The 54928-nt window shown below is 70.5% G+C and carries 56 protein-coding genes (2 of these 56 cut by a window edge); 25 read left to right on the top strand and 31 right to left on the bottom strand.

What is annotated here, in order from left to right:
• Positions 1–577, top strand: the 3' portion of a protein-coding gene (locus BLQ49_RS20865) for a methyl-accepting chemotaxis protein (RefSeq protein WP_091719216.1). It extends 1100 nt beyond the left edge of the window; 577 of the gene's 1677 nt are visible here — the last part of the coding sequence; the start codon falls outside the window, past its left edge; the stop codon is at positions 575–577.
• A gap of 176 nt (positions 578–753) precedes the next feature.
• Here BLQ49_RS20865 and BLQ49_RS20860 read toward each other — a convergent pair whose 3' ends face one another.
• The 7 genes from BLQ49_RS20860 to BLQ49_RS20830 all read right to left on the bottom strand — a co-directional run bounded on the left by BLQ49_RS20860 (position 754) and on the right by BLQ49_RS20830 (position 6582).
• The gene (locus tag BLQ49_RS20860; RefSeq protein ID WP_091719214.1) at positions 754–1380 is read right to left on the bottom strand and encodes a DUF4194 domain-containing protein; all 627 of its coding nucleotides are present in this window, start codon (positions 1378–1380) and stop codon (positions 754–756) included.
• Complete coding sequence (locus BLQ49_RS20855) at positions 1373–2743, bottom strand: Wadjet anti-phage system protein JetA family protein (RefSeq protein WP_091719212.1); 1371 nt, start codon at positions 2741–2743, stop codon at positions 1373–1375. The genes BLQ49_RS20860 and BLQ49_RS20855 overlap by 8 nt, the downstream gene beginning before the upstream one ends.
• Before the next feature lie 35 nt (positions 2744–2778).
• Entirely contained in the window at positions 2779–3195 is a 417-nt protein-coding gene (locus BLQ49_RS20850; protein ID WP_091719210.1) for an FKBP-type peptidyl-prolyl cis-trans isomerase, read from the bottom strand.
• A gap of 325 nt (positions 3196–3520) precedes the next feature.
• Complete coding sequence (coaBC, locus tag BLQ49_RS20845) at positions 3521–4741, bottom strand: bifunctional phosphopantothenoylcysteine decarboxylase/phosphopantothenate--cysteine ligase CoaBC (RefSeq protein ID WP_091719208.1); 1221 nt, start codon at positions 4739–4741, stop codon at positions 3521–3523.
• Between the two features lie 44 nt (positions 4742–4785).
• Entirely contained in the window at positions 4786–5511 is a 726-nt protein-coding gene (locus BLQ49_RS20840) for a di-trans,poly-cis-decaprenylcistransferase (protein ID WP_091719206.1), read from the bottom strand.
• Between the two features lie 77 nt (positions 5512–5588).
• Positions 5589–5978, bottom strand: a complete 390-nt coding sequence (locus tag BLQ49_RS20835; RefSeq protein ID WP_091719204.1) for a transcriptional regulator — start codon at positions 5976–5978, stop codon at positions 5589–5591.
• A complete protein-coding gene (locus BLQ49_RS20830) occupies positions 5965–6582 on the bottom strand; it encodes a hypothetical protein (RefSeq protein WP_091719202.1) in 618 nt (205 codons plus the stop codon). The genes BLQ49_RS20835 and BLQ49_RS20830 overlap by 14 nt, the downstream gene beginning before the upstream one ends.
• A gap of 297 nt (positions 6583–6879) precedes the next feature.
• Between BLQ49_RS20830 and uvrB the strand changes: the two genes are divergently transcribed.
• Positions 6880–9618 (top strand): excinuclease ABC subunit UvrB, encoded by a 2739-nt coding sequence (gene uvrB / locus BLQ49_RS20825; protein WP_091719200.1) that lies wholly within the window; start codon positions 6880–6882, stop codon positions 9616–9618.
• A gap of 14 nt (positions 9619–9632) precedes the next feature.
• On the opposite strand, the gene BLQ49_RS20820 is transcribed toward uvrB, so the two are convergent.
• A complete protein-coding gene (locus BLQ49_RS20820) occupies positions 9633–9845 on the bottom strand; it encodes a hypothetical protein (RefSeq protein ID WP_091719198.1) in 213 nt (70 codons plus the stop codon).
• Between the two features lie 138 nt (positions 9846–9983).
• On the opposite strand from BLQ49_RS20820, the gene BLQ49_RS20815 reads away from it, so the two are divergent.
• From BLQ49_RS20815 to BLQ49_RS20800, 4 genes are all read left to right on the top strand, one after another.
• A complete protein-coding gene (locus BLQ49_RS20815; protein ID WP_091719196.1) occupies positions 9984–10511 on the top strand; it encodes an ankyrin repeat domain-containing protein in 528 nt (175 codons plus the stop codon).
• Positions 10512–10645: 134 nt separating this feature from the next.
• The gene (locus BLQ49_RS20810) at positions 10646–12343 is read left to right on the top strand and encodes a pyrroloquinoline quinone-dependent dehydrogenase (RefSeq protein ID WP_091719194.1); all 1698 of its coding nucleotides are present in this window, start codon (positions 10646–10648) and stop codon (positions 12341–12343) included.
• A gap of 56 nt (positions 12344–12399) precedes the next feature.
• Entirely contained in the window at positions 12400–12837 is a 438-nt protein-coding gene (locus BLQ49_RS20805; protein WP_091719192.1) for an acyl-CoA thioesterase, read from the top strand.
• A gap of 165 nt (positions 12838–13002) precedes the next feature.
• Entirely contained in the window at positions 13003–14136 is a 1134-nt protein-coding gene (locus BLQ49_RS20800; RefSeq protein ID WP_091719190.1) for a carboxylate-amine ligase, read from the top strand.
• 54 nt (positions 14137–14190) lie between these two features.
• Here the strand turns inward: BLQ49_RS20800 and BLQ49_RS20795 are convergent, their stop codons facing one another.
• Positions 14191–15228 (bottom strand): aldo/keto reductase, encoded by a 1038-nt coding sequence (locus tag BLQ49_RS20795; protein ID WP_091719188.1) that lies wholly within the window; start codon positions 15226–15228, stop codon positions 14191–14193.
• Between the two features lie 141 nt (positions 15229–15369).
• Here BLQ49_RS20795 and BLQ49_RS20790 point away from each other — a divergent pair, with 141 nt between their 5' ends.
• Positions 15370–16275, top strand: a complete 906-nt coding sequence (locus tag BLQ49_RS20790) for a LysR substrate-binding domain-containing protein (RefSeq protein WP_091719186.1) — start codon at positions 15370–15372, stop codon at positions 16273–16275.
• 16 nt (positions 16276–16291) lie between these two features.
• Here the strand turns inward: BLQ49_RS20790 and BLQ49_RS20785 are convergent, their stop codons facing one another.
• The 4 genes from BLQ49_RS20785 to BLQ49_RS20770 all read right to left on the bottom strand — a co-directional run bounded on the left by BLQ49_RS20785 (position 16292) and on the right by BLQ49_RS20770 (position 21245).
• Positions 16292–17614, bottom strand: a complete 1323-nt coding sequence (locus BLQ49_RS20785; RefSeq protein WP_091719184.1) for an O-antigen ligase family protein — start codon at positions 17612–17614, stop codon at positions 16292–16294.
• 126 nt (positions 17615–17740) lie between these two features.
• Positions 17741–18643 carry an alpha/beta hydrolase gene (locus tag BLQ49_RS20780; protein WP_091719182.1) on the bottom strand — a complete coding sequence of 301 codons (903 nt, stop codon included), beginning with the start codon at positions 18641–18643 and terminating at the stop codon, positions 17741–17743.
• Positions 18644–18726: 83 nt separating this feature from the next.
• The gene (locus BLQ49_RS20775; RefSeq protein WP_244507701.1) at positions 18727–19644 is read right to left on the bottom strand and encodes a lytic transglycosylase domain-containing protein; all 918 of its coding nucleotides are present in this window, start codon (positions 19642–19644) and stop codon (positions 18727–18729) included.
• A gap of 206 nt (positions 19645–19850) precedes the next feature.
• Positions 19851–21245, bottom strand: coding sequence for a CoA transferase (locus BLQ49_RS20770; RefSeq protein WP_091719180.1), 1395 nt, complete (start codon positions 21243–21245; stop codon positions 19851–19853).
• A 92-nt stretch (positions 21246–21337) separates the two neighbouring features.
• Between BLQ49_RS20770 and BLQ49_RS20765 the strand changes: the two genes are divergently transcribed.
• From BLQ49_RS20765 to BLQ49_RS20750, 4 genes are read left to right on the top strand one after another with little or no spacing between them, the layout of a single operon-like run.
• Positions 21338–22975 carry an ABC transporter ATP-binding protein gene (locus tag BLQ49_RS20765; protein ID WP_091719178.1) on the top strand — a complete coding sequence of 546 codons (1638 nt, stop codon included), beginning with the start codon at positions 21338–21340 and terminating at the stop codon, positions 22973–22975.
• Between the two features lie 2 nt (positions 22976–22977).
• The gene (locus tag BLQ49_RS20760) at positions 22978–24198 is read left to right on the top strand and encodes a phosphopentomutase (protein ID WP_091719176.1); all 1221 of its coding nucleotides are present in this window, start codon (positions 22978–22980) and stop codon (positions 24196–24198) included.
• Positions 24199–24207: 9 nt separating this feature from the next.
• Positions 24208–24399: a DUF1192 domain-containing protein gene (locus tag BLQ49_RS20755; protein ID WP_091719174.1), complete on the top strand. Its 192-nt coding sequence runs from the start codon at positions 24208–24210 to the stop codon at positions 24397–24399.
• A gap of 3 nt (positions 24400–24402) precedes the next feature.
• Positions 24403–25689, top strand: a complete 1287-nt coding sequence (locus BLQ49_RS20750) for a leucine-rich repeat-containing protein kinase family protein (RefSeq protein ID WP_091719172.1) — start codon at positions 24403–24405, stop codon at positions 25687–25689.
• Positions 25690–25807: 118 nt separating this feature from the next.
• Here the strand turns inward: BLQ49_RS20750 and BLQ49_RS20745 are convergent, their stop codons facing one another.
• The 5 genes from BLQ49_RS20745 to fliL all read right to left on the bottom strand — a co-directional run bounded on the left by BLQ49_RS20745 (position 25808) and on the right by fliL (position 29722).
• On the bottom strand, positions 25808–26407 hold the full coding sequence (locus BLQ49_RS20745; RefSeq protein WP_091719170.1) for a cysteine hydrolase family protein: 600 nt from the start codon (positions 26405–26407) through the stop codon (positions 25808–25810).
• A gap of 131 nt (positions 26408–26538) precedes the next feature.
• Positions 26539–27405, bottom strand: a complete 867-nt coding sequence (locus BLQ49_RS20740; protein WP_208859088.1) for a MotE family protein — start codon at positions 27403–27405, stop codon at positions 26539–26541.
• A complete protein-coding gene (locus BLQ49_RS20735) occupies positions 27402–27890 on the bottom strand; it encodes a DUF6468 domain-containing protein (protein WP_091719168.1) in 489 nt (162 codons plus the stop codon). The genes BLQ49_RS20740 and BLQ49_RS20735 overlap by 4 nt, the downstream gene beginning before the upstream one ends.
• 19 nt (positions 27891–27909) lie before the next feature.
• Positions 27910–29127 (bottom strand): flagellar motor switch protein FliM, encoded by a 1218-nt coding sequence (fliM, locus tag BLQ49_RS20730; protein ID WP_091719166.1) that lies wholly within the window; start codon positions 29125–29127, stop codon positions 27910–27912.
• Positions 29128–29161: 34 nt separating this feature from the next.
• Positions 29162–29722, bottom strand: coding sequence for a flagellar basal body-associated protein FliL (gene fliL, locus BLQ49_RS20725; RefSeq protein ID WP_091719163.1), 561 nt, complete (start codon positions 29720–29722; stop codon positions 29162–29164).
• A 254-nt stretch (positions 29723–29976) separates the two neighbouring features.
• Here fliL and flgF point away from each other — a divergent pair, with 254 nt between their 5' ends.
• From flgF to flgH, 4 genes are read left to right on the top strand one after another with little or no spacing between them, the layout of a single operon-like run.
• On the top strand, positions 29977–30717 hold the full coding sequence (gene flgF / locus BLQ49_RS20720) for a flagellar basal-body rod protein FlgF (RefSeq protein ID WP_091719160.1): 741 nt from the start codon (positions 29977–29979) through the stop codon (positions 30715–30717).
• Positions 30718–30731: 14 nt separating this feature from the next.
• Entirely contained in the window at positions 30732–31523 is a 792-nt protein-coding gene (flgG, locus tag BLQ49_RS20715; protein ID WP_091719158.1) for a flagellar basal-body rod protein FlgG, read from the top strand.
• A 23-nt stretch (positions 31524–31546) separates the two neighbouring features.
• Positions 31547–32683: a flagellar basal body P-ring formation chaperone FlgA gene (gene flgA, locus BLQ49_RS20710; protein WP_091719156.1), complete on the top strand. Its 1137-nt coding sequence runs from the start codon at positions 31547–31549 to the stop codon at positions 32681–32683.
• 32 nt (positions 32684–32715) lie between these two features.
• Positions 32716–33465 (top strand): flagellar basal body L-ring protein FlgH, encoded by a 750-nt coding sequence (flgH, locus tag BLQ49_RS20705; RefSeq protein WP_091719154.1) that lies wholly within the window; start codon positions 32716–32718, stop codon positions 33463–33465.
• Positions 33466–33526: 61 nt separating this feature from the next.
• Here flgH and BLQ49_RS20700 read toward each other — a convergent pair whose 3' ends face one another.
• The 5 genes from BLQ49_RS20700 to BLQ49_RS20680 all read right to left on the bottom strand — a co-directional run bounded on the left by BLQ49_RS20700 (position 33527) and on the right by BLQ49_RS20680 (position 38424).
• The gene (locus BLQ49_RS20700; RefSeq protein ID WP_167627751.1) at positions 33527–34207 is read right to left on the bottom strand and encodes a nucleoside/nucleotide kinase family protein; all 681 of its coding nucleotides are present in this window, start codon (positions 34205–34207) and stop codon (positions 33527–33529) included.
• 103 nt (positions 34208–34310) lie between these two features.
• Positions 34311–35615 (bottom strand): Gfo/Idh/MocA family protein, encoded by a 1305-nt coding sequence (locus BLQ49_RS20695; protein WP_091719152.1) that lies wholly within the window; start codon positions 35613–35615, stop codon positions 34311–34313.
• A gap of 107 nt (positions 35616–35722) precedes the next feature.
• Positions 35723–36481: a phosphatase PAP2 family protein gene (locus tag BLQ49_RS20690; RefSeq protein WP_091719150.1), complete on the bottom strand. Its 759-nt coding sequence runs from the start codon at positions 36479–36481 to the stop codon at positions 35723–35725.
• 289 nt (positions 36482–36770) lie between these two features.
• Complete coding sequence (locus BLQ49_RS20685) at positions 36771–37289, bottom strand: 2'-5' RNA ligase family protein (protein ID WP_091719148.1); 519 nt, start codon at positions 37287–37289, stop codon at positions 36771–36773.
• A gap of 25 nt (positions 37290–37314) precedes the next feature.
• Positions 37315–38424: an SPL family radical SAM protein gene (locus tag BLQ49_RS20680; protein ID WP_091719146.1), complete on the bottom strand. Its 1110-nt coding sequence runs from the start codon at positions 38422–38424 to the stop codon at positions 37315–37317.
• A gap of 73 nt (positions 38425–38497) precedes the next feature.
• Here BLQ49_RS20680 and BLQ49_RS20675 point away from each other — a divergent pair, with 73 nt between their 5' ends.
• Positions 38498–39460, top strand: a complete 963-nt coding sequence (locus BLQ49_RS20675) for an alginate O-acetyltransferase AlgX-related protein (RefSeq protein ID WP_091719144.1) — start codon at positions 38498–38500, stop codon at positions 39458–39460.
• Here BLQ49_RS20675 and BLQ49_RS20670 read toward each other — a convergent pair.
• The gene (locus BLQ49_RS20670; RefSeq protein WP_091719142.1) at positions 39454–39678 is read right to left on the bottom strand and encodes a hypothetical protein; all 225 of its coding nucleotides are present in this window, start codon (positions 39676–39678) and stop codon (positions 39454–39456) included. The two genes, BLQ49_RS20675 and BLQ49_RS20670, sit on opposite strands and share 7 nt — an antisense overlap.
• A 229-nt stretch (positions 39679–39907) precedes the next feature.
• Between BLQ49_RS20670 and BLQ49_RS20665 the strand changes: the two genes are divergently transcribed.
• The 6 genes from BLQ49_RS20665 to BLQ49_RS20640 all read left to right on the top strand — a co-directional run bounded on the left by BLQ49_RS20665 (position 39908) and on the right by BLQ49_RS20640 (position 44241).
• A complete protein-coding gene (locus BLQ49_RS20665) occupies positions 39908–40885 on the top strand; it encodes a glutathione S-transferase family protein (protein WP_091719141.1) in 978 nt (325 codons plus the stop codon).
• 113 nt (positions 40886–40998) lie between these two features.
• Positions 40999–41466, top strand: a complete 468-nt coding sequence (locus tag BLQ49_RS20660) for a hypothetical protein (protein WP_091719139.1) — start codon at positions 40999–41001, stop codon at positions 41464–41466.
• An 84-nt stretch (positions 41467–41550) separates the two neighbouring features.
• Positions 41551–42465 carry a thioredoxin gene (gene trxA, locus BLQ49_RS20655; RefSeq protein WP_091719137.1) on the top strand — a complete coding sequence of 305 codons (915 nt, stop codon included), beginning with the start codon at positions 41551–41553 and terminating at the stop codon, positions 42463–42465.
• A 49-nt stretch (positions 42466–42514) separates the two neighbouring features.
• The gene (locus tag BLQ49_RS20650; protein ID WP_091719135.1) at positions 42515–43180 is read left to right on the top strand and encodes an LON peptidase substrate-binding domain-containing protein; all 666 of its coding nucleotides are present in this window, start codon (positions 42515–42517) and stop codon (positions 43178–43180) included.
• A 12-nt stretch (positions 43181–43192) separates the two neighbouring features.
• On the top strand, positions 43193–43399 hold the full coding sequence (locus BLQ49_RS20645) for a Trm112 family protein (protein WP_091719133.1): 207 nt from the start codon (positions 43193–43195) through the stop codon (positions 43397–43399).
• Between the two features lie 452 nt (positions 43400–43851).
• Positions 43852–44241 (top strand): hypothetical protein, encoded by a 390-nt coding sequence (locus BLQ49_RS20640; protein ID WP_091719131.1) that lies wholly within the window; start codon positions 43852–43854, stop codon positions 44239–44241.
• 6 nt (positions 44242–44247) lie between these two features.
• Here the strand turns inward: BLQ49_RS20640 and BLQ49_RS20635 are convergent, their stop codons facing one another.
• From BLQ49_RS20635 to BLQ49_RS20610, 6 genes are all read right to left on the bottom strand, one after another.
• Complete coding sequence (locus BLQ49_RS20635; RefSeq protein ID WP_091719129.1) at positions 44248–44610, bottom strand: SpoIIAA family protein; 363 nt, start codon at positions 44608–44610, stop codon at positions 44248–44250.
• 77 nt (positions 44611–44687) lie between these two features.
• Complete coding sequence (locus BLQ49_RS20630; protein ID WP_091719127.1) at positions 44688–46883, bottom strand: primosomal protein N'; 2196 nt, start codon at positions 46881–46883, stop codon at positions 44688–44690.
• Positions 46884–46925: 42 nt separating this feature from the next.
• Complete coding sequence (locus tag BLQ49_RS20625) at positions 46926–48092, bottom strand: MFS transporter (protein ID WP_091719125.1); 1167 nt, start codon at positions 48090–48092, stop codon at positions 46926–46928.
• A gap of 56 nt (positions 48093–48148) precedes the next feature.
• Positions 48149–48406 carry a hypothetical protein gene (locus BLQ49_RS20620; RefSeq protein WP_091719124.1) on the bottom strand — a complete coding sequence of 86 codons (258 nt, stop codon included), beginning with the start codon at positions 48404–48406 and terminating at the stop codon, positions 48149–48151.
• 213 nt (positions 48407–48619) lie between these two features.
• Positions 48620–49915, bottom strand: coding sequence for an App1 family protein phosphatidate phosphatase (locus BLQ49_RS20615; protein ID WP_091719314.1), 1296 nt, complete (start codon positions 49913–49915; stop codon positions 48620–48622).
• A gap of 8 nt (positions 49916–49923) precedes the next feature.
• On the bottom strand, positions 49924–50322 hold the full coding sequence (locus tag BLQ49_RS20610; RefSeq protein WP_091719122.1) for a DUF3775 domain-containing protein: 399 nt from the start codon (positions 50320–50322) through the stop codon (positions 49924–49926).
• A 285-nt stretch (positions 50323–50607) separates the two neighbouring features.
• Between BLQ49_RS20610 and BLQ49_RS20605 the strand changes: the two genes are divergently transcribed.
• Positions 50608–52101: a hypothetical protein gene (locus BLQ49_RS20605; RefSeq protein WP_244507700.1), complete on the top strand. Its 1494-nt coding sequence runs from the start codon at positions 50608–50610 to the stop codon at positions 52099–52101.
• 60 nt (positions 52102–52161) lie between these two features.
• The gene (locus BLQ49_RS20600; RefSeq protein WP_091719120.1) at positions 52162–53481 is read left to right on the top strand and encodes an HlyC/CorC family transporter; all 1320 of its coding nucleotides are present in this window, start codon (positions 52162–52164) and stop codon (positions 53479–53481) included.
• 13 nt (positions 53482–53494) lie between these two features.
• On the opposite strand, the gene BLQ49_RS20595 is transcribed toward BLQ49_RS20600, so the two are convergent.
• Entirely contained in the window at positions 53495–54661 is a 1167-nt protein-coding gene (locus BLQ49_RS20595; RefSeq protein ID WP_091719118.1) for an MFS transporter, read from the bottom strand.
• 179 nt (positions 54662–54840) lie between these two features.
• On the opposite strand from BLQ49_RS20595, the gene BLQ49_RS20590 reads away from it, so the two are divergent.
• A protein-coding gene (locus tag BLQ49_RS20590) for a LysR family transcriptional regulator (protein WP_091719116.1) crosses the window boundary here: on the top strand, positions 54841–54928 show its start. Its footprint extends 833 nt past the window's final position; 88 of the gene's 921 nt are visible here — the first part of the coding sequence; it begins with the start codon at positions 54841–54843; its stop codon lies beyond the right edge, outside the window.

The following is a 54928-nucleotide window of genomic DNA, read 5'->3' as shown; positions in this document are numbered from 1 at the left end:
GGTCGCGGTCCGTGAGGCGGGGGCGACCACCGGCCTGGTGCAGGAGCTGAGCACCGGAGCCCGGTCGATCCGGGAGGTCGTGACGCTGATCTCGGAGATCGCCGGGCAGACCAATCTGCTGGCCTTGAACGCGACCATCGAGGCGGCCCGGGCCGGGGATGCCGGCAAGGGGTTCGCGGTGGTCGCCGCCGAGGTGAAGCAGCTCGCCGAGCAGACCGCGAAGGCCACCGGGGAGATCAGTCGGCAGATCGGCCAGATTCAGGGTTCGACCGACCACGCCGTCCGCGCCATCGACGGCATCGCCGGGCGGATCCGCGAGATCAACGCCACAGCGACCACGATCGCCAGCGCGGTGGCGCAACAGGGGGCGGCCACGCAGGAGATCGTCCGCAACGTCGCCCAGGCGGCGGCCGGGACTGGCGCCGTCACGGACAACATCACGGAGGTCGCGGGCGCCGCCGACGAGACCGGCGCGGCGGCCGGGCAGGTGCTGCGCGCGGCCTCCGCGATGGCCGAGCAGGCGGCCCGGCTCGGGAGCGAGGTCGAGCATTTTCTCGCGACGGTGCGGGCGGCCTGATCGGGCCGCCCGCGCGGTTTCCGGCTGAACGCTTCGGTCGAAGAATCCCACGCCGTCATCACGAGCGAAGCGTAGTGACCCAGGGCAGCGCGACGCCGGCAATCGCGGAGCCAACGGGATTGCTTCGCTCCGCTCGCAAAGACGGCGGCGCCGAACTGATCAGCCGGAAGACGGTCTCAAGTCTCCCCGGCCTCGGTCCAGGCCCGCAGGCGCTCCAGCCACGCATCCGAGGCCAGCACCGCCACACCCGGCAGGAGCGCGAGCGGCGTCACCCGCTCGACCCGGTCGCGCTCGCCGAGCCGCAGGCCGCCGCGCCGCGCGTAGAGCCGCAGGATGTCGGCGAGCCGGCCCTCCTCGGGGGGCTCGTTGCGGGCGACCGTCCGGATTTTTTCCACGATCTCGTCGGTGGTGCACTCGACGATCCCGTCCGTGCCGACGCGGTGGTCGCGCAGACCCTCCTCGTAGAGGAGCCGGAGCGCCAGCAGCACCAGGGTCTCGTCCTTGCGCAGGCGCTCCGACATGATGTCATGACGCGGCGCATCGGCGGCCGGGCTCAGCGAGACCATCTGGTCGCGGTGCGAGACGGTCAGCGCGTAGCCGAGGCAGGCGAAGTAATCGGTGAAGAACGGCGCGTAGTGCCGGGCGAGCTCGTAGGAGCGGCCGATATTTGGGGTGTCGGCGTAGATCACCTGTCCCTTCAGCAGCACTTGGAGGGCGCGGCTGAGTTCCTCGGCGTCAGGTGCCCGGGCGCCGGGGGGCGCGGGCTCGTCGCCGTCGATGATGGCGCGGAAACCGTCAAGCACCGGGGCGCCGCTCCAGCAGGAAATCCGGACAATCGAGCCAGCCGTTGGCGACGCGCTCGGGCAGCCGGGTGAGGGCGTAGCGCGCGCCGAGTTGCGCGTCGAACAGCACGTCGATCTCGCGCAGGCGCTGGAACACGATGAAGTCGTCGACGTCGGCGATCGCGATCTGCGATCCGCGCAGCCGCACCGCCTTGCCGAGCCGGGCCTCCACGAAGGCCGTCATGCTCTCCGGGGTCACGGTGGTGCGGCGGCGGAACTCCGCCTTGGCGGCCGCGAAGGCATCGACCACGGGATCGTCCTCGATGTCGGGGAGGGGCTCCATGTCGATTGCGGCTTTGCGCGCCCGCGGCACCTGGAGATGGGCGTGGCCGATCGGCGGGCGCAGCAGCGAGACATCGGTCGGGACGTCGGGGGCGATCTCGGAACCGCCGACCGCGCGCAGCATCGCGGCAGCGCGCTCGACGCCGCCGGGATCCGGCCGGTCCATGATATGCAGGGCGGCGGCAATCCGGCGCTCCAGCCGCGCCACCACGGCATCGACCGCGTCGAGGTGGTTGTCGAGCCCCTCGAACACCGTGAGGATCTGGGCGAGATCGGCGCGCACCGCCCGCTGGGCGGCGTCGAGATCGGGGCTGCGGCCCTCGCGGATCAGGCCCTCGGCCAGCGCCCGGACCGTCAGAGCGTCGCGCAAAGCCCGGCCGGCCTCGCGCACTACGCTGGCGCGAAAGCGGAACGGGTTGAAGCGCGTGTGCAGCGTCCGGTAGTCGCTGATCAGGTGGCGCTCGACGAAATCCTCGAAGAACAGCCGGAAGGTCTTGGCCCGGTCGGGCTCGCGCAGGATGCGCTCCTCGACCTTGCGCATGCCGGCGGCCAGCCCGCGCACATGGGCCAGGAACGCCGCCGCCGCCCGGGCGGCATTCGCCAGCGCCTCGGAGCGGCTGCCAGGATCCGACAGGGCGCTCTCCAGCCCGCCCAGCACCTCCAGCACGGCGCCGCCATACGAGCGGGTCTCGCCCCGTTCGAGCCGGGACAGCTCTTCGAGCAGAAGCCGCGCCTCGGGGTCGAACTCGACCACCGGCACGTAGCGCTCGCGGCGCTCGATCAGCCAGCCGGTGTCGAGCAGGCGGCGATAGAGGGCGGTGCGGCGCTCGGTGGGATCGGCCGAGATCGGCTCGTCGCCGCTGACCTCGGGATCGCTCCAGCCCGCGGCGAAGTCGCCGATCTCGGCCAAAAGTTCGGCCTTGCGCACCGGCTCGGCCCCGAGGACCCGCCGGTGCAGGTGCAGCAACAGGGCTGCGTTGAAGCCGCGGCTCGGAGAAGCCAGCGGCTTGAACAGCTCGTCGGGCAGCTGCGCGAACAGCATTCCTTTGGAACTTCCGCCGTCGCGCAGCCGTGACCTTACTTCGCGCCGAGGAGTTCGACGTCGAAGATCAGGGTGGCGTTCGGCGGGATGACGCCGCCGGCGCCCCGGGCGCCGTAGCCGAGCTGCGGCGGGATGATCAGGGTACGCTTGCCGCCCACCTTCATGGTGGCGACGCCCTCGTCCCAGCCCTTGATCACTTGGCCGGCGCCGAGGGGGAACGAGAAGGGCTGGTTGCGGTCGCGGGAGGAATCGAACTTCTTGCCCTTCTTGCCACCCTCGTCGAGCCAGCCGGTATACTGGACGGTGACCTGCTGGCCGGGCTTCGGCTCGGGCCCGGTCCCGACGACCTCGTCCTGATACTTCAGCCCGGAGGGCAGCGTGACGGTCTCGGCAGTGGCGGCAGTGCTCATGGCGATCAACGCGGCTCCGGCGATAAGGGACAGGCGAGGCATGGTTTCTCCCTGGAACCGGCGCCATGCGCGCCGGCCGTCGCCGCGCCTTCTAGCGACTCGCACCGGTTGAGGCCAGGGCAGCGCTTTTTTGGGCGCAACGCAAATCGGCGCATACCGCCGCCTTTTCCCGGACAGGTGCAGCGCAGCGGACCCTAATCCGGGGCCCCAATGCGAAGAGCGCCGCGCACGCGGCACAGCCTGATTGTAAGGAGACGCTTCGCGAAGTCTTCTGCTGGCTCCCGTGCCGCCTTCCGCTGCCGCTGCACGCGCCCGGGAAAGGGATCAGCGCATTCCGATCTGGCAAGCGCCTCTGAAAAAGGTGGCCTCACCCCGCCACCATACCCGCGAGATACACCACCAGCCGCCGGGCAACCTCGTCCTTGCTGAGACGCGGCCAGGTCTCCACCGCGCCGTCGCGGTGGATCAGGTGGACCGTATTCTCAAGCCCGCCCATCACGCCCCCCGCCGCCGAGACGTCGTTGGCCACGATCAGGTCGCAACCCTTGCGGGCGATCTTGGCCCGGGCATGGTCCAGCACCGTGTCGGTCTCGGCCGCGAACCCGACCACCAGGGGCGGGCGCCCGACCGTCTTGCGCGCGATCGTGGCCAGGATGTCGGGGTTCTCGGCGAGCGCCAGCGGCGCGGGGCCGGTGCCGTCCTTCTTGATCTTCTTGGCGCCGGCCTCCTGCTCGGGCCGCCAATCCGCCACCGCGGCGGCGAAGATCGCGATGTCGGCGGGCATCGCAGCCTCGACGGCCTCCAGCATCTCCCGGGCTGTCTCCACCCGGATGACAGCGACGCCCGGCGGGTCCGGGATCGCCACCGGCCCGGAGATCAGCGTCACGGAAGCACCCGCCCGCGCGGCGGCCTGCGCGATGGCGTGGCCCTGGCGGCCGGAGGAGCGGTTGGCGATGTAGCGCACCGGGTCGATCGGCTCGTGGGTCGGGCCGGAAGTCACCAGCACGCGCCGGCCGGCGAGGGGGCGGTCAGCGCCCACGCCCAGCATCCGCTCCAACGCGTCGGCGATCTCGTGGGGCTCGGCCATGCGGCCGGGGCCGGTCTCGGGCTCGGCCATCCGGCCGGCATTGGGGCCGACGATGTGAACACCGTCGCCCTCCAGGGTCGCGCGGTTGCGGCGGGTCGCTGGGTGCGCCCACATCTGCACGTTCATGGCCGGCGCGATCAGGATCGGCAGGGTCGTGGCCAGCAGGATCGTCGTGGCGAGGTCCGCCGCGTGGCCGCCCGCCACCCGGGCCATCAGGTTGGCGGTGGCGGGCGCCACCACCACGGCGTCAGCCTGCCGGGCGAGCTTGATATGGCCGATCTCGGCTTCGCTGGCGCGGTCGAACAGGTCGGTATGGGCGCGCTCGCCCGCGAGCGCCGCGGCGGCCAGCGGCGTGACGAATTCCTGCGCCCCCTGGGTCAGGACCGGACAGACGCTGGCGCCGCGCTCGCGCAGGCGCCGGATCAGGTCGAGGGCCTTGTAGGCCGCGATGCCCCCGCCGATGACGAGGAGGATGCGACGGTCGGCAAGGGTCTCGTTCATGGCAGAAACCCTCTGCGCGGCTTCAGGCGCTCGTCAAGCGCCGCTCAGGCCGCCGCCGGGACCGCCGCGGTCTTCAGGCCGCCGAACCGGCGTTCCCGGCGCTGGAACTCCGCCATGGCGGCGGCGAGATCTTCGGGTCCGAAATCGGGCCACATCCGCTCGGTGAAGTGCAGCTCGGCATAGGCCGCCTCCCACAGCAGGAAGTCGGACAGGCGCTGCTCGCCCCCGGTACGGATCAGCAGATCGACCTCGACAGGCGAGCCGTGCATCTCCCCCGCCACCAGCGCCCCAAAATCCTCGCGCGTCACGGCCTCCTCACCCTGGAGGCGTCGCGCCGCCGCGATGATCGCGTCGCGGGCGGAATAGTCGACGCAGATCCGCAGGTGCAGGCGGGTCCCCGCCGCGGTGGCGGCCTCCGCGGCCGCGATCGCTTCTGGGATGCCCGTCGGGAGCCGGTCGCGACGGCCCACGACGCTGAGCCGCGTGCCGGTGCGGGCGAGCCGCTGGGTCTCGTTGCGCAGGTAAGAGCGCAGGAGGCGCATCAACCCGCCGACCTCCTCGGCTGGGCGCTGCCAGTTGTCGGCCGAGAAGGCGTAGAGGGTCAGCGTGCCGATGCCGAGATCCGGGCAGGCCTCGGCGGTCCGCCGGATCGCCTCGACGCCCCGATGATGTCCGGCGAGCCGGGGCAGGCCGCGCTGCGTCGCCCAGCGCCCGTTGCCGTCCATGATGATCGCGGCGTGCAGGGCCTTCGGCGCCGCCTCACTGTGCATCGTATCGTCTCCCGGCCAGAGCGTATCGGTGAAGTTTATCGGGGCGGCATGAACAATCTTGGAATGATTAAACGGTCTCATGCCGGTTTCGTGGCCGGATCGAGGCCATGTCGCCCCGTTTCCGGCCCGGACTCGGCGGCCTCCGCGGCGTCGCGGACCACCTGTTCCAGGACGCCGAGATAGCCGATGAAGCGCTGCCGACCGCTCGCGGTCAGCTGGCACACCGTCTGCGGGCGGTTCTGCGCGAACCCCTTCTGGAGGGTCACGAAGTCCGCCTCACTCAGAACCGCGAGGTGTCGGCTCAGGTTGCCATCGGTCAGGCCGCACAGGCGCTTCAGATCCGGGAAGGGCAGCCCCTTGGGGTGAGCCACCAGGGAGGTCAGTACGGAGAGCCGCGCCCGCTCGTGGATGATCCGGTCCAGCCCCTCGTAGGAGAAGCGGCCATCGTCGCGATCAGAGGCCATCATCGTAGGCCCGGGCGCCGTGGTGAACGATGGCAGCCAGCCAGGTCTGACCGACCAGGAAGGGCAGCCCCATGGTCCAGGGGGAGAGCAGCCGCGTCTCCGCCGAGAAGGCCAGCACGCCGAGGCCGGCGAGCAGGTACCAGGCGCCAACCCCCTGAACGCCCCGCGGCAAGATGCGCGCCGAGGCGAACAGGCCGAGCCCAACCAGGACCTGCCAGAGGCCCGGCAGCATCCAAACCTCCTGAGGGGCGAACCGGGCGATCACCAGCGCAAGGCAGGCCCCGGCGCCGGCCGCCGGTAGGAAGACCTCGATGGCGTTCCACACCATGGCGTCGGCCAGGCCGGAATGCAGGCGGCGGGTCCGCCGCACCGCCTCGATCCCAATCATGGCGAAGGCCGCCAGGGCAGCCGCGACCCAGAGGCCGAAGAACAGGCCGGTCCGGACCGACGGGTCGCCGAGCCACAGGGCTTGACCCGTCGCGCAGGCCAGGGCGAGTCCACCGGTGGCGGCGATCGTCGCCGCGCCGACTCCGCGGAAGGTCGTATCCCTGGCGATCTGCGAGCGGATCGCCACGATGTCGGCCAAGGCCTTGTCCAGGTCCTGCATGCGTTTCACGCCCCGGCTGCATCGTGCTTTGCGGCGCAAAGTAACGGCCCTCGCAGCTCGTCGCAAGCCAATTCGCCACCCTCAACGCCCGGTTTCCCAGACATGAGATTGGCTTTTCCAGCTCGAGTTAGCGCGAAGACTACCTAACGGTTGTATTCCAATGATCATCCCCGGGAACGGTGACGGCGCGACAGAACCCGACCCACCGCCCCGGGCCACGCCCCGAAGGACGCGGCGCAGAAAAACTCCCGGCCCGGCAGGGTTTCTCGCGGCGCCTGACGGGCCCATATTGGGTTCATGCCCGCTCCGAAGAAATCGCGCTCCGTCTCGGCCACATCCGCCAAGGCGTCGAAGCCCGAGCTGAAGCCGCTCGACACCTATCTCGCCGCGTTGCTGAACCCGGCGCTCAACCGTAACCGGCCGGCGCCGATCGAAGCGCCGCCGGAGCCGCCCGCGCGCCCGGGCAAACCCAAGGGGCGCGGCGGCAAAGGCGGGACCACGCAGGCCGCCGAGCGCCGGGCGGAGATCGCCCGCGACGGCTTCGCGGAAGCGCCGCAGGCCGGTTTCGCGCTCGGCGACGCGGCGGATGTCGACCCGCGCCTCGCCCAGGCGCTCGGCCTGACCCCGCCGGAGGACGGCCCGGTGCCGGAGGGCGCCGAATTGCCCGATCCCGGCGGCGACGGCGGCGCTTCGGCCACGATTACGGCCCTCGAGCGGCTGCTCACCGAGGGCAACCCGCTGTTCAAGGACGGCCAGACCTGGGTGCCTCACCGCCCGGAGCGGCCGCAGAAATCCGAGGGCGGCGTCCGGTTCACGCTGAAATCCGAATTCACGCCGGCCGGCGATCAGCCGAAGGCCATCGCCGAACTGGTCAACGGCGTGCAGGCCCATGAGCGCGATCAGGTGCTGCTCGGCGTCACCGGCTCCGGCAAGACCTTCACGATGGCCAAGATCATCGAGGAGACCCAGCGCCCCGCCCTGATCCTGGCGCCCAACAAGACGCTGGCCGCGCAGCTCTACGGGGAGTTCAAGGCGTTCTTCCCCGACAACGCGGTCGAGTACTTCGTCTCCTACTACGACTATTACCAGCCCGAGGCCTACGTCCCCCGCTCCGACACGTTCATCGAGAAGGAATCGTCGATCAACGAGCAGATCGACCGGATGCGCCATGCCGCGACGCGCGCCCTGCTGGAGCGGGACGACGTGATCATCGTCGCCTCGGTGTCGTGCATCTACGGTATCGGCTCGGTCGAGACCTACACGGCGATGTCGTTCACGGTCTCGCTCGGCGAGCGGATCGAGCAGCGCCAGCTCATCGCCGACCTCGTGGCGCTCCAGTACAAGCGGATCCAGTCCGACTTCGCCCGCGGCACCTTCCGGGTTCGCGGTGATTCGATCGAGCTATGGCCCGCCCACTTGGAGGATCGCGGCTGGCGGATCGGCCTCTTCGGCGACGAGGTCGAGAGCATCGTCGAGTTCGATCCGCTGACCGGCAAGACCATTTCCGAACTGAAGTTCGTGAAGGTCTACGCCAACTCGCACTACGTCACGCCACGCCCGACGCTGCAGCAGGCGATCAAGGGCATCAAGCACGAGCTGAAGGGCCGGATCGAGGAACTGACCAAGATGGGCCGCCTCATCGAGGCGCAGCGCATCGACCAGCGCTGTACGTTCGACATCGAGATGATCGAGGCGACCGGCGCCTGCAACGGCATCGAGAACTACTCGCGATACCTCACCGGCCGGAAGCCCGGCGAGCCGCCGCCGACGCTGTTCGAGTACCTGCCCGACAACGCCCTGGTCTTCACCGACGAGAGCCACGTCACGGTGCCGCAGATCGGCGGCATGTACCGGGGCGACTTCCGCCGGAAGGCGACGCTGGCCGAATACGGCTTCCGCCTGCCCTCCTGCCTCGACAACCGGCCGCTGCGCTTCGAGGAATGGGACGCGATGCGGCCGATGACGGTCCACGTCTCGGCGACGCCCGGCAAGTGGGAGATGGAGCAGACCGGCGGCGTCTTCGCCGAGCAGGTGATCCGCCCGACCGGACTGGTCGATCCCGTGATCGAGATCCGCCCGGCCCGCAGCCAGGTCGACGATCTGCTGGGCGAGGTCCGCGAAGTGGCGCAGGCCGGCTACCGGACGCTGGTGACCACGCTCACCAAGCGGATGGCCGAGGACCTCACCGAGTACCTGCACGAGAACAACGTGCGGGTGCGCTACATGCACTCCGACATCGACACGCTGGAGCGGATCGAGATCATCCGCGACCTGCGGCTCGGCGCCTTCGACGTGCTGATCGGCATCAACCTGCTGCGCGAAGGCCTCGACATCCCGGAATGCGCCCTGGTGGCGATCCTCGACGCCGACAAGGAAGGTTTTCTGCGCTCGGAGACCTCGCTGATTCAGACGATCGGCCGCGCTGCCCGTAATGCCGACGCGCGCTGCATCCTGTACGCGGACAACATCACCGGCTCGATGGAGCGGGCGATGGCCGAGACCGAGCGCCGCCGCGCCAAGCAGCTCGCCTACAACGAAGAGCACGGGATCACGCCCCAGAGCGTGAAGCGCGGCATCGCCGACATCCTCAGCAGCGTGTTCGAGCGCGACCACGTCCAAGTCGATACAGGCTTGGCCAAGGACGCGATCACGGTCGGCCACAATCTCAAGGCCGTACTGGCGGATCTGGAGAAGCGGATGCGTTCGGCCGCCGCCGATCTCGACTTCGAGGAGGCGGCACGCCTGCGCGACGAGCTCAAGCGGCTCCAGGCGACCGAGTTGCTGGTCTCCGACGATCCGATGGCCCGGCAGGGCGACGTGGAGCGCGAGGCCGGCAAGTTCGGCCGGAAGCCGCCGCGCGGGTCCGGGGGCAGCCGCATCGCCAAGCCCGACCTCGACAATATGGGCCCGGGGACGGACCGGGAGTTGCCGGCCAACGCGGTGGCTTGGCAGGAGCGTCCGAAGCCGCGCTCGACGCAGGGGCTCGGCGGTCAGAAGCCGAAATACAAGGGCGGCGGGGGACGGCGGCGGGGGTGACCGCCGCCGATGCGTCACGCGGCCTCGTGGTCCCGGCGATACAAGGCGGCGGCCTCACCGGCATCGACGATCGCCTGCGCGATCCGAACGACGAGACCATTGCAGGCCTCGTCGTAGGCCTGCGCATTCGCCTGAACGGCCGATTCCACGATGGCCCCCGCCTGTTCGCGCACGATCTCGCGGGCGGTGCGCAACGCGTCGGCATAGGGCTCGAACGGTCGGGGCATCGTTACACTCCCGAGATGCCGGATGTTTAGGCATCGATAGGGGGCTGGAACGAGCATCGCACCAAAACTGTTCCCGGGAACGCTGGACCGCAGTACCGCATCGGCACGGATCAGATCCGGCTGTGAGACGAGCACCCGATGGCTTCAGACGCGAACCCACGCCCCACCCTCGACGACGACACCCTGGCCTTCGCGGCCCGGGTCTTCCAATATGCCCGCATGGGCCACGCGGAGGAGTTGGCCGACCTGTTCGGGCAGGGGCTGCCGGCGAACCTGCGCAACGACAAGGGCGACAGCCTATTGATGCTCGCCGCCTATAACGGTCAGGCCGAGGCGGCCCGAGTGATCCTGGAAGCCGGTGGCGACCCGGAACTCGCCAACGATCGCGGTCAGACGCCTTTGGCCGGGGCAGCCTTCAAGAACGATCTCGCGATGGCGCGGCTGCTGCTCCAGCACGGGGCCGCGGTGGACGGGACCGGCGACGGCAGCCGCACCGCCCTGATGACGGCCGCGATGTTCGACCGGACCGAGATGGTGGATCTGCTGCTCCAGCACGGCGCCGACCCGAACCGGCGCGACGCCTCAGGCCAGAGCGCCGCCGACATGGCCCGGGCGATGGGCGCACAGGCGACGCCAGGGCAGCTCGACGGGGCAGGGCGCCGGTAACGCACTTCGCCGAGCGTCGCAGCGTTAAGCCGACACGCACGGGCGCGACAGACGCCCCACCCGGGAGTAGAAGCTTGCCGCGATCCCCGAAAACTGCCGCACTGGCCTGCCTCGTGCAGATCGCGTCATGCGGCATGGCATCCGCCGCCGAGACGCCCTGGCCCGCCTTCGGCCACGACCCCAGCAACCGCAATTTTTCCGAGCTGACCCAGATCGACCGCGGCAACGTCGCCCGGCTGCGGCCGGCCTGGATCTTTCAGACTGGGATCACCGGCTATTTCCAGGCCCAGCCCCTCATGGTGGACGGGACGCTCTACCTCTCCACCACGCAGAACAACGTCGCGGCCCTCGACGCCAGGACCGGCAAACCGCTCTGGACCTACACGCACACGCCGCGCACCGAAAAGATCTTCGGGCCACCCTCGAACCGCGGGCTCGCGGTCTCCGGCGGTCTCGTCTTCGAGGCGACAATGGACGGGCGGCTGATCGCCCTCGACGCCAAGACCGGCAAGATGGTCTGGGACAAGGAGGCGGTCCGCCCGGAGGAGGGCGAGACCGAGACTGCTTCGGGCCTCGCCGCGACCCTCGGCGGCAAGCCGGTGCAGGGGTCAAGCCGGCTCGGCTTCAAGATGCCGCCGCTGGTCGCCGACGGGCTGGTGATCGTCGGCGTCACCGGCGCGGGCTACGGCCTGCATATCGCGGACGCTCAGGGCGGCCTCGATGGCGGCGCCGTGGTCGGGATCGAGGGCGGCTACGGACGGCGCGGCTGGCTCGCCGCCTATGATGTGAAGACCGGCGACGAGCGCTGGCGCTGGTATGTCACCCCGTCGGAGGGCTGGGAGGGCGGCTTTGTCGAGAAAACCGCCGACGGGACGCCGCTCCATCGGGACATCGCGGCCGAGAAGGCGGCGGCTCCCGCCAACCGCGACGCGTGGCGGGTCGGCGGCGGCTCGCTCTGGATGACACCGGCCTACGACGCGGATCTCGGCCTGATCTTCCTCGGCACGGGCAACCCGGCGCCGCAGAATTTCGGCCTCTCGCGGCCGGGCGACAACCTCTACACGATGTGCCTCGTGGCGCTGGACGTGAAGACCGGCCAGCTGCGCTGGTATTACCAGCAGGTGCCGCACGACGAGTGGGGCTACGACGTCGCCGCGCCGCCCTTCCTGCTCGATGGCCCGAACGGCACCAAGGCGGTGGCCTCGGCCAGCAAGACCGGCTGGATCTACGTCCACGACCGCGCCACCGGAAAGCTGCTGGAGCGCTCGGCGCCCCTCCTCGACCAGAAAAATCTTTTTTCCCCACCGACCCCGCAGGGGACGGTGGTGGCCCCCGGCCCTCTCGGCGCAGTGTCGTGGCCGCCCACCGCCTATGACGGGCGGCTCGCCTACGTGCAGGTTCGCCACGGGGCGACGACCTACACGGTGAAGACCGTGCCGGCCGCAGCCGGTCGGCCGGAGATCCGCTACACCGAGACCAGCGAGGCCAAGGGCGAACCGTCCTTCAGCACGCTCACCGCCGTCGATCTGAAGAACGGCGGCACGATCGCGTGGTCGGTCCGCGCGGCGAGCCGGCTGTCGGGCGGCACGCTGGCGACTGCGGGCGGCCTCGTCTTCTCCGGCGAAGAGGACGGCCATCTCGACGCCCACGATACACGCGACGGAACAGTGCTCTGGCGCTTCCAGTGCGGCGCGGGGATCAGCGGGCCGGCCATGACCTACGCGCTCGACGGCAAGCAGTACGTGGCGGTGGCGGCGGGCGGCAGCTCCTACACCAAGGCGTCGGGCTTCGGGACCGGCGACGCATTGCTGGTCTTCGCGCTGCCCGATTGACCGCGGCCGAGCTTGCTTGGAAGGGTTCCAGCCGGTGGCGGGGGCTCATCCGGACGATGACAGAGGCGCAGAGCGCGGACGGCGCGATCGAGCGGGCGGGCGCCCAACCGACCGATCGCGGTCCGCCGGTGATCCGCACCATCGCGATGCCGGCCGACACCAACCCGGCCGGCGACATCTTCGGCGGCTGGCTGATGGCGCAGATGGATCTGGCTGCCGGCAACGTCGCGGCCCGACGGGCGCGGGGGCGCTGCGCCACCATCGCGGTCGACGCGATCACCTTCCACCACCCGGTCTTCGTGGGCGACGAGGTCAGCCTCTACGCGTGGCTGGTGAAGGTCGGACGCTCGTCCCTGCGCATCCAGGTCGAGGTCTGGCGGCGGGAGCGAGCCAGCGAGGCGACCATGAAGGTGACCGAGGCGACCTTCACCTTCGTGGCGATCGGCGACGACCGCCGCCCGCGGCCGGTGCCGGTGGAGGCGGCCGCGGGCTGATCCGGGTCGCGGAGTTGGCTGCGGCAGCCCCCGGCGACGTCCGAGGATCGCCCCTCACGCAAGTTGGCCCGGATCGCGCATGGTGTCGGCCCTTGTGGCTTTCGCAGCGGTGCCGGTCTGAGGCGCGTGGCCGGCGGTCGCACGTCCAGGGATCGGAACCACACGATGGCGCAGCGGTCGGGCCACGACTTCAAGTTCGGGATCGAAGAGGAGTTCTTCCTGGCCAGCGCCCGTTCGCGGGGCGCGCCGCGCAGTTCGATCCAGGGATTTCACGACGCAGCGAAACGCCTGGGCTCGGTCGAGCGGGAACTCCTCGAGAACGAGGTGGAGATCTGTTCGAAGCCGACGGCGAGCGTCGATGAGGCTCGGGCGGCGCTCGGCGACCTACGCGCCAAGCTCCAGACGACCGCCCGCGCGCACGGGCTCAAGCTGTTCGCCGCCGGTACGCACCCTACCGCCGTCTGGTCTGTCCAGAAGGAGACGGACAAACCGCGCTACCGCGGGATGATGGACGACCTTCAGATCACCGGGCGTCGCTCCGTGGTTGCCGGCATGCACGTCCATGTCGAGGTGCCGCGCCCAGAAGGGCGCATCGACATCATGCGCCGGATCTACCCGTTCCTGCCGCTGCTGCTGGCCCTCTCGACCTCCTCGCCGTTCTACGATCGCCGTCGCACCGGCCTCCACGGCTACCGGCTGCGGGCCTATGCCGAGTTGCCCCGCACTGGCCTCCCCGAACTGTTCGACGACGATGCCGACTATGCCCGCTATGTCCGGGTCATGACGGCAGCGGGAGCTGTACCCGATCCGACGTATTTCTGGTGGCACATCCGTCCGTCGATTCGATACCCGACCCTGGAGCTGCGCGTCGCCGACAGCTGCACGCGGCTCGATGACAGCCTGACCATCGCCCAGCTCTACCGCTGCCTCGTCCGTCTGCTCGACCGGCGCCCGGACATCCATGCCGGCCTGACCGGCGCCTCGCGGGGGTTCGTGATGGAGAACCTGTGGCGGGCCGAGCGCGACGGCACGGGCGCGTCGCTGATCGACGAGACGGCCGGACGCGCCGTTCCCATAGCCGACGCCCTGGACGCGCTGCTCGACCTCATCGCCGAGGACGCGGCCGCGCTCGGCTGCACCGCGCAGGTGGCGCATGCCGCGGTGATCGCGCGAAATGGTTCGAGCGCGGCGGGCCAGCTCGACGCCTACACCGCCGCCCTCGACGGCGGCGCCGATCAGGGCGCGGCGTTGAAGGCGGTGGTCGATTGGCTTGCCCGGGAGACGGCGCCCATGGGCTGACGGACCGACCGAGGGAGGCGAACGGCCTCTTGAGCCGCCTCGTGTGAAAGCCTCCTACCCAACCATCGGCGGGTTCAAGCGCGCGAAGCCCTCCTGCCGACGATACGGGAAATGCGGATAGGGCGCCGCGGTGTCGCTGGCGGCATCGAGGGCGGCGATCTGATCGGCCGTGAGCGTCCATCCGACCGCGCCGAGGTTATCCCGGAGCTGGTTCGCGTCCCGGGCCCCGATGATCACGGAGGAGACGGTGGGCCGCTGGATCAGCCAGTTAAGCGCCACCTGCGGCACGCTCCGGCCGGTCTCGGTGGCGACCGCCTCCAGCGCATCGACGACCCGGTAGAGCTGTTCCTCTCCGACGGGCGGCCCGTAAGACGCGGTCTCGTGGAGGCGGCTGCCTTCGGGGAGCGGGGTTCCCCGCCGGATCCGCCCGGTCAGGCGCCCCCAGCCGAGCGGGCTCCAGACCAGGGCGCCCACCCCCTGATCGGCGGCGAGCGGCATCAGATCCCACTCGTAGTCCCGCCCGACCAGCGAGTAGTAGACCTGATGCGCCACGTAGCGCGGCCAGCCATGCCGGTCGGCGAGCGCCAGCGCCTTCATGATCTGCCAGCCGGCGAAGTTCGAGACGCCGACGTAGCGGACCTTGCCGGCGCGCACGAGCGCGTCGAGGGTGGACAGCACCTCCTCGACGGGCGTCGCCGCATCGAAGGCGTGCAGCTGGAGGAGGTCGATATGCTCGGTGCCGAGGCGCCGCAGGGCGTCCTCGACCGCCCGGATCAGACGAGGGCGCGACGTGCCGGCCTCGTTGGGACCGTCGCCCATGGGCAGACCGGTCTTCGTCGAGATCAGCACCTGGCCGCGCCGACCTTTCAGCGCCGCGCCGAGCACCGCCTCGGAGGCCCCCTGGGAATACACATCCGCCGTGTCGAACAGGGTGACGCCGGCCTCGATGCAGATATCGACCAGCCGTCGCGCCTCTTCGGCGCCGGTGTTGCCCCAGGCGCCGAACAGCGGCCCCGTCCCCCCGAAGGTGCCGGCGCCGAAGCTGAGAACCGGAACTTTCAGGCCGGAGCGGCCGAGAGAACGATATTCCATGGTGCAGTCCTTTCAGCGCGACGGGCAGGGGGACCGGGCGTACCGAGCCAAAGGGGCAGCCGGTCCGCGCTGAGCGATAGACCGGGCCATGGCGGTGCCATAGACAGCCGGCTAGCACAGCATCTGTGACGCGAAGGACCGATGCCCCGCTCTGAGATCAACCGCGCCGGCGAGATGGACGTGTTCGTCTGCGTGGTCGAACAGGGCGGGTTCTCGGCGGCCGCGCGGGCCAGGCGCATGACGCCCTCCGCGGTGAGCAAGCTCGTCGCCCGACTGGAGGCGCGGCTCGGAGCCCGGCTGGTCAACCGCTCGACGCGGGCCTTCCAGCTCACGCCGGAGGGCTGCACCTTCTACGAACGGGCGACCCGGATCCTGGCCGATATCGAGGAGGCGGAAGGGGGGGCGCGGGCCGGGGAGCAGCCGGTCGGCCGGATCCGGCTCACGACCAGCGCGTCCTACGCGACGCACGTGCTGGCGCCGATCCTACCGGACTTCCAGGACCGCTATCCGGGCGTCACCCTCGATCTCGTGCAGACCGACCGGGTCGTCGATCTCCTGGCGGAGCGGACCGACGTGGCGGTGCGCGCCGGGGGGTTGAAGCAATCCCAGCTCGTTGCGCGCAAGCTCGGCGAGACCGGGATGGTGATCGTCGGCGCGCTGGCCTATCTCGAGCGCTTCGGCCGACCGGAGACGGTGGCGGATCTCGACGGCCACAACCGGATTGGTCTGGGCTACGTCCGTACGGTCGAGGGCTGGCCGATGCGGCAGGGCGACGCCACGGTTCTCGTACCCGTCAACGGGCGCGTACAGGCGAGCGACGGCGAGGCGCTGCGCCAGTTGGCGCTGACCGGCAACGGGCTCGCGCGGCTCACGCGTTTCACCGTGCGGGCGGATATCGCGGCCGGCCGCCTCGTCCCGGTCCTGGAGCCGCTCAATCCCGGGGACCGGGAAGCTTTCCACGCGGTCCATGTCGGCCAGGGCGGTCCCGTGCCGGCGCGGGTCCGCGCGCTCCTCGACTTCCTCGCCGAACGCGGCCGCGTTGCGTGAGCCGGGCGATCTGCCCTCAGCCCACGGCCAGGGCGTAGCGCGTCCGCAGGCGCAGGCCGAACACCGCCATCATGAACATGCAGCAGGTGGCGTTGTTGCCGTTCCACAGCACCGTCTCGAACGAGGCCGAGACGAGACCCAGGAACCACAGCCGCAGGAACAACATCGTCTCGGCGTCGAGCCGGCCGCCGGCCACGCGCTGCAGGTCGCGCACCGGCGCGAACACGAAGGCCACCACGGTCAGCACCAGGAACGGCAGGCCGCCGATCAGCGCCGTGTCGAGATAAGCGTTGTGGGCGTGATCGACGGTGTTGACCCAAGTCACCTCCTCGGAGCCGGCATACATGGTCCGCTCGGTCATCCAGAACGCGCCGATCCCCCAGCCGCGCCAGGGGCGAATCAGGATGTTGTCGATGGCGAATTGCCAGATCTCGCTGCGGCCGGTGAAGGTCGCGTCGGTGAGGAGTGCGCCGACAGCCTCTTGGATCGGCGGCACCAGCACCGAGCCGATCGAGATCAGCGAGAATCCGACCACCGGGCCCAGCAGCAGCAGCTTCCGGGCGAAGCCGCCCGTCAGCATCTGACAGAGGCCCGTCACGCCGAGGATCACCGGCAGCAGCAGGATCGCAGTCTTGGAGCCGCTGGCCAGCAGGAACCCGGCGGCGAGCAGCACGATCGCCCAGCCGAGGAACCGGTTGGCGGCGGTGGCGACGTAGAGGCCGACGATCACGAGGATCACCATGGCGGCCCCCGCCTCGTTCTTCTGCGGGAAGATCCCGCGCCAGAGGCCCGGATGGCTCGGGTCGGAATTGACGTCGAAGGCCGAGTGGATGGCGAGGTTCGGCACGAAGGCCACCGCCAGATAGGAGGAGAGCACGATCACCAGGGCCGCCCCGGCAAAGCTCAGGGCCAGCTGCCGGGGGGAGCGGGCGACGATCAGCACCCCCGCCGAAAGCATCGCGGCGATCACGAACAGCGCCAGCCGGCGCAGCGACAGGCTCGGCTCGATGGAGAGCAGCGTCGTCAGGCCGAGCCAGATCGCGCAGAGCAGGAGCGGCCGGGTCATCAACGGTTGGAGGTGCCGGATTCCGATCCGGCGGATCGCCAGCGCCATGGCGGTGCCGGCGGCGAGGAACAGTACCTGGGTCAGCAGGCTCCCGTCCTCGGAGGCCGACAGGATCGAGCGGTCGGACAGGTCCTTCAGCCAGACGTGGTTCCAGAGCAGGACGAAGACCGCCCCGTTGAGCAGCACGCGCACGACGTCCGGCACGTCGCGACCCGCGAGGCCGCGCTGCCGTCCGTCTGCCGGGATGCCGATCGCCGCGTCCGCAGAAGCCATATCGTCCCACCGCGAGGCCGTGTCATGGGCCTGCGCTCATCTTAGCGCCGGGTCGGTGGGGGGCGATGGCAAATCAAAAGTTGCGCCCAGCGATCGCGCGATAACCTTGACGAAGGGCTGCCGCGCTCAGCGCCGCATCGTGTACTGCGAGCGGCCGGCGGACTGCCGCATCAGGAAGGACGCCATCTCGGCGAGTTCCGGCGCCTTCGAGCGGAAGGTCACCGACAGGGCGAGCAGCGTGTCCTTGTGGTCGAGGCCGGGATAGATCCGCTCCTGCACAGGTACGTGCTCGGCGCGCAGCTTCGCAGCGAGGCTCACCGTGTGCCGGGGCTTCACCACCGTGTCGGCATCACCTGACGCCAGGAAGGCCGCGGGCGACAGCGGCCCCACGAAGCTCCCCGGCTGGGTCGCCGCCTGATCGGGGGCCTTGCCGAACACCTTGAGGGTCGTGTCCTGATCCAGCGGCAGGAAATCGTAGGGGCCGGACAGGCCGGCCACCGCCTTGATCGTCTTCGGATCGACGCCCGCCGCCGTCACGTAGCGCGAGTCGAGGCCGAGCATCAGGGCGTTGTAGGCGCCGGCGGAATGGCCGGCCAGCACGATGCGACGCGGGTCGCCGCCATAGGCCGCGATGTTGTCGCGCACCCAGGCCAGTGCCGCCGCCCCGTCCTGAAGGAAGCCCGGGAAGGCCGTCTCCGGATAGAGCCGGTAATCCGGCAGCACCGTGACGAAGCCCTGCGCGGCGAGCGCGTGGCCGACGAAGGCGTAATCGTCCTTCGCGCCGCTCTGCCAGGAGCCGCCGTAGAAGAACACCAGCACCGGAGCGTTCTCGGCGCCCGCCGTGGGAACGTAGACATCGAGGCGTCGCCGGGGGCCTTCGCCGAAGGGCTGGTCCTTCGCGGCGAGGCGCCCGCCGGGATCGCGCGGGCCGATCGCGTCGAACAGGGCGAGCGGCGAGGCAGCGTTGATACCGAACGCCGCGAGCCCGAGGCAGAGAAGGCTAGCCAGCGCGGTGAGGAGTCGTGTCATATCCCATCCGGTTATCGCGACCGGCCCATACGGCACCGCTCTCGGGGCGGATTGATGACGGCGGTGCGGCAAAGCGCGAAAAATCAGGTCCGCAGCACGAAACAGGCGCCGCCGACCTTCCGGATGCGGCCGCACAGGTCGTCGGCGGCCTGCCGGCTCTGGGCCGGGATGCGGATCCGGTAGAAGGCCCGGGTGCCGCGGTTGCGCAGGCGCGTCCCGATGATCATCGGCCGCACCTCGCCGATCACCCGCGCATAGGCGCTCCGGGCCCGGTTGAAGCTCTGGAGCGCCAGCGACTTGGAGAAATTGCCGGCGAGCTGGATGCCCCAGGGCGCAGCCGGCCCCTCGTTGGGGCCCAGCGCGAAGCGGTCGCCGCGGGACGGGATGCGCAGGCTGGCGGTGACCTGAAGACAGGTCTGCGGCGGCGCCGGCTTGGTGTCCTTGCCGTCCTTCGCATCCGCCTTCGCGGGCGCGCCACCCTCCGGAAACTCGATCGCCTTGGCGGGACCGGTGCGCCAGTCGTCGACCGGGACGCCCGTGATGGCGGCCACGTAGGCGCGGGTCTCCTCGGGCAGGCCGCCATCGCCGGCGAGCCATTTGCTGACCCGACCTGCGCCGCCGTTATAGGCCGCCGCCGCGAGGCCGAGATTGCCGAACTGGCTCTTCAGGTCAGCGAGCAAATGGGCGGCGTGCGGGATCGCCTGCTCGGGGTCGAACGGGTCGAGCAGCCCGCGCTCCCGGGCGGTGCCCGGCATGAACTGCGCCACACCCTGCGCCCCCGCGGGGCTCACCACGCCGACGCGAAAGCTGCTCTCGCGCCAGATCAGGCGCGTCAGGAACGGCACCGGCAGGTTCCGGGCCTTGGCGGAGTCGTCGATCAGGCGGCAGAGCGCCTGCTCCACGGTCTCGGTAGCCCCCTCGGAGGGGACGGCCAGAGCCGGCCGGGCCGAGACGAGGAGAAGGGCGAGGAGCGCGGCACGGCGCAGGCGTGAGCTGTTCACACCGGCGTTGTAGCGATCTTCGGTTGCGGATCCATTGATCCTGGTTGCCGCATGAGGCTTGCTGGCTGCTTTTTGGCGGCCATACCAAGTCGAGCCGGATCAGGTTCCGCTCGGTTCCACCGGTCCGGAAACGGGGTGGTTCCAGATCAAACGCGACCCCGTCTCGGGATCCAGCACAGGACCCGCCGCGAAGCGGCGCCATCACATCAGGTCCCCACACCGTCCGCCGCCCATTCCGGCGCATCGTCCCCGAGGCGGCGCGCCGCCCGCGCCCAGCGCATCGGAGCCCCCGCCATCTCCACCGGCGGTCGCAGGCGTCGGGCCGGTCCCCACGATGTCGCCTCGATCTCGGGTGCGAGATCTTCCGGCGACGCGGCCGGGCAGGGCGGTTCGGGTTTCGCCGCACCGGCTTCAACCAACAACGCCGCCGTACGCGCGAGGGAGAGCCGCGCCCCGCCGACGGTCCCGTCGGCGAGCCGGCGCCGCGACAGCAATCGCAGGACGGCGGCGGCCATCATGTAGCCGGTGGCGTGATCGAGGGCCTGGACGGGCAGCGGCACCGGCTTTTCGGCTCGCTGCCACGCCTGCCCGGCCTGCGCGATGCCGGTGCTCATCTGCACGAGGCTGTCGAAGCCGCGCCGCCCGGCCCAGGGGCCGGTCCAGCCATAGGCGTCGAGACAGACCTCGACGAGGCCCGGCGCCAGGGCCCGCCGGGCCTGCGCGCCGTATCCGAGCCCGTCGAGGGCGCCGGGCCGGAAGCCGTGGATCATCACGTCGGCCCTCGCGAGCAGCCCCTCGAAGGTCGCCCGGTCGGCCGCTTGGCGCAGGTCGAGCCGCGCGCAGGTCTTGCCGAGGGTCACCTCCGGCTCGAGGGCGGGCTCGGACCAATCGGGCGGATCGATCCGCAGCACATCCGCCCCGAAGCCCGCGAGGAAGCGCGTCGCCACCGGCCCGGCGAGCACCCGCGTCAGGTCGAGCACACGCAGGCCGGCGAGGGGACGCCCGGGCTGGGGTGTCCAAAGTGACTGAGACTGTGATCCCGAGTGGTCGCGGGCCGGATCGACATGCACCAGCGGCTCGGCCGCCACCGCGCTTCCCTGCGGATGCGCCGCCCAGTCGGCCAGACCGCGCATCTCGGCCGCACAGCCGCCCGCGGCCAGGATCGCGGCCTCCAGCTCGGCCTTGGTCCAGCCCGACACCGCCCGCGCCATGCCGGCGCGATCGACCTGCGGACCGAGCACGCGCTCGGCCGCCGCCCGGTGGTGCGGCGCATTGGTGTGGAGCCGGATCCAGCCGTCCGGGGTCTCGTAGTCGCCCGCGACCGGATCCCAGGGTTCCGGCACACGCCAGCCCTCGGGCTGCAGCGACCGCGCGAACCAGAACGACGCGAGCCGCCGGTCCACGGTCACCGGGCCTGCCAGTCCGGCGACCTCCGCCAGCGCCAGCGCGGCGGCCCCGACGGAGCCGGCCGCGAGGTCGCTCACCGCGAAGGCGGAGGGCAGGGCGCCGGCGCCGGTGATGTGCAGGCGGTCGAGGGCGCTTGGCGGCCCATGAAGCGCCTGCCAGATTTGGGCTGCGAAGGCGTGGGCACCAGCCGTCATGGCGATCTCCCTTGCGGTCCGTTGGCGTTGGGCGGACCCTTGGCGCAGCAGGATAGACTAGGGACACCGGCCCGGCGCGCTATAAGGGCAGCATGACGTTGGATGACTCCCAGCCGCTCCTCGCCGTCGAGGACCTGTCCGTCGCCTTCCGCGCGCGGGAGGGCGAGACCCGGGCGGTCGATCGGATCGGCTTCACCATCCGGCGCGGCGAGACCGTGGCGCTGGTCGGCGAATCGGGCTCGGGCAAGTCGGTCACCGCGCTCGCCATCCTGCGGCTCCTCGACGGCGCGGCCCGCCAGGAGGGGCGGATCCTGTTCAAGGGCCGCGACCTCGCGGGCCTGCCCGAACGCGCCATGCGCGACGTACGCGGCGCCGACATCACCATGGTGTTCCAGGAACCCATGACCTCGCTCAACCCGCTCCACACGATCGCGCGGCAGATCGGCGAGGTGCTGGGCCTCCACCGCGGGCTGACCGGCAAGGCGGCCAAGCGCCGGATCCTCGAACTCCTCGATCTCGTGGGCCTGCGCGACGCGGAGAGCCGCATGGGCGCCTATCCGCACGAGCTCTCCGGCGGCCAGCGCCAGCGGGTGATGATCGCCATGGCGCTGGCCTGCGAGCCGGACCTGCTCGTCGCCGATGAGCCGACCACGGCTCTGGACGTCACCGTTCAGGCGCAGATCCTGGCGCTGCTCGCCGACCTGCAGAAGCGGCTCGGCATGGCGATGCTGTTCATCACCCACGATCTCGGCATCGTGGAGCGGATCGCCGACCGGGTCTGCGTGATGCTGAAGGGCAAGATCGTCGAGGCCGGCGAGACCGGGGCGGTCTTCGCGAATCCGCAGCACGACTACACGCGGCGCCTGATCGCCTCCGAGCCGAAGGGCCGCGCCAATCCCATCCCGCCCGATGCCGCGCCGCTCCTCGAAGCCGGGCCGTTGAAGGTCTGGTTCCCCCTGAAGGCGGGCCTGCTTCGGCGGGTCGTCGGTCATGTGAAGGCGGTGGACGGGGTCTCGCTTAGGGTCCGCGCCGGGGAGACCGTGGGCGTCGTCGGCGAATCCGGCTCGGGCAAGACCACGCTCGGCCTCGCGCTGCTGCGGCTGACCGCCTCCGAGGGGCCGATCGTCTTCCTCGGCCGGGCCGTCGACGGCTTCAGCGTGGCGCAGATGCGGCCCCTGCGAAAGGACATGCAGGTGGTCTTCCAGGACCCCTACGGCTCGCTCTCGCCGCGCATGTCGGTGGCCGATATCGTGGCCGAGGGGCTGGTGGTGCAGGGCGCCGTACGCTCCCGGGCCGAGCGCCGGGCCGTCGTCGCGAAGGCGCTCGCGGATGTCGGGCTCGATCCCGCCGCCATGGACCGCTACCCGCACGAATTCTCCGGTGGCCAGCGCCAGCGCATCGCGATCGCCCGGGCCATCGTGCTGAACCCGCGCTTCGTCGTGCTGGACGAGCCGACCTCGGCGCTCGACCGCTCGGTCCAGGCGCAGATCGTGACCTTGCTGCGCGACCTCCAGCGGGAGCGTGGCCTCGCCTACCTGTTCATCAGCCACGACCTGAAGGTGGTCCGGGCGCTCGCCAACTACGTGATGGTGATGCAGAACGGCCGCGTGGTCGAGGAAGGCCCGGCCGAGACGATCTTTGCCGATCCGCAGACCGCCTATACCCGCGCCCTGTTCAAGGCCGCCTTCGCCCTCGACAGCGACGCGCCGGCCGAGTTGGAGCCCGCCTGACCGTGCCGCGCGCACTCCTCATCGTCCTCGATTCCGTCGGCATCGGCGGGGCGCCGGATGCCGAAGCCTACGGCGATGCCGGCTCCGACACGCTCGGCCACATCGCGGAACACTGCGCGACGGGGCGCGGCGATCGGGCGGGCCTGCGCGCCGGCCCGCTCCGGCTGCCCCATTTGGCATCCCTCGGACTCGGGCTCGCGGCGGCTGGCGCCTCGAGCCGAATCCCGCCCGGTCTCGCGCCCTCGGGCGAGCCGCAGGGGGCCTACGGCCATGCCGTGGAGACGGCCGCCGGCAAGGACACGCCGTCGGGCCATTGGGAGATCACGGGCCTGCCCCTGTCGCAGCCCTGGGGCCACTTCCCCGAGACGCGGCCGGCCTTCCCGCCGGACCTCACGCAGGCCCTGATCGCCGAGGGCGACCTGACCGGCATCCTGGGCGACCGGCACGCCTCCGGCGTCGCCATCATCGACGAATTTGGGGCCGAGCACGTCCGGACGGGTCAGCCGATCTGCTACACTTCCGCCGACAGCGTGTTCCAGATCGCCGCCCACGAGGAGGCCTTCGGCCTGGAGCGGCTCTACGACCTCTGCCGCCTCGCGCGCCGCCTGTGCGATCCCTACCGGGTCTGCCGGGTGATCGCCCGGCCCTTCCTGGGCTCGGCGGAGGCGGGGTTCCGCCGCACGAGCAACCGCAAGGACTTTGCGGTCGAGCCCCCCGGCCGCACCCTGCTCGACCGGGCCGAGGCGGCGGGCCGCAGCATCGTGAGTGTCGGCAAGATCGGCGATATCTTCGCCCACCGGGCCACCGGCCGGGAGATCAAGCCGGGCCCGAACGCCGCCTGCCTCCAGGCGGGGCTCGACGCCCTGAAGGATCTGCCGGACGGCGGCCTGATCTTCGTCAACCTCGTGGATTTCGACACCGAATACGGCCACCGCCGGGACGTGCCGGGCTACGCCGCCGAGTTGGAGGCCTTCGACGCCCGGGTCCCGGAGATCCGGGCGGCGCTCCGCCCCGGCGACCTCGCGCTGATCACAGCCGACCACGGCAACGACCCGACTTGGACCGGAACCGACCACACGCGCGAGCAGGTGCCGGTCCTGGCCTTCGGCCCCGGCGTTGCCGGCCGCTCCATCGGCCGGCGGGACAGTTTTGCGGATATCGGCGCCAGTTTGGCGGCCCATCTCGGCCTGCCCTGGGATGGTGCCGGACGACCCTTCCTGTAGGAGGACACGATGCGGGACGACGACGACCGGCCGCGCAAGGCCGTGTCCCACGAGATCGGCCAGCCGTTGGATACGCTTTCGCTTTCGGATCTCGACGAGCGCATCGCGCTCCTGCGGGCCGAGATCGCCCGGATCGAGGCGGCGCGGGCAGCCAAGCAGGCGGCGCAGGGGGCGGCCGACGCCTTCTTCAAGCGGGGCTGAGGCTTGGACCGGACCGAAACGCTGGCCGCCCTGCGGCGCGGCGACCTCGCCGGCGCACGCGAGCTGCGCCTGCCCGACGGGCTCACCGAGGTGCCCCCGGAGGTCTTCGCGCTCGCCGACACGCTGGAGGTGCTGGACCTCGGCCGGGGCAGCCTGACTGATCTGCCGGCGGATCTCGCGCGGCTCCGCAACCTGCGGGTGCTGTTCGCCTCGGGCAACCCGTTCCCGCGCCTGCCGCCGGTTCTAGGCGACTGCCCGAGCTTGAGCCAGCTCGGCTTCCGCGGTTGCGGCATGGAAGCGGTGCCGGCGGAATCGCTGCCGCGCGACCTGCGCTGGCTGACGCTGACCGACAACCGGATTGAGACCCTGCCGGCGGTTATCGGCGAGCGGCAGCGCCTGCAAAAACTGATGCTGGCCGGCAACCGGATCGCGGCCCTGCCCGACAGCCTGTCGGCGGCCGACAACCTCGAACTGATCCGGCTCGCCTGCAACCGCCTCGACGCGCTGCCGTCCTGGCTGATGCGCCTGCCGCGCCTCGCCTGGATTGCCTATGCGGGCAATCCCGCTGAGCCCGCGACGGAGCCCACCCCGGCGGCGCGGGTGCCGTGGGCCGAACTGGAGGTCGGTGCGTTGCTCGGGGAGGGTGCCTCGGGCCGAGTCCACCGGGCAATCTGGCGCGGCGAGGCCGTCGCGCTGAAGCTGTTCAAGGGCGCGATGACGAGCGACGGCCTGCCCGCCCGCGAGATGGAGGCCTGCCTCGCCGCCGGCACGCATCCGGCGCTGACCGGGGCACTCGGCCGGCTCGACGGCCATCCCGACGGGGCCGAAGGGCTCCTGCTCCGGCTCCTGCCGCCGCACTGGCGCGTGCTCGCCGGGCCGCCGAGCCTCGCGAGCTGCAGCCGCGACATCTACCACCCGGATCTCCGCCTCGATCCGGCGCGGGCCTTACGCATCGCGCGATCCGTGGCAGAGGCAGCGGCCCACCTGCATGGGCGCGGCCTGCTCCACGGCGATCTCTACGCCCACAACACGCTCTGGGAGGCTGCCACCGGGGCAGCCGTGCTCAGCGATTTCGGCGCCGCCTCGGCGCTGCCGGAGGGGCCGGACGGCACGGCGCTGGCACGGATCGAAGCCCGGGCGATGGGTATCCTGATTGGCGAGCTGCTCGACGGCTGCGATGTGCCGCCGGAAAACCTGCGGGCACTCGAAATCGCCTGCACCCAGCCGGATCCGGCTCAGCGGCCGAGCCTGACGGAGGTCGCGGCTGCGCTGGCGCAGATGACGGCCTGAAGGTCGCGGCCCCGCCCGTCATCGCGAGCACAGCGACGCGACCCAGGGTAGCGGGACATCGATCAGGTGGCGCGCACCGGATTGCTTCGCCGCGCTCGCAACGACGGCCTTGCCCCTCTCAATCCGGGATATCGGCCTGCCGCCGCGCCACCACGGCGAACAGGTCGCTGAGCGCGGCGAGGCTCGCGGCCTGGAGCTGGGCGGCGGGCACCACTGCGCCGTCCGGCCCGGGCAGGTCCCGCGTCGCCGTGGTGGAGGCCACGACGGTCGGGCGGAAACCGAGGTTGAAGGCGCTGCGGGCGGTGGAGTTGACGCACATATGCGTCATGAAGCCCGCCAGGACGACCTCCTTCACACCCGCCGCCTCCAGCCGCGCCTGGAGATCGGTGCCCACGAAAGAGCTCGGATAGGCCTTGGTGATCACCGGCTCGTCGCCCTGCGGCGCCACCTCGGGGCTGATCTGGCCGATCGGCGCGGTCACGTCGTAGGGCGAGCCCGGCCCGGCATCGTGGCGGATGTGGAAGACCGGGATGCCGGCCTGCCGCGCCCGGGCCAGCAGGTCCGCCGCCTCGCGGATCGCGGGCTCGACGCCGTCGAGGCGCATGATCCCCTCGCGGTAGGTCTGCTGCAGGTCGATCAGGACGAGCGCCGAGCCCTTGAGGGCGGCGGGCGCCGGGCTGAGGCCCGACAGGCCGCGCAGGGTTGCGAGTTCGGACATGCGGCGTCTCCCAGGGCGCCGCTCGGGAACGGCGGCAGCCAGTGTGTTTGCCCCGGATGCTACACCGCGCCAACGGATCGGCACCACCCGTCAAAGGTGTAGCGCGGGCGCGGTCGGCGTACCGCGCCGTGCTACCGACCCGGCACTCCTGGATCGATCGCCGGCAGCTCGTTCGCCGGAAGCCCCGCGCCGGCCTGGGCCTGCACGCCGCCGGTGCCGCGGGCGCGGTTGGCGAGCGCCACCGTCAGGCGCTCGGCCGCATCGGGCTGCATCACCGCCAGCACCTCGGCCATCTTGCGCGGGTTCATGGCCAGCACGATCGGCACCAGCACGTCGTGGCCGAGCCGGTCGAACACCCGGGCGGCGTCCTTGGGCTTCATCGCCTCGTACATCACGACGATGTTCTTCAGCCCCTGCTTCTCGGCCTCCTCCTTCGCCTTGGCGGCCGCGTCGACCTTGTCCTCGGCCTTCTTGAGGTCGCCGAGCCCGGTCTCGAGCTTCCGCTCGGCCTCACCGAGCATCTTCTCGCGCAGATCCAGCTCGTCGTTCTTCTGGCGCAGGGCATCGCGCCGGGCGCCGAGCTTTTCGAGCAGCAGGCGCTCGGTCGGCGAGCCCGACCCTTCCGCGGCTGGCGACGCCTCCGGGGGTTTCTCGGGAGGCTTTTCGGGCAGCTTCTCGGCGGGCGCCGCCTTGTCCTCCTTGGCGCCCACCGATCCCGTGGTGACGGGGTCGGGGATGTCGAAACCGGTGCGGGCCCGGGCGACCGCCCGTCCGAAATCCGGCAGCGCACCGCTCTCCGGCAAGCCGGCCTGCAGCAGGCTCAGCAGCTTGAGCACGAGGAGCCCGCCGGCCGCGAGCGCCACGGCATCGATGAGGCGCAGCCGCATCGGCCGCACCGGCTTAGGAGGCGAGCTGCGCCGCGCCAAGCCAGCGCGTCGCAGCTTCTCCTCGGGATCCAGCTTCGGGGGCGGGATCTTCGGAGCCTTGACTCCGGTCATGCGGCGCGCGCCCGGACGCGGGCGAGCGCGCGCTCGCTCATGGCCAGCGCCGCCGCGGCGGCGGCCCCGAGGCGCTCTCCGTTCGGGCTCATGGGCTCGGGTCGGCGCGGCGGCGGCTCGGGCGCCGGATGGGCCGGCTCGACCCGGGCCGGCACGGCGCGCATCTGCGCCACGATGGCACCGATGCGCGCCACCACCGCCTCGCCGGCCGCGACCTGCTCGGTCAATTCGGTGCTGCGGGCGCCGGCGGCCTCCAGGCGGGCGTTGAGGGTGCGGTCGGCTTCATCGATCGCCGCGCGTAACCCCCCGATAGCACGCTCGGCCGTCCCGGTCGCGACCATCAGGTCGCCGATGGTCTGGCGGAGCGCCGCCTCGTCGCCCTTCATCTGGCCGATCCGGCGCGACAGGCGGAGGGAGGTGACGATCGTCGCTGCGAGAAGGACCGCGACCAGGATGTCGGCCGCGAGGGTGACGAAGAGACTCATGCCGGGACCCTCAACGACCCTAACTGTCCGAACGGTTGTTCATCGAGGCCTCGTAGGCCTGGATCGTGGTGCGCGAGCGCCGCAGGGGCCGCGTGACCTGAACGGCGATGTGGCCGTCGACCCGGCCCATCCGCCCCTGCGTCAGCGCCCAGTCGCCACAGCGCACGGTGATGAGGTCCGACGGCTTGGCGTCGAACATCAGCGTCTCGCCGACCTTGAGGCTCATGACCTGCTTCAACGGCAGCATCATCTCGTGCAGCACCGCCTCCATGGTCACATCGGCCTGCCAGATCTCGGTGGCGAGGTGGCCCTCCCAGACATGGTCGCGGCCGAGCTTCTCGCCCATGAAGCTCTGGGTGAGCAGCTCCCGGATCGGCTCGATCGTCGCGTAGGGGAAAAGGATCTGCAGCATGCCGCCGCGCCCGTCGACGTCGAGGCGCAGGCTGATCAGGATCGCGGCGTTGCCCGGCCGCGTGATCGTGGCGAAGCGCGGGTTGGTCTCGATCCGATCGATGCCGAAGGTCACGGGGGAGAGCGGCTGGAACGACATCTCCAAGTCGCCCAAGACGATCTCGACGAGGCGGCGCACCAGTGTCATCTCGATGGCGGTGAACGGCCGGCCGTCGAGGCGGCTCGACGTGCCGCCGCGCTTGCCGCCGAGCAGCAGGTCGAAGGTCGCGTAGGCGAGGTTGGAATCGACCGTGACGAGGCCGGAATTCTCCCATTGCTCGGCCCGGAACACGCCGAGCAAAGTCGGCAGCGGGATCGCGTTCAGGTAGTCGCCGAACCGCACCGAGGTGATGTTGTCGAGGGTCACCTCGACGTTGTCCTGGAACAGGTTGCGCAGGGAGGTCGACAGCAACCGGATCATCCGGTCGAAGACGATCTCCAGCATCGGCAGGCGTTCGTACTGGACGACGCCCGAATCGACGATGGCCTGCACGCCCCCGGCCCCAGAGGCCGAGAGCTCGCGCATGGAGAAACCCAGGACGCCGTCGATCTCGTCCTGGTTGAGCACCCGGTCGTTGCCGGCGAGTTCGGGGAGATTGTCGCTCTCCCCGTCCTCGATCATCGTCGCCCATTCGGCGGCGACATCGCCCGCGTTGCGCGTGGTGCCCTGCTCGGCGAGCGCCGCACCCCATTCCTCGGCGAGCGAGGAATCGCCGCCCTCGGCCCCCTGCTCCAGCAGGGCCGCGGACCAGTCGTCCTCCGGGAGTTCGTCCTCGGGATCCATCAGACGCGCGCCGTAACGGTGACGGGAAGGGGAAGGGTCACTGGACGATCACGTCCTTGAACAGGACCGCCTCGACCTTGGCCGGATAGAGGGCGATGTTGACGCGGCGCAGAAGTTCCTCGCGCAGCCGGAACAGCCCGACCGAGCCGGTGAGGTCGCTGGGGCGCAGCTCGCGCATGTAGATCTGCAGCGCGTCCTCGACGCGCGGCATGAGCGGCTTCACCTCCGCCTCGACCTTGGCGTCCTTCAGTTCGAGGGAGAGCCGCACCTTGGCGTATTTGGTCTTGTCCTGCGGCAGGTCGGGGCTGAGGTTCAGGAGCAGCTCGCGCAGCTCGACGAAGACCACCGGCTGCTTGCCCTCCGACCCGGCGCCGTCGCCCCCGTGGCCGCCATGCCCGCCGCCGTGTTCGCCCCCGGCGACCTCCTTGCCGTCGCCGTGGCCGCCGCCATGCCCCATCATCATGAAGGCGCCCCCGCCACCCAGAACGAGGATCGCGGCGGCACTCACGATGATCATGAGTTTCTTCTTGCCCTTCGGGGCGGCGGCAGCTCCGGCCTCGCCCTCCTCGGCAGAGGCCTTCACGGGCTTCTTGGCCATGAAATAATGCTCTCTCGCGGGTATCCGCGCCCGGGTACACCCCGATATCGAAGCATCAGGGTTAACGCGGCGTTAAGCGGGCAATTCCTGCCGGGCGAGGTTTGCCGCGGCGCATCCCGGGCCTGCCGACACGACAACCGGATCGACACCTAAACCATTCCTACTGCGACGGAATTCTGTTTCCGCACCGGTGGCACGGCGCATGCTGAATGGATCGTTGCCGCCACCGCGGCGCACGAGTCCCAGAGTCCACGATGCAGAATGCCCTCTTCGTCGGCGTGTCGAGCCAGATGGCGCTCCAGCGCGAGCTGGACGTGATCGCCAACAACATGGCCAACGTGTCGACCACCGGGTTCAAGGCCCGCAGCAGCCGCTTCCAGGAGTACCTGATGCCGGTGGCGAGCGCGGATTCCTTCGCCCGTCCGGACCGGCGGCTCTCCTACGTCATCGACCAAGGCACGACCCTCGACCTCGGCCAGGGCCCGATCGAGCAGACCGGCAACCCGCTGAACATCGCCGTCAAGGGATCGGCCTTCATCGCCGTGCAGTCGCCCCAGGGCGAGCGCTACACCCGCAACGGCGCCTTCGAGATCAACCCGCAGGGCACGCTCGTGACCAGCGATGGCTACCCGGTCGTGGGCGATGGCGGCCCGATCACCATTAACGCGCAGGAGACCGGCCTCGCCATCGGCAGCGACGGCACGGTCTCGACCAATCTCGGCATCCGCGGCCGGATCAAACTCGTCACCTTCGCCAACCCGCAGCAGCTCACCAACGAGGGCGGCAACCTCTACGCCTCGGGGGAGGCGGGCCGCCCGGCCGGTCTCGAAGGTCGCGTCGAGGCCGGGGCGCTGGAGCGCTCCAACGTCCGCCCGGTGATCGAGATGACTCGGCTGATGGACGTGAACCGCTCCTACGCCATGGTGTCCAGCATGATCTCGCGCCTCGACGAATTGCGGGGCACGGCGATCAGCCGCCTCGCCAACGTCGCCTAAGGAGGGCTTGACCGATGCGTGCCCTCTACTCCGCCGCCACCGGCATGGCGGCCCAGGAGCTGAACGTCCAGGTCATCTCCAACAACATCGCGAACCTGCGCACCACCGGCTACAAGCGCCAGCAGGTGCATTTCCAGGATCTGCTCTACCAGAACCTGCGCCGGGCCGGCTCCTCCACCTCCGAACAGAACACGCAGCTCCCCGCGGGGCTGGCGATCGGCTCGGGCGTGAAGACGACCTCGACCGCCCGGGTGATGTCGCAGGGCACGCTCACCTCGACCGAGAAGGATTACGACGTCGCCATCCGCGGCGAGGGCTTCTACCGGGTGACGATGCCGGACGGCCGCACCGGATACACCCGGGACGGCTCCTTCGACCTCTCGGCCTCGGGCCAGCTCGTCACCCGCGACGGCTACCTGCTCGATCCGGCGATCACCGTGCCGCAGACCGCGACCTCGGTGACGATCAGCGCCACCGGCGCCGTACAGGCGACGCTGCCGGGCCAGACCGCACCCCAGGCGCTCGGCCAGTTCCAGCTTTCGCGCTTCGTCAACAAGGTCGGCCTCGAATCCATCGGCGACAACCTGTTCGTCGAGACCGCCGCCTCCGGCCCGGCGATCAGCGGCCTGCCGGGGGCCGAGGGTTTCGGCAACCTTCAGCAGAGTTACCTGGAGGAGGCCAACGTCAACGCCGTCACGGAGATCTCGTCGCTGATCGCGGCGCAGCGCGCCTACGAGATGAACTCGAAGGTCGTCACCGCCGCCGACCAGATGCTCTCCACCGCCTCGCAGATGTTCCGCAGCTGACGCGCCGATTCAGGTTTTCGACGATGTATGCCGGTCCGTACTACGATTCCGCCTTCGAGGCCTCCGTCCTGCCGCTGGTCAGCACCGCGGCCGACGAGAGCGACCTCAGCCCGATCGTCCGCCGGCACCGCCCGCGGGCCGCGCCCCTCGGCATGGCGGTGGTGCTCCGCACGGTGCTGGCGGTGCTGGCCTTCGCGGCGCTGGGGGCGCTGGCGATCCCCGCCATGGCGCGGGCGGACGGCCTGCGCCTGCGCGGCGACGTGACAGCCCGCGGCGACGTGCTGACGCTGGCCGATCTCGTGGAGGGGGCGCCGTCGACGCTGGCCGGGCGCCCGCTGTTCCGCGCGCCGGCCCTCGGGGCGACCGGGACGATCCAGAGCCGCAGGATCGTCGACGCCGCTGTCGCCCTGGGCCTCACCGGCCTGGAAACCGGCGGCCGGATGCAGATCGCCGTCCAACGCGCGGCGCGCCGTATCGGCCCGCCGGAGATCGAGGCCGCGCTCAAGCACGGGCTGGAGACCGGCTACGGCCTCGCCGCGGGCAACCTGTCGATCCGGTTCGACGGCGACGGCCCGCTCCTGCTGGCCCCGGCCGATCTGGCCGGCCAGGCCGCGGCACTCGACGTCACCTACGATCCGCGCTCTCGCCGGGTCGCGGGTCTGGTCAGCATCGGTGAGCGGCAGGCCTCGCTGCGGGTCTCCGGCGTGGTCCTCGAGATGCGCGACGTAGCGATCCTCGCCCGGTCCCTCGACCGCGGCGAAGCCGTGAAGGACGGCGACCTCGTCATGGAGCGCCGGCCGCGCGACGCCGTCCCGACCGATGCGCAGGCGAGCGCCACCGCCGTCGCCGGAGAGGTCGCCCAGCACGCCCTGGCGGCCGGAACGGTGCTTCGAGCCGGCGATACGGCGCCGCCCGAACTCGTCCTTCGGGGCGAGAGCGTGACCATCGTGTACGAGACGCCGAGCGTCAGTCTCGCGATGCGTGGCCTGGCCAACCAGGGCGGACGGCTCGGTGCCGTCGTCAACGTGGTCAACACGGCCTCTCAGAAGATTCTGCAGGCGACCGTGATCGGCCCCGGCCGAGTCTCGGTGGGCCCCGGCCCGGCGCCCCAGCAGCAGGCCTCCACAACCTCGCTCCAGGCGACCGCGTCCTTGCGCTGATCGTCCGTTCGCCCGTGTTCAAGAGTATCCCGATGGCCCCTCGCACCGCCCTGAAGCCGCTCGCCGCCGCGCTGATCGCCGGCGCGCTCGGCGCCTGCAACACCGCGGACCGGCTCTCGCAGGTCGGCGCCACGCCGGCGCTGTCGGCGATCGAGGACCCGACCACGCAGCCCGGCTACAAGCCGGTGCGGATGCCGATGCCCGACGTGCAGCCGGTCTCCTACGCGCCGAACTCGCTCTGGCGCACCGGCTCGCGCGCCTTCTTCAAGGACCAGCGCGCGGCCCGGCTCGGCGACATCCTGACCGTGAAGGTCAACGTCACCGATCAGGCCAACATCAGCAACGAGACCAAGCGGAGCCGCGCCAACACCGAGAGCTTTGGTCTGCCGAACGCCCTCGGTCTGGAGAACAATGCGGTCGGCAAGTCCTTCGGCGTCGGCAGCACGGCATTGCTCTCGGCCACCTCGGCGACCGCCAATGACGGCGCCGGCTCCGTCCAGCGGGCCGAGACCGTGACGACGAATGTCGCCGCGGTGGTCACCCAGGTTTTGCCCAACGGCAACCTCGTGGTCGAGGGCAAGCAGGAGATCCGGGTGAATTTCGAGATCCGCGAGATGGTGGTGGCCGGTGTGGTCCGGCCGGAGGACATCGAATCCGACAACACCATCGACTCGGCCAAGATCGCCCAGGCCCGGATCGCCTATGGCGGCCGCGGCCAGATCACCGACGTGCAGCAGCCGCGCTACGGCCAGCAGATCGTGGATATTTTGCTGCCGTTCTGAGGTGCAAACCCGAAGCGGCTCGGCCGTGGAGATGTCCAAGCAGAGGGGGAAGCGGACGTGATCAGATCAAACGTCCCTTCGCTCGGATATGAAGTTGCGGCTGGTCGAGATTGTCGTTGTCGATGATCGCGTCGCAATTCGCCTCCGGCTCAGCGATCTGCTCATACAGCGCATAGGCTGGACGGTAGCGCTGCGCGTACAGATCACGCGCCGCCGCTTCGCCCCCGAGCTTGGCCGCATCTCGCCTCAGCCCGTGCGCTTCCGCCGTCTCAGCCGAGGCGCGCACGAAGAGAGCCACATCCCAGTGGTCCCGTAATTCGGGTCGCTGCAAGAAGGTGCCGTCTACGATCAGAATAGCATTCGCGACGGCCAATCTCGGTTCCTGTGCAAGGGGCAGATCGGCGTCTAGGTCAAAGGATGCCGTGCGGTAGCGTCGATTTCCTCCTGGCCCAAGCGGGGCCAGGAGGAGGGCGACGATGGCGGGTAGGTCGCGCGCATCGTGGTAGTACCCCTCGGCGGAATGCCGCCCCCGGGCGTAACGCACCACCCGCGGGCGGTGGAAGCCGTCGACCGAGGTTCGGATCACGCTCCGGTCTCGCTTCGCGAGCAGAGCCGAGAGTTCGTCGGCCAGGGTCGTCTTACCGGAGGCAGTTCGCCCATCGACAGCCACCCGAAGCGGCCGGCCAAGATGCTGACGTTCGATCCGCTCGGCCAGTTCACGCAGTAAAGCAGGTCTGTCCACGCGCCGGTCACACTCGTAGGTGCATGAAAGCGCTGAGCTGTAGCGTCACCTCATGACAAACTGACGGTGATTCAAACCGCGCCTCGCGCCGCATGGCGGTCCCTCAGCCCGCTTCCTCCGGCTCCGGCCCCCGCGTGACGTCGAGCCCGGTTCCGGCGCCCTGCGGCGGCCCGACCTTCACCGGCGCCCCGGTTCGCGCGGCCTCGTAGATCGCCTCCATCAGCACCTGATCCTGCAACCCCTCCTCGCCGGGGGTGTGCGGGCGCAGGTTCTCCTGGATGCACCGGGAGAAGTGGTCCATCTCCAGGGCGAACTGGTTCTTCCGGCTGAGGATCTTCTCGTCCCGGGCGGCGTTCTTGCCGTCGCGGTGGCCGACGAACAGCCGCTGGCCCTCATAGGCGAAGGCGTTCTGCAGATCGATCGACGCGTTGCTGGTGTGCAACGTCAGGCTGCGCGCCTCGTAAACGCCGTAGCTCGACTGGCACTGTGCGATCACCCCCGAGGGGAAGCGCATGGTGAAACTCACCGTCTCCTCGACCTCCCGGTATCTCGGATCGTCGGGCGGCGAATGGATCTGCGCCTGGATCTGGTCTGGCTCCTCGCCGAGCACGGCGCGGGTCGTGTTGAGGCAGTAGAGGCCGATATCTGGCAGGGAGCCGCCCCCCGACAGCGCCTTGCGCAGGCGCCACTGCTCCGGCAGGCCGGTGGTCTGGCCGTTGAAGGCCTGGATCAGCTTCGGCTTGCCGAACTCGCCGGTGCGGGCGAGCCGGATCACCGCGCGGTTGTGCGGCTCGTACTGGCAGCGATAGGCGATCATCAGCTTGACGTTGGCCTTGGCGCAGGCCGCGATCATGTCGCGGCATTCCTGCGAGGAGACCGCCATCGGCTTCTCGCAGAGCACCTGCTTGCCGGCGGAAGCGGCCGCCAGGACGTTGTCGCGATGCACGCCGTTCGGCGTCACCACGTAGACCGCGTGGACATCCGGATTGGCCTTGAGCCGATCCCATTCGTCGTAGCCGTAGACTGCGTCGTCCGGCAGGCCGTACTGGCGGGCCACGAGCTTGGCCTTGTCGGGGGAGCCCGACATCACCGCAGCGAGCCGTGAGCGCTTGGTCTCACCGAAGGCGGGAAGAATCTCGTCGAGGCTGAGCCGCCCGAGGCCGATGACGCAGTAGCCGACACGCTGGCCGGGGGGCTGCGGGGCGGGGGTCGGAGCCGGGGGACGGTCGCCCGACCCGCGCCAGTTCGGGAACATCACCTTTCCGCCCTGGACCGCGCCGGTATCAGCCGGAACCGAGGGGGCCGGCGGGGCCGCCTGCGCGCCGTTGCCTCCCATCGCCGCGCCCGCCAGGGCACTGCCGGCGGCGAGGAGAGTGCGTCGAGAGAGCCGTGTGTCGTCGTCCGCCATGGGCCTCGCCGTGTCGCTGATCGAAGGGACGGAGCCGGGGGAGGGGCCGTCCGTCCCATCAACGCCGCCAAGCACCGGGCTGTTTCCGGAACCGCGCAGCCGTGTCATCACGCCGGGGGCGGCGGATCCGGAGCCTCGACCTCGCCCCGGCGCTGAAGCTGGAGGGCGACGAACCAGCACAGGCAGGCCCAGGCGGCGCCGATGCACCAGCCAGCCAGAACGTCGCTTGGCCAGTGGACGCCGAGATAGATCCGGCTCATCCCGACCAGCAGCGTCAACGTTACGCCGAGTCCGATCAGGAGGGCCTTCGCGGGCCGGTTCCGCTCCACCCGTGCCACCAGGATCGCCAGCGTCAGGTAGGCGATGGCCGACATGGTGGCGTGGCCGCTGGGGAAGCTCGCGGTGAACACCTCCATGCCGTGCGGGACGAGGTCCGGCCGCGGCCGGTGGTAGAACAGCTTCAGCACCGTCGAGACGAGTTCGCCGCTGCCGACCGCGGCGAGCACGTAGAGGCCGATCCGCCGCCGGCCGGAGGCCGCCAGATAGGCCGCCACCGCGCAGGTCAGGAACAGCACCGTGAAGACGCTGCCGAGGCCGGTGATGTCGCGCATCGTCTCCTCGAGCCAGGGTGGCCCGATCGGGTCGGAGAGATCGGCGGGGTTGCGCAGCGCCAGCAGGATCCGGCGGTCGAGGGCCGCAGTCGAGCCCTCGCCGACCTCGTGGGCGAGGTAGAAGAATCCGTAGCCCAGAATGCTGAGGCCGAGGAGCGCCACAAGGGGGCCGACCTCATTGAGGCGCAGCCGCAGCCAGACAGCCGTGGCGGGCTCGATCAGGCGGTTGTGCCGCAGGGTGCCGGGGACCTTCACGGGGCGCCCCCCGGGCTGAAGGCGGCCGGATTGGTAGCAGGGTCTCGGCTCGGCGGCTTCAAGATGGCACGCGAGTTCCCTCTCCCGTGCGGGAGAGGGACAGGGTGAGGGATGAGAACTGTCCGAAAGGAGCGTGCCTTGTCGTCGCATTGATCGCGTGCCCGATCCGGAGCGTTCTCGTCCCTCACCCCCACCCTCTCCCGCATGGGAGAGGGGGCCTGTCGCGCTTCGCAGCCAGCGCGTGTGACCACTGCGGATATGTGACCAGCATGGAGCTGTGCGGCCACCATCACGCATTCTCTCCAAAGGACAGCCGCGCGACCGCCTCCCACGGCCCCCCGAGATACCGCCAGAGCAGCGTCGCCGGGGCCGTGAAGCGGAACGGCACGAAGCCCGCCTGGAGATCGGCGTGCAGCGCCCGCGCCGTCGCGGGATCGACCTTGTTCTGCACCGTCACGTGCGGGCGCCAGCCTTGCCGATCCTGCGCGGTGAGATGCGGTTCGAACGTCTTCGCGAGGCGGCTGCGGAAGCCCGCAATGGTCTCCGATTCAAGGGCGTAGGCGACGCCGCGGCCGGTGAAGCGGACGCCCGTTACGGCGACCTCCGGGGGCGGCAGGGTCCGGGCCAGCGTCGTCACCGCTTCGATGACGCCGCGTTCCCGATCGCCCGGCAGATGGTGGAACAGGGTCGCGTGGGCCGGGATGAAGTTCAGCGTGTCCGGAAAATACCGGCGCCGTTCGCCGTCGAAGCGCGCGAAGGTCGGCTCGTCGAAGGCCAGCGTCAGGATCAGGGGGGCTGCATCTTGCATCCCGCCGAGATGGCGCCCGCAAGCCTCAGGTCCAGTACAGGACGCGCGCTGCCGGCAGGTCGCGGGCCAGGCAGGCAGTGAGATGCTGGCGCATCGCCTGCATCAGCGGCTTCGGGAAGACGTGCTTCACCGAGCCGAACTTGGTGCGCTTCTCCACGCGCTCGGCCTCGTCGAGGGGCAGGTCCGAGCCTGGATACCAGCCGCGCAGTACCGTCTTGGAGCCGGGGGTGAAGCGGTGGGTGATGAGTTCCGCGGTGAGGTCGAGGTCGGGCGCGCCGGCGAGCGCGTCGGCGGCGTCGCGGATCAGCCCGGCATAGGCCGCCTCCCAATCCGGCACCGGCAGGATCGGCGCGATCGTCAGCCCGACGGGATAGCCCGCCCGCGCCATTTGGCCGAGCGCCGAGAGCCGCGCGTCGAGGGTGTCGGTACCGCCCTCGTAGCGGGCTGCCGGCCGGGCGTTGACCGAGAACCGGATCCGGGTGCGCCGGTTGTGCGGCAGGTCGAGGAGCGGCGCCACGGCGGCGAACTTCGTAGTGAAGCGCAGCTGCACCGGCGCGTCCCAGGCCCCGAAATGCCGGATCGCCGCCGAGAGCGAGCCGGTCAGGTGCTCGATGCCGAGCGGATCGGTGTAGCAGGAGGCCTCGAACGTGGTCCCCTCCTGCGCCCGCTCGGCCGAGGTCGAGGTCACCGCGCCGCGCCCCACATAGGCGTCGAGATTGCCCAGGATCGCGTCGAGATTGGCGTAGGCCCGGGTCACCGGCGGCCCCTGCAACGAGCCCGCGAGGTAGCAGTACTGGCAATGAGCCGGGCAGCCCTCGGCGAGGTCGAAGCGCCAGTCGGCCGAGGGCGGGATCGGCTGGAGCCGCAGCTTCGTCGGCGGTGCCACCGTCAGCGCGAGGGTCGCCTTGGCGGCCGTGTAGGCGCGGCGCGGGTCCGGCTCGCGCGGGCTCGGCAGGCGGTTGGCCGACAGGCGCTCGACGGCCAAGCCCAGCGATTCGGCGCGCGCCAGCATCGCCCGGCCATGGGCGTGTTCCAGCGCCGCCGGTGTCACCAGCACCCGGCGCGGGCGCCACAGGCGGGACGGGCGCGATGCTTCAACAGGATTTTCGAGGGCCAGGGCAGGGGCGGACGACATCCCTGTCGAACGCACGGCTGCCCGCAGCGGGTCCGGCCTAGTCGCCCGGCCACGGTGCGGCTAAAGCACCGCCATGTCTGCAGGCAGGGAGAGCGTTCATGTCGGCCGTGACGGCTGGTTGTTTCTCACCGGGGGCACCAACCGCGTCCTGGACCGTTACCGGGGCGGCCTGCGGCACTGGCTGCTGCTGCGGAGCTGGGCGCGGCTGATCCGGGCCCGCGCCCGGCGCGCGGAGCGCCTCGGCATCCGCTGCCTCCACGTGATCGTGCCCGAGAAGCTGTCGGTCTACGACGACAGGACCGACGGCCTGCGCTACGACCCGGCCAGGGCCTCAACCCGCCGCCTCGCCCGGCTTCTCGCCCGCCATCCCGCCTATCTCGATCTGCTCGCCCCGCTGCGGGCTGCGCGGAACGGTCCGGTGCCGCTCTACCTGCGCACCGACACCCACTGGACCGTGCATGGGTGCCTGCTGGCCTATCGCGAGATCATGCGCGTACTCGGCGCCATCCCGCCGGCCGATATCGGCGCGCGCCCGAAGATCGTCTCGGACGAGCTGATGGATCTCGGCGAGAAGCTCCGGGAACGGCCGCGGGAGCGCATCGAGCGATTTATGTTGCAGCGCGACGCACGCCGGGTCGAGACCGGCCCGCTGCTCGCCGCCTACGAGGCGGAGGGGCGCGACCGGGAGGTGCATGTCGGCGCGCATGTCGTCTACCGAAACGACGCGCCGGCGGCCGATCCGCGCCGGCTCGTCCTGTTCGGCGATTCCTGCGCGCATTTCGACCCGTTCATGCTGACCGGGCTCCTCGCCGAGAGCTTTTGCGAGGTCCACTTCGTCTGGTCGTCAGGCCTCGACTGGGACTATGTCGAGCGCGTGCGCCCCGACATCCTGCTGTTCGAGGTGGCCGAGCGGTTCCTGGCGCGCCTGCCGAAGGACGATTTCGATGTCGCGGTCGCGGGCCAGCGCGGGACGGGCGGGCGCCTCGCGCAGATCCGGCGGGACGGCCTGAAACCGCAGGCCGCTGCCGATCAGTAGATCGCCGTATCGAGGCGGGCGAAATCATTGATGCCGGCCGACTGGTACTTGGCGAAGGATTCCGGCGCGCAGGCGATCCCGATCATGAGGACCAGCAGGGTGGCGAGGCAGGCCAGCGTCGCCGTGACCACGTCCGCGTGGCGTCTCAGAGCGTGGATCACCAAGCATCCGAACGTGAACAGGGCCGCCTCGGCGACGGGCACCAGCGCGAACGTCATCACTCCACCTCCATACACACGTCACACGGCCGATCCGGCCGCAACTGGGTGAAGGAGGCATGCCGGATTTCGCTGCACCGCAACAGAAGGGCACGCGCAAGCCTGCCTTGCGCGGAAATCGCGGGCGCGCGGGAACGGATCGTGCGGCCGACGCGGTACACCCGGCGTCTTCCCGCGAACGCTGTCAGACCCATCTGTGCGTGAGATCGCGCGGGAACGGGATACGACGATGGGCCTCCTGGTAGACGGCGTCTGGCGCGACCAGTGGTACGACACCGCCTCCACGGGCGGCCGCTTCGAGCGGAAGGCCTCGAGTTTCCGCAACTGGGTCACGGCCGATGGGTCGCCGGGACCTTCAGGGGAGGGCGGCTTTCCCGCGGAGCCGGGCCGCTACCACCTCTACGTCTCGCTGGCCTGCCCCTGGGCCCACCGCACCCTGATCGGCCGCGCCCTGAAGGGGCTGGAGGATGCGATCGGCGTCTCGGTGGTCGATCCGCATATGGGCGCAGAGGGCTGGGTGTTCGGCGACACCCCGGGCGCGACGCCCGATCCGATCCACGGCGCCCGACGCCTGTACGAGGTCTATCTGGCGGCGGAGCCGACCTATACCGGCCGCGTGACGGTCCCGGTGCTCTGGGACCAGCAGCGCGCCACCATCGTGTCGAACGAATCCGCCGAGATCCTGCGGATGCTCAACGGCGCCTTCGGCGGCGCTGGCCCCGACCTCTATCCCGAGGATCTGCGCGCCGAGATCGACGCCCTGAACGCCCGGATCTACGACCGGGTGAACAACGGCGTGTACAAGGCGGGCTTCGCCACCGCGCAGGCGGCCTATGCGGACGCCTTCGAGGCCCTGTTCGCGGAACTCGACGCCCTGGAGGCGCGCCTCGACCGCGGCCGCTACCTCTGCGGCGACCAGCTGACCGAGGCGGATATCCGCCTGTTCACCACGCTGGTGCGGTTCGACGCGGTCTATGTCGGCCACTTCAAGTGCAACAAGCGCCGGATCGCGGATTACCCCAACCTGTCGAACTACCTGCGCGACCTCTACGCGCTCCCGGGCGTCGCGCCGACCGTCAATCTCACGCACATCAAGCGGCACTATTACGAGAGCCACCCGACCATCAATCCGACCGGGATCGTGCCCCTCGGGCCGGAGCTCGATTTCTCCGCGCCCAACGACCGGGCCCTGCGCTTTGCAGCCTAGCCGAACCTGGCGTGGTCGTCCGGCGGCCTGACCTGCGTCCATGGAGCGGTGGCCCTCGACGTCCGCCCTGCGAGGCCTAATTCGGCCTGCAACCGGAGGATGCCCCAAACGCCATGACGACTCGTCTGCGCCTTGCCCTGTTCTGCGCCCTCGTCAGCCTGCCCACCTCCGCGCGTGCCCAGGCGGCGCTGCGGCTCGAAGGGACCTGCGAGAAGCTCGTGATCGGCACGCAGGATCTGAGCGCGTCCTGCAGCAAGGTCCTGACCAACGCCGTCAGCCGCAACCGCACCAGCTTCGATTTCACGACGACGGACGGCCAGGTTATCAGCTTCAGCGGCAACGGCGCCCAGCAGGAGGCGACCGAGGAGACCGACCCGCTCCAGCCGATCAACGTCGTGAGCATCGGCAAGGACGCCGCCCCGACCCTGGCGATCGGCGCCTGCCGGTTCTCCACACCGGAACCGGGGCGCACGGCGATCACCTGCGAGGCGAGCGCGGCCGACGGGCGCGCCTTCGCGGGAACCTTCGTGACCGCCACCAAAGCTGCTGCGGGCGCTCCGGCCGCCACGCCGGCCCGCTGAGGAGAGCGGCGAGTCCGGACTGGTCAGACGGCCTCGGAAGCCCCATTTAAGCGGCTCCAGCAAAAAGGTTCCGAAGCCAGACCGATGCTCAACGACACCCTTGCCGGAGGCACGCCGCCGGCCATCGACACCGGCTCCCTGATCAAGGACACGACCACCGCGAGCTTCCGTCAGGATGTGCTCGCTGAGTCGATGCATCGGCCCGTTCTGGTCGACTTCTGGGCGCCCTGGTGCGGCCCCTGCAAGCAGCTCACGCCGGTCCTGGAGAAGGTCGTCAAGGAGGCTGCGGGCGCGGTCGCCCTGGTGAAGATGAACATCGACGAGCATCCGTCGATCGCGGGCCAGCTCGGCATCCAGTCGATTCCCGCGGTAATCGTCTTCCAGAAGGGACAGCCGGTCGACGGCTTCATGGGCGCGGTACCGGAGAGCCAGATCAAGGAGCTGATCGGGCGCGTGGCCGGGCCGGTCCAGGATCCGATCGAGGCCGCACTCGCGGACGCGACCGCCCTGATCGAGGAGGGCGACCTCGCGGGCGCCTCCGAGATCTACGCGGCGATCCTGGAGCAGCAGCCCGACAACGTCCCGGCCCTGGCCGGCCTCGCCAAGATGCAGCTCGATGCCGGCGAGGTCGAGAACGCCAAGCGTGTGCTGGCTATGGTTCCGGAGGCAAAGGCCAATGACCCGGCGCTGGCTGGCATCCGCGCCGCCCTGGAGCTTGCCGAGCAGGCCGCCTCGCTCGGCGATCTCGCCGGCCTTCAGCGGGCGGTCGAGGCCGATCCGGACGCCCACCAGGCCCGGTTCGACCTTGCCCTGGCGCTGGCCGCCCACGGCGAGCGCGGGCAGGCTGTCGATCATCTGATCGAGCTGCGCAGGCGCGACAAGGACTGGAACGACGACGGAGCGCGCAAGCAGCTCCTGCAATTCTTCGAGGCCTGGGGCGTGATGGATCCGGACACGATCCGCGGGCGACGCAAGCTCTCGGCGCTTCTGTTCTCGTGAGGCGCCGGGGCGCGCTCCGGCCTACCCGTCCGCCCCTCTGGGAGGCGCCATGAGCACCCATGCGAGCTACAAGGGGCCGGCCGATTGCCCTGCCGTGATCCCGGTCTTTCCCCTATCGGGTGCGCTGCTGCTGCCGCGGGGGCAGATGCCGCTCAACATCTTCGAGCCGCGCTATCTGGCGATGATCGACGATGCGATGCGCACCGACCGGGTCATCGGGATGATCCAGCCGGATCCGGAGGGCGCGGGCGCCGCGAACCCGAAGCTCTACCGCGTCGGCTGCGCCGGCCGGATCACGCAATACGCCGAGACCGGCGACGGCCGTTACCTGATCTCGCTCACCGGGATCAGCCGGTTCCGGGTCGAGAGCGAATTGGCCTCGGCCAGTCTGTACCGGCGCTGCCACGTCTCCTACGACGCCTTCGCGGTGGACTTCGCGCCCCGCGCGGGCGAGGAGCATGTCGACCGCGCGGGCGTACTCAAAGCGCTGCGCGACTTCGTGGAGTCGAACGACCTCAAGGTGGATTGGGCGGGGATCGACGAGGCGCCGGATGAGGCGCTGGTCAACGCCCTCTGCATGATGAGCCCGTTCGGCGTCCGTGAGAAGCAGGCGATGCTGGAGGCCCCCGACCTGAAGACCCGGGCGGAGATCCTGATCGCGGTCACCCAGATGGAACTGGTTCGCGGCGCAGGCCCCGAATCGACGATGCAGTAGGTTTCAGGCACGATGAGCAACGAGCTGACAGCCCCCGTCGAGGCGACCCGCGTCGACCCGAAGCTCCTGGAGATCCTGGTCTGCCCGCTGACCAAGGGCACGCTGGAATACGATTCCGCCCGCCAGGAGCTGATCAGCCGCTCGGCCAAGCTCGCCTACCCGATCCGCGACGGCATCCCGATCATGCTGCCCGAGGAAGCGCGGCCGCTGGTGGATTGAGGCCGCCGGGGGTCTGGGGGGAGATGAATAGCGCCTGCCGCGTCTCCTGAGGGGCCGCTGTGATTTGCCCTTGTCGGTTGCCGCTGGCTTCTCTCCTCCCCCTTGTGGGGAGGAGTTGAAGGTGGGGGTGGTGCAGAAGGCACCAGGACGCTCGATCCTGTCCCACCCCTAACCCCTCCCCACAAGGGGGAGGGGAAAAGCCGTTCCTCAACTTTCAGATCCGACCAGCCGCTTGAGACCAAGCAACGCCCAGCGCTCCTGCAGGATACGGTCAAGCATCAGATCGTCGTGGGTCGACGATCGGGTCCGATCTGGCTATAAGATCTGATCTCGCCGGAGATCGCCACCGGCCATAATCTTGCCGAGCCGCGCGTTCAGCGTCGAGTCATCCTCGATCGACGATTCTGCGTGTCGCCCTGTGCGGCACCCGCATCGCTGAAAGACGACCCTGCATGCTCAAGCCCGTCGCCCTCGCGGCCCTCGCCGCCAGCCTGTCCCTGCCGATCTGTCCCGCCGCATCCGCGGAACCCGGCACGCATAACGGCACGTGGTCGGTGGAACTGGTGACCGAGAGTGGCCTGTGCAACGCCCGTTACAGCTACGCCCTCGCCATCCGGGAGGGGCAGGTGCAGCTCGTGTCCGGCAGCGCCGGCGTCCGGGTGAACGGGCATGTCGGCGCCGACGGCCTCGTAGGCTTGAGCGTCAGCAACGGGACGGCGAGCGGCACCGGAACGGGCCGGCTTCAGGCCGGAACCGGCGCGGGCACCTGGAAGGTTTCGTCGCTCTGCTCCGGCCATTGGACCGCGCGGCGCAGCGACACCCGCACCGCGCAGGCCGAGTAAGTCCGCTCAGGCCGCAGCGGCGAGCCAGTTGCGCGCGTCTTCGAGGCGGGCGCGCTCGAACACCTTGATCTGGGTCGGCGAGACGAAGTTGAAGGTCTCGGCGAGCGCCTTCAGCCAGGGCGCGTCGGTGACGAGGGCGACGTGGCTGATGCTCTTCATCATCGAGATGCCGAAGCGCGGGTCCTTGAAGAAGGCCGCCGGCTCCATACCCTCGAAGGCGCGGATATCCTCCAGCAGCTTGATCTTGCCGCCCTTGTCGAGGTCGGCCTTCATGGCGGTCATCGCCGCGTTCATCTCCTCGTCGGTGATCTTCCCGTCGACCACGATCTCGGCGACATTCGAATCCGGCGTCTTGGTGTAGGTCAGCACTGATCGCTCCTCCGGGACTCGCCCGCGCCCCAAGACCGGTCTCCGGCCAGGGTCCGCGGCCCGTGTAGACGAGTCTCCTACAAAAAGCTCTGCGGGTCGACATCGATCGCGACCCGGACATTGCCGCGCACCTTCGGCCCCCGGGCGAGCCAGGCGCGCAGATAGCCCTGGAGATCGACGTTGCGCTCGGTCTTCACCAGCAGCCGGAAGCGGTAGCGCCCCCGCACCAGGGCGAGTGGCGCCTCGGCGGGACCCAGCACCATCACGCCCTCGGGCGGATCGGCCGCGCGGGCGAGCGCCTGCCCGTGCGCCTCGGCAACGGCGCGGTCGCTCGCCGACACGATCAGCGCCGCGAGCCGGCCGAAGGGCGGCAGGCCTGCCGCCTCCCGGGCCTGGATCTCCTCCGCGTAGAACCGCTCGGCGTCCCCCGATAACAATGCGGCGATCACCGGATGGTCCGGCTGATAGGTCTGGACCAGCGCCCGCCCCGGCTTCTCGCCGCGCCCGGCCCGGCCGGTGACCTGCTGAAGCAGCTGGAAGGTGCGCTCCGCCGCCCGGGGGTCGCCCGAGGTCAGGCCGATATCGGCGTCGAGCACGCCGACCAGCGTCAGGAAGGGGAAGTTGTGGCCCTTGGCCACGAGCTGCGTGCCGATCACGACGTCGCACTCGCCGGCCGCCACCGCGTCGAGTTCCTGCCGCAGGCGCTCGGCGCCCCCGGGAAAATCGCTCGACAGCACGACGATGCGCCGGCCCGGAAAGACCTCGGCCGCCTCCTCGGCGATCCGCTCCACCCCGGGGCCGCAGGCGGTGAGGTTATCGAAGGTGCCGCACTCGGTGCAGGCCTCCGGCCGGCGTTCGGCGTAGCCGCATTGGTGGCAGACGAGGGCCCGGCGGAAGCGGTGCTCCACGAGCCAGGTCGAGCAGTTCTTGCACTGGTAGCGGTGGCCGCAGGCCCGGCAGAGGGTCAGCGGCGCGTAGCCCCGCCGGTTGAGGAACAGCAGCGCCTGCTCACCGCGCTCCAGCGTGTGCTTCACCGCGTTGACCAGCGGCGGGCTGAGGAAGCGGCCGCGCTCGGGCTGGTCCCGGCGCATGTCGATCGCCGCGATGTCGGGCATCTTCCGGCCGCCGAAGCGCTCGGGCAGCAGCACGTGCCGGTAGCGATCGCGCGCGGCGTTCACCCGCGTCTCGATGGCCGGCGTCGCCGAGGTCAGCACCACCGGGCAGCCTTCGAGGCGCCCGCGCACCACCGCCATGTCGCGGGCGTGGTAATGGACGCCGTCCTCCTGCTTGTAGGCGGTCTCGTGCTCCTCATCGACCACGATCAGGCCGAGCCGCGCGAAGGGCAGGAACAGGGCGGAGCGGGCGCCGACTACCACCAAAGCCTCGCCCTCGGCGACCGCGGCCCGCAGCCGCTCCCGCCTCTTGCCGCCGATCCCGGAATGCCACGCCGCCGGCCGGACCCCGAAGCGCGCCGCGAACCGGTCGAGGAACTGCGCGGTGAGCGCGATTTCGGGCATCAGGATCAGCGCCTGGAGACCCGCCCGGATGCAGGCCGCCACCGCCTCGAAATAGACCTCGGTCTTGCCCGATCCGGTGACGCCCTCCAGCAGGACCGGCCGCAGGTCGGCGGGCGCCTCGGTGTCGCCGGGAGGCTGGTGCCAAGGGAAGCCTTTCAGGAGTTCGTCGACCGCCTCGCCCTGTGCGGGGGAGAGCGGCGTGCGCGGGAAATCGGGATCGGGCCGCGGGGCGACCGGCTCGGGTTCCACCGCCACGGTCTCCAGGACACCGTCGTCGATCAGGCCGTCGATGACCGAGACGGAGACCCCCGCCTCCTTGGCGAGCGCGCTCTTGCCGCGCAGCGCGCCATCGGCAGCGACTGCCAGGACCTTGGTGCGGGCGGCGGTCGGACGGGACGGGGGCTTGTCGGTGATGCGGACCGCGACCCGAATGGTCTCGGCGGCGTTGGCCTCGTCGGGCAGGCGCAGCACCATGGACAAAGCCGAGCCCTTGGGCGCCAACGTGTAGCGGGCGATCCAGTCGACGAGGCTGCGCAGCGGCTCCGACAGGGGCGGGTAGGGCAGGCGGCCTGTCACCGGCCGCAGGTTCGAGCCGCCCGCGGTCTCGGTGAGCCCCCAGACGACGCCGACGATCTCACGCGGACCCAGCGGCACCTGAACCACGTCGCCGTTGGCAAGTTCAAGCCCGGCCGGCACCACGTAACTGTAGGGCGTGTCGAGGGCGAGCGGGATCAGGATCTCGGCGACAGAGGGCATCAGGGCGTTTCGGCGGCTCCGTTCCGGGTCCGTACCACAGGTTCAGCGCGTCCGCAGGCCGGGCACCAGCGGCAGGGCCGCGAGGCTCAGGGCCGCCATCGCCCAGAAGGCTTTCGCCCCAAAGGCGCCGTAGAGCCAGCCGGAGGCCAACGTCGCCAGCACGCCGGACAGGCCGAGGCCGAGCGTCCCGTAAAGAGCGAGCGCGGTGGCGCGCCGCTCCGGCGGCGTGGTCTCCTCGATCAGGCCGAGGCAGGCGAGGTGCAGGAGCGCGAAGCTCAACCCGTGCAGCGCCTCGACGGCAGCGAGGACCGGCACCCAGACGGTGGCGCCGAGCACCGCCCAGCGGAGCGCCCCCGCGCAGGCCGCCACCGCGATGCCGGCCGGGAGCCCGATCCGCGCCAGAAGGGGCGGCCCGACGAGCAGGAAAACGAAGATCTCGGCGGCCACCGAGACCGACCAGAGCAAGCCGGCGGTCCCGGCCGAGATCCCGGCGGAGCGCCACAGGATCATGGCGAACCCGTCATGCATGGCGTGGGCGCCGATCACCAGGGCGGCGGCCAGCACCGTTCGGCGAAAGCGCGGCAGCGCCACGAGATCGGCGAAGCCGCGCCAGGGCGGTTCGGCGGCGACGGATGCAGTCCGGCCGGCCGGCAGGGCGAGGGAAGCGGCAGATGCGGCAAGGAACAGGATGCCGCTTGCCCAGAGGGCGGCAGCGAGGCCCGCCGCCGCGATCAGCCAGCCCGCCGCCACGGTGGCGGCGATGAAGGCCGCCGAGCCAGCACCGCGGACCCAGCCGTACTGGAAAGCCGCGCCGCCGCGCGCGGCCGCCAGCGCCAGCGCGTCGGCAAGTGGGGCGGGGGCGGCCGTCCCCGCCGCGTAGAGGAGGCCCGGCCCGATCAGCTGCGCGAACCCGGCGCCGGGCAGGTGGGCCAGGACGGCGAGGCCTGCCATGGCGAGACTCGCCGCCAGGATCGTGCGCGCGGCCTGCCGCCGGTCGGCCCAGGATCCGGCGAGCGGGCCGACGACGAGGCGCAGGCCGCCCGCCGCGGCGAGGAGCAGCCCGATTTCCTCGACACTCAGGCCGCGGGCCGCCAGAAAACCCGGCAGGATCGGCGAGAGGACACCATAGGCCCCGTAGAGCGTGCCGTAGAGGATGAAGAAGCGGGCGAGGCCCCCTCTCCACCCCGCGCTGATCGTTTCCGCCCCCATCGGCGGAGCGTAGCACCGGTCCGCGCCCCTGCGTCAGACCTGATGCGAATCCATCATCAGCAGGGGCGTCGAACCGCGTAGCGATAGCGCCGGCCCTGCGCGTCCAGCAATTCGCTGTCGGGGCTCTCCTGCCACACGACCTCGTCCTCGGGCCCAGCCGCATCGGTCAGGGTCGCCCCGCGGACGATATCGAGGCTGAGGCCGAAACCATAATTGGTGGCGGTCGCGTCGGTGATCGCGGCCGAGATGTCGGCCTCGTCAGGCAGGCAGGCGAACAGGACGCCGTCGGCGATCGCGAGGGTGTAGGTTTGCACGGTTGGGCTCCAGCGGATTCCAGGGGCAGGACCAGCATGCGAGCGCCGGAACCTAGTCATCGTGATCGGGATGTGAACCCTCCCAATCGCGATGCTGCATTGCACCATATCGTGAGGACCAGCCGTCAGCCGCGGAGATGGGTGTCGAAGAGCGTGGCCATCGGGGGATCATCAAACTCGACCAGGGGCCCGACCGACGTTCGCGAGCGCAGTTCAAGCGTCGAGGCGCGGGAGCGTGGCCGGAGACTCCGGCTCGACCACCAGGGTCGCCGGCACGCTGTCGCCGCCGGCCAGCGCCTCGGCGATCGCCTCCCGCGCGATCGGGGCTTCGGCCGCGGTGCCGGCGGGATCCGGCGTGATCCGGGCAGTCTCACGCCGCGGCCCCGTTTCGGCGGAAGCGGCGTGCTCGTCGGCGACGCCGGCCACGGCCTCGGGGGCGATCAGGCCAATCGCGGCCGCGTGCTCGGCCATGGCGACGCTGTCGGCGGCCAGCACGAGGCTCGACCCCGCCCGCGCGACGGCGCCGGCCAAACGCACGATCTCTTCGGTCCGGGCGGCATTGCGGGACACGTTGCGGATGTAGACCGCCAGCACCCGCCCGGGATTCTCCTCGACGATCTGCGCGTAGACCTCCGGATCGTGCTGGCCGCTGTCGCCGATCAGCACGAAGGGCAGGTCGCGGTAGAGATCGAGCATGTGCCGGATCAGCGCCTGCTTGTGGTCGGTGGCCCGGCGCGGCAGCGGGTGCGTCCAGGAGAGGCCCCATTCCCGCAGGAACAGCACCGGCCCCGCCGGGATTCCGTGCCGCTGGAAGAACTCCGACAGCATCTCGTAGAGGCCCCAGGGCGCGCGGGAGACGTAGAGCATCGGGTTGCCGTCCGCGCCGCCGGCGCCGGCGTGCAGGGCCCGGTACAGAGCAGCGACGCCCGGGAAGGCGACCCGGCTCTCGGCATCCTCCACGAAGAGCCGCCAGAGCATCTTCAGCTTGTTGGCGACGCCGGTGCGCATCACCGTGTCGTCGATGTCGCTGACCACGACGCAACGGCAGTTCTCGGGCGGGATGAACACCGCGCCCTCGGCCGGGATCGGCGGATCGCTCTCGAGGACCAGCTCGACCGGATGCCACGCGGCAAGCTCCGCCGGTGGGCTGTGCGGATGCAGATGCACGCGGAAATAGCCGTCCCGGTCGGTCTCGACCCGGACCGCATCCCCGCCGAACCGGGCGGAGACCGCCGCCCCCGCGACCGTCCGCCGGGCGATGCGACGCCGCAAATCGCGCCACTGCGCCCGCAGGGATTCCGGATCCTCCCCCGGGATGCCGGGGGATTGGCGAAAGACCCGCCCGATCAGGAAGATCGCCTCCCGCGAGCCGTAGCCGCGATAGGGCTCGACTACGAGCCCGCCGCGGCCCTTGCCGCCGTGACCCTGCGCCCGGCGGACCGGCCGGACGAGGACTCGCAGCGCCTTGCCGGCGCCCCTGCGCACGCGGGTGGTCACGCGGGACGCCATGGCGTCGATCAAGCCTGAGGCAGCTCGGGGCTCAGCCCCAGCGCGTCCAGGCCCTCCTCCAGCAGATCACCGGCATCGGGCGCACCCAGCAGTTCCTTGACGGCGCCGTCGCCGGCCGCCTCACGCTCCCGGGCGAACCGCACCGCCTCGCCCCACTCCTCGGGCTCCATGTCACCGCGGCCGATATAGAGCAGCGCCAGCAACTCAGCCCGGGCATCGTCGTCGAGCCCGGCGATCATGCCACGGACTTCCTCTTCCGTGGCATCGTCCGTGCCGGAGATCAGGACATCCGTGGATCCGTCATCGATCGGGTTCGAGCCCGAATCCGGATCGGTGTTGCCCTCCTTCACCTCGATGGCCCGCAGTCGGAACACGATGTCGGTGACGGTTTCGACGGCGATATCCATGCGCTGTTCTCCGGACGCTGAGACGGTCGGGCCCGCAAGGCCCTCAAGCCGCGACAACGAGCGAGCGGGCGCGGGGTTCGCTCCATCCCCATCGATCCGTGCCTGCGTGGTTCGCGCCCCTTTCCGGCCCCGTGGCCGTGGGCTAGAGCCAGCGCAACCTCTCCGATGACCGGATCGAAACTGGCGATAGACGTGGTTTCTCAGAAGACTGCCCGCCCATCGCCCGTCGGTAGCGTCCCATCTCACGTCCATTATTACAGGTCCTGGCCAATTGCCGGGCGGCGGGTGCTGGCGCTTGTTCTGGGCGGTCTCGGCGCCCTGGGGGCCACCGCTTTGCTCGCGCCCAGGTCCGCGAGCGCCCGTACGGCCGGCTTCGAGGGCAGCGCGCCGAGCTGCTACGTCACCGGCGGCGGGGGCCTGGAGATCTGCCGCGACGGGTCGGAGGCCGAGGGGGTGCTGATCGCGCCCGCGCCCTGCGCCTTCGTGCGCGGCGTGCAGATCCTGAAGCTCCCCCGCAGCGAGGCACCGGGCCCGATCCAGACGGTGTTCCAGGGCCAGACCCCGATCGCGTCCCGCCGCGAGGAGCCCTGCCCGGAGCGCCGCGCCACGGACAGCCGGGACGGCGGGTCCCTGCGCACGGGCCGCACCGTCGAGGCGCTGGTCACGACGCTGCCGCCCTCGGCCGACCGGTTCTGGGTCGACCTGCCCGAGGAACGCGCGCGGTCCCGCGGCTGGTCAGAGCCGACGCCGGCCGCCGAGGGCATCGGCCCACGCGACCCGATCGCCATCGCCGGCCGCGACTGGGCCGGCGAGGCCTACAGCTACGTGTTCCTGCTCGGGCAGGAGCGGGTCGGCATGGCGGACGCCCAGGACGACGCGCGGCGGCGCGGGCGGCGTCGGGCCGAGCCGGATGCCGCTGGACCGGGGCCGGCCGATGTCCGGCGCCGCGTCCAGATCGAGGCGCGCACCCTCGACTTTCAGAGCTTCGAGATCCGCACCCGCGCCGCCGACGGCTACGGGCTCGCCTGGACACCGTTCGAGCCTAAGGACAGCGCGAAGTCCGGCCGCGGGCGGAGCGACCCGCCCAGTCCCGCGCCGGTCATCGACGAGGCCGGCAAGCCGGTGGCCTCCGTCTGCACGGCGCCGGCCTTCGAGACCCACGGGCTCGCGGGTTCGATCAGCATCGTCGAGCGTACCTATCATTACGTCTACACGGACGTGCTGCCGGAGGATTGCGGCCTCGCCCCCGACAAGCGGCGCACGGCGCTCTACCTGCGCACCGCACAGGACCTGTCCGGCCCGAAGGTCTGGTCGGTGGCGAAAAAACTTGCCGGGCCGCTGCCGCCGGGGAGCCTCGTGCGGGTTGCGCGCGCCAAGGGGCTGCAGCGCTGGGCGGTGTCCTACACCTGCCAGCGGCCCGCCAACGCACCGGGCGGCCCGGTAGCCGATATCTGCCTGCAATACACCGCCGACATGAACCTGGACGGCATCGGCGCCCTCAAGCTCTACGCCGACCCGGTGGAGGCCGGCCGCTCGCCGGCCTATCTCGGCCTGCGCTCGGGGGGCGATGGCAGCGGCCGGTTCGACCGGAGCGCCCATTTCTGGATGACGGACGCGCAGGGGAATCTCGATACGCCGTCGATCTACCCCAACAAGGCCGGCTTCCTGACTTGGCTCGACCGTCTCGCTCCCACGGCGTCGGGCCGCGACACGTCGAGCCTCTACGGCCGTCCGGTCTACTGGGCAACGTGGACGGTACGCCGGACCGACGCGCAATAGTCCGCGTGCGCCGCTATAAGGGCGGCCGAGTCGCCCTGATAGGCTGGCCTGACGGAACCGATGGACACCGAAATCGACCTGTGGTTCGCCGCGAGCATCGTGGTGATCTCGCTCCTGCTCTCGGCCTTCTTCGCGGGGGCTGAGACCGCTTTCACGGCCGCCTCCCGGGCCCGGATGCACACGCTGGAGCAGGCGGGGGACCCACGGGCGGCGATCGTCAACCGCATCCTGGCGATCCGCGAGCGCTTCATCGGCGCCATGCTGATCGGCTACAACATCGTGGCGATCGGCGCCTCGGCCTTCACCACCAGCGTGCTGACCGCCCTGTTCGGCAAGAGCGGCGTGATCTACGCGACGGTGGGCATGTCGGTGCTGGTCATCGTCTTCGCCGAGGTGCTGCCGAAGACGCTGGCCATCTCCAAACCGGACCAGACCGCCCTGGTCACGGCCCGGCCGGTCGCCTTCGCGGTGGCCCTGATGGGGCCGCTGGCGATCGCCATCGAGCAGCTCGTGCGGCTGATGCTGAAGCCCTTCGGCGTGACGATCGGCGAGCATCAGTCGATCCTCACCGCCGCCGAGGAGCTGCGCGGGCAGGTGGCGCTGATGCACCGGGAGGGTGGGGTCGCCAAGGCCGAGCGCGACATGCTGGGTGGCCTCCTCGACCTGTCGGAGCTGACCGTCTCCGACGTGATGGTTCACCGCACCAAGATGCGGGCGATCGACGCCGACCAATCCTCCGAGGATATCGTACGGGCAGTGCTGTCCTCGCCCTACACGCGGATGCCCCTGTGGCGGGGCACGCCGGAGAACATCATCGGCGTGCTGCACGCCAAGGACCTGCTGCGGGCGCTCGACGCCGCGGGGGGGGACGCGTCCGGCCTGAAAGTCGAGGCGCTGGCTCTGGAGACGTGGTTCGTGCCGGGCACGACCTCGCTGCGCGCCCAGCTCAAGGCCTTCCTCACCAAGAAGACCCACTTCGCCCTGGTGGTCGACGAGTACGGCGAGGTGATGGGTCTCGTGACCCTGGAGGACATCTTGGAGGAGATCGTCGGCGAGATCGCCGACGAGCACGACGTCACAGTCTCCGGGGTGCGGCCGCAGGGGGACGGCTCGGTCAACGTCGACGGCGGCGTGCCGATCCGCGACCTGAACCGCGCCATGGACTGGGACCTGCCCGACGAGGAGGCCACCACCATCGCGGGCCTCGTGATCCACGAGGCGCGGACCATCCCCGACCAGGGCACGGCGTTCAACTTCCATGGCTTCCGTTTCCAGGTGATCCGGAAGGCGAAGAACCGGATCACGACGCTACGGATCACACCGCTGACGGCGACGGGGGTGCAGGCGAGCGGGCCGCCGGAGGGACAGCGCGGCGCCTGATGATGGCCCCCCGTCAGGCCTGCGCGGGGCTTCGCGCGCTGAGGGATAGGGCGAGCGCCGCGAGGCCGAACAGACCGCCGAGCGCGCACGTGCCGGACCAGCCGACGAGCACCCAGGCAAGGCCCGAGAGGCTCGACCCCACTGCCGCTCCGATGAAGAACAGGCCGGTGAACAGCCCGTTCAAGCGCCCCCGCGCTTCTGGCCGCAGCATGTTGATGGCCCGCCGGCCGAGCGCCTGATCCGCGATGACACCGAGATCGAGGATCACGGCCGCCAGCGCCATGACGGGGAGCGCGACAGTCCCCGGTATGCCGCCGGCGGACCCCGCACCGGCAAGAGCCGCCAAGACCATGGCGGCGATCACGCCGACATGCGCAAGGATCGTGGCGGGGCGGGTCTGTCCCCGGTCGCCCGCGCGGCCGGCGATCGGCGCGATCACGGCGCCCGCGGCGCCCGTCAGGGCGAAGACCGCGATGCCGGTCTGGCCAAGGTCGAACGGCGGCTGCGCGAGCCGCAGGGCCACCGAGGTCCAGAAGATCCCGAAGGCCGCCATGCACAGGCCTTGATACGCGGCCCGGCGCCGGAGGACGGGCTCATTCCTGAGGAGTTCGAACAAGGACGCGATCAGGCCGGGATAGGTGGCGGTCTGGTTCGGCCAGCGCTCGGGCACGACCCGGGCGATGACGAGCGTGAGCACGCCGACGAGACCCGCGAGGATCCCGTAGAACCACCGCCACCCGGCATAATCGGCGACCAGACTGGCGCTCGGCCGGGACAGCAGGATCCCGAGCATCAGGCCGGTCATGACGTTGCCGACGACGCGCCCGCGTTCGGCTTCCGGTGCCAGGATGGCGGCGACCGGCACGAGCATCTGGATCGCGCTGGCCGTCAGCCCGATCAGGAACGATGCGACCAGAAAGAGCGGCGCCGCGGGCGCAACTGCGGCCGCGAGGAGAGCGAGCGTCCCGATCGTGAGTGTCCGCCCGATCAGCCGGCGATTCTCGACGAGGTCGGTCAGCGGCACGAGTAGGAACAATCCGCTCGCGTAGCCCAGCAGCGTGACCGTGGTGACGAGGCCGGCTCCCGCCGCGTCGAGGCCAAGGGACGGTCCGATCACGCCGACCAGCGGCTGCGAAGCGAACAGGCTTAAGACAATGACGCCAGCCGCTATCGCCAGCATCAGGACGATGCGATCTAAGTATTTTGGCGTGTTTTGCGCCTCAATCGAGTGGATGCGAGCCGATGTACGCACGGAGACCTGCCGAATTTGATCACAATGATCATCAAATTCTAGGTCCCGGAGTTATGGACGACAATAAACTTGGCTCGTGATAGACTCTTGCGAAAGGCGTGAGACCGATGTCGAGCCTGGAACGCTACCGAGCCTTTGTCGAAATCGTCGATCGCGGCAGCCTGACGGCCGCCGCCCGGCATCTCGGCATCTCGC

Origin of the sequence: Methylobacterium phyllostachyos (genome assembly GCF_900103445.1) — a bacterium.
GTDB lineage: Bacteria > Pseudomonadota > Alphaproteobacteria > Rhizobiales > Beijerinckiaceae > Methylobacterium > Methylobacterium phyllostachyos.
The sequence above is the reverse complement of the archived record's forward strand: the minus strand, read 5'-3'. Positions and strand labels throughout refer to the sequence as shown.

Coding starts and splice junctions, on each gene's coding strand:
- BLQ49_RS20855 (WP_091719212.1), bottom strand. CDS start 2,743: ATGCTGTTCGCGCAGCTGCCCGACGAGCTGTTCAAGCCGCTGGCTTCT.
- BLQ49_RS20850 (WP_091719210.1), bottom strand. CDS start 3,195: ATGCCTCGCCTGTCCCTTATCGCCGGAGCCGCGTTGATCGCCATGAGC.
- coaBC (WP_091719208.1), bottom strand. CDS start 4,741: ATGAACGAGACCCTTGCCGACCGTCGCATCCTCCTCGTCATCGGCGGG.
- BLQ49_RS20840 (WP_091719206.1), bottom strand. CDS start 5,511: ATGCACAGTGAGGCGGCGCCGAAGGCCCTGCACGCCGCGATCATCATG.
- BLQ49_RS20835 (WP_091719204.1), bottom strand. CDS start 5,978: ATGATGGCCTCTGATCGCGACGATGGCCGCTTCTCCTACGAGGGGCTG.
- BLQ49_RS20830 (WP_091719202.1), bottom strand. CDS start 6,582: ATGCAGGACCTGGACAAGGCCTTGGCCGACATCGTGGCGATCCGCTCG.
- uvrB (WP_091719200.1), top strand. CDS start 6,880: ATGCCCGCTCCGAAGAAATCGCGCTCCGTCTCGGCCACATCCGCCAAG.
- BLQ49_RS20820 (WP_091719198.1), bottom strand. CDS start 9,845: ATGCCCCGACCGTTCGAGCCCTATGCCGACGCGTTGCGCACCGCCCGC.
- BLQ49_RS20815 (WP_091719196.1), top strand. CDS start 9,984: ATGGCTTCAGACGCGAACCCACGCCCCACCCTCGACGACGACACCCTG.
- BLQ49_RS20810 (WP_091719194.1), top strand. CDS start 10,646: ATGGCATCCGCCGCCGAGACGCCCTGGCCCGCCTTCGGCCACGACCCC.
- BLQ49_RS20805 (WP_091719192.1), top strand. CDS start 12,400: ATGACAGAGGCGCAGAGCGCGGACGGCGCGATCGAGCGGGCGGGCGCC.
- BLQ49_RS20800 (WP_091719190.1), top strand. CDS start 13,003: ATGGCGCAGCGGTCGGGCCACGACTTCAAGTTCGGGATCGAAGAGGAG.
- BLQ49_RS20795 (WP_091719188.1), bottom strand. CDS start 15,228: ATGGAATATCGTTCTCTCGGCCGCTCCGGCCTGAAAGTTCCGGTTCTC.
- BLQ49_RS20790 (WP_091719186.1), top strand. CDS start 15,370: ATGCCCCGCTCTGAGATCAACCGCGCCGGCGAGATGGACGTGTTCGTC.
- BLQ49_RS20785 (WP_091719184.1), bottom strand. CDS start 17,614: ATGGCTTCTGCGGACGCGGCGATCGGCATCCCGGCAGACGGACGGCAG.
- BLQ49_RS20780 (WP_091719182.1), bottom strand. CDS start 18,643: ATGACACGACTCCTCACCGCGCTGGCTAGCCTTCTCTGCCTCGGGCTC.
- BLQ49_RS20770 (WP_091719180.1), bottom strand. CDS start 21,245: ATGACGGCTGGTGCCCACGCCTTCGCAGCCCAAATCTGGCAGGCGCTT.
- BLQ49_RS20765 (WP_091719178.1), top strand. CDS start 21,338: ATGACGTTGGATGACTCCCAGCCGCTCCTCGCCGTCGAGGACCTGTCC.
- BLQ49_RS20755 (WP_091719174.1), top strand. CDS start 24,208: ATGCGGGACGACGACGACCGGCCGCGCAAGGCCGTGTCCCACGAGATC.
- BLQ49_RS20745 (WP_091719170.1), bottom strand. CDS start 26,407: ATGTCCGAACTCGCAACCCTGCGCGGCCTGTCGGGCCTCAGCCCGGCG.
- BLQ49_RS20740 (WP_208859088.1), bottom strand. CDS start 27,405: ATGACCGGAGTCAAGGCTCCGAAGATCCCGCCCCCGAAGCTGGATCCC.
- BLQ49_RS20735 (WP_091719168.1), bottom strand. CDS start 27,890: ATGAGTCTCTTCGTCACCCTCGCGGCCGACATCCTGGTCGCGGTCCTT.
- fliL (WP_091719163.1), bottom strand. CDS start 29,722: ATGGCCAAGAAGCCCGTGAAGGCCTCTGCCGAGGAGGGCGAGGCCGGA.
- flgF (WP_091719160.1), top strand. CDS start 29,977: ATGCAGAATGCCCTCTTCGTCGGCGTGTCGAGCCAGATGGCGCTCCAG.
- flgG (WP_091719158.1), top strand. CDS start 30,732: ATGCGTGCCCTCTACTCCGCCGCCACCGGCATGGCGGCCCAGGAGCTG.
- flgA (WP_091719156.1), top strand. CDS start 31,547: ATGTATGCCGGTCCGTACTACGATTCCGCCTTCGAGGCCTCCGTCCTG.
- flgH (WP_091719154.1), top strand. CDS start 32,716: ATGGCCCCTCGCACCGCCCTGAAGCCGCTCGCCGCCGCGCTGATCGCC.
- BLQ49_RS20695 (WP_091719152.1), bottom strand. CDS start 35,615: ATGGCGGACGACGACACACGGCTCTCTCGACGCACTCTCCTCGCCGCC.
- BLQ49_RS20685 (WP_091719148.1), bottom strand. CDS start 37,289: ATGCAAGATGCAGCCCCCCTGATCCTGACGCTGGCCTTCGACGAGCCG.
- BLQ49_RS20680 (WP_091719146.1), bottom strand. CDS start 38,424: ATGTCGTCCGCCCCTGCCCTGGCCCTCGAAAATCCTGTTGAAGCATCG.
- BLQ49_RS20675 (WP_091719144.1), top strand. CDS start 38,498: ATGTCTGCAGGCAGGGAGAGCGTTCATGTCGGCCGTGACGGCTGGTTG.
- BLQ49_RS20670 (WP_091719142.1), bottom strand. CDS start 39,678: ATGACGTTCGCGCTGGTGCCCGTCGCCGAGGCGGCCCTGTTCACGTTC.
- BLQ49_RS20665 (WP_091719141.1), top strand. CDS start 39,908: ATGGGCCTCCTGGTAGACGGCGTCTGGCGCGACCAGTGGTACGACACC.
- BLQ49_RS20660 (WP_091719139.1), top strand. CDS start 40,999: ATGACGACTCGTCTGCGCCTTGCCCTGTTCTGCGCCCTCGTCAGCCTG.
- trxA (WP_091719137.1), top strand. CDS start 41,551: ATGCTCAACGACACCCTTGCCGGAGGCACGCCGCCGGCCATCGACACC.
- BLQ49_RS20650 (WP_091719135.1), top strand. CDS start 42,515: ATGAGCACCCATGCGAGCTACAAGGGGCCGGCCGATTGCCCTGCCGTG.
- BLQ49_RS20645 (WP_091719133.1), top strand. CDS start 43,193: ATGAGCAACGAGCTGACAGCCCCCGTCGAGGCGACCCGCGTCGACCCG.
- BLQ49_RS20640 (WP_091719131.1), top strand. CDS start 43,852: ATGCTCAAGCCCGTCGCCCTCGCGGCCCTCGCCGCCAGCCTGTCCCTG.
- BLQ49_RS20630 (WP_091719127.1), bottom strand. CDS start 46,883: ATGCCCTCTGTCGCCGAGATCCTGATCCCGCTCGCCCTCGACACGCCC.
- BLQ49_RS20625 (WP_091719125.1), bottom strand. CDS start 48,092: ATGGGGGCGGAAACGATCAGCGCGGGGTGGAGAGGGGGCCTCGCCCGC.
- BLQ49_RS20615 (WP_091719314.1), bottom strand. CDS start 49,915: ATGGCGTCCCGCGTGACCACCCGCGTGCGCAGGGGCGCCGGCAAGGCG.
- BLQ49_RS20610 (WP_091719122.1), bottom strand. CDS start 50,322: ATGGATATCGCCGTCGAAACCGTCACCGACATCGTGTTCCGACTGCGG.
- BLQ49_RS20600 (WP_091719120.1), top strand. CDS start 52,162: ATGGACACCGAAATCGACCTGTGGTTCGCCGCGAGCATCGTGGTGATC.
- BLQ49_RS20595 (WP_091719118.1), bottom strand. CDS start 54,661: ATGCTGGCGATAGCGGCTGGCGTCATTGTCTTAAGCCTGTTCGCTTCG.